The sequence below is a fragment of the Deinococcus metalli genome, from assembly GCF_014201805.1.
In the GTDB taxonomy this organism is placed as follows: domain Bacteria; phylum Deinococcota; class Deinococci; order Deinococcales; family Deinococcaceae; genus Deinococcus; species Deinococcus metalli.
Window position 1 is genome coordinate 112,797 of the sequence record NZ_JACHFK010000011.1, and the last position, 54,887, is coordinate 167,683.

A 54,887-nucleotide genomic window follows, 5' to 3' on the forward strand; every position below is an offset into this window, starting at 1 on the left:
AGGCCTGTTTGGTCAGGATGTCCAGCGGGCGGATGTCCTGCTCGATCAGGGTCAGCAGGGCGCGGGCAGAGTCGGCGCTGCTCACGGCCTTCTCGGCGTCCACGGCGCTCATGGTGCTGGAGTACGGCAGGCTCATGCCCATCGCCTCGAAAGCGCTGCTCATGGTGTTCGCGGTGTACATGCCGCCGCACGAGCCGTTGCCGGGGCACGCGCGCTTCTCGATCTCGGTGAAGTCCTCGCGGCTGATCTTACCGGCGCCGTATGCGCCGACCGCCTCGAACACGCTCACGATGGTGAGGTCCTTGCCGTCGTAGTGGCCGGGTTTGATGGTGCCGCCGTACACGAACACTGCAGGGATGTTCAGCCGCGCGATGCCGATCATGGCGCCGGGCATGTTCTTGTCGCAGCCGCCCACGACGATCACGCCGTCGTGGCTCTGCCCGCGCGACACCGTCTCGATGGAGTCCGCGATCACCTCACGGCTCACCAGCGAGCACTTCATGCCCTCGGTGCCCATGCTGATGCCGTCCGAGACGGTGATGGTGCCGTACACCTGCGGCATGCCGCCGCCCTCGCGGACCGCGCCGGTGATGTGGTCGGCCAGCTCGCCCAGGCCGTTGTTGCACGGCGTGATGGTGCTCTGCGCGTGCGCCACACCGATGATCGGCTTGTCGAAGTCCCCGTCCTGGAAGCCGACCGCGCGCAGCATCGCGCGGTTCGGTGCACGCTCGTCGCCCTGCGTGACGTGGTGGCTGTTCCAGTTCAGCTGCTTCCTGCGCGTGGTGGTCATGGCTCAGGCTACTCCCGGCGGCTCGGGTGGTCGGCCCGACGGTCTAATCGCCCTTCGCCCGCGGAACTGGCGGCGGCATTGCTGGTCACGACCGGGGGCCGAACGGCGACTGACTTTCGAGTCAGATCGCGTGCCAGACGTGAAAAATCTCGATTTGAGGACGCTTATCGTAAGAGCGGCGAGATGAGGGGCTGATTAAGGTAACGCTGTGCCCGAGCGACTGCCCAGACCGGAAGAACCAGTCAGCCAGCTGTCCAGCTTGGCGCACCCCTCCAGTTCCCTGAGGGTCCTCTTCGTCTCCGACACCATTCCCCCCCTGGGCGAGTACCTGTGCGCGCGCAGCGCCGCCCTGCAGCAGTGTGAGATCACCGACTCCAGTCAGGTCGCGGACGCCATGAAGGTCATGGGAGACGCGGCACCGAACCTGGTGGTGCTGCAGCTGTCGGCCGGGCGTCAGGACGTGCGCCAGCTGATGGAGCACGCCAATGTGTCGTGGCCCCACACGGCGTTCCTGGCCTTCAGCACCGGGCCTGACGTCAGCGCTGCCGCTCTCGTCGAGATCTACGGTGACATGACCACCTTCGAGAGTCCCGATGTCGCGGACCTGCAGGCCGGCGTCGAACGGGAACTCGAGCGCCTGTGCTTCGGGCAGATCCGCGGCGTATCGCTGCCGAATCTGCTCCAGATGCTGCACTGGGAACGGCGCAGCGTGTCCCTGTTCGTGCGCCGGGGCGAGGGCGATGCGTGGGGCCGCTTTCATCTGCGCGCCGGAAGCCTCGTGGACGCCTACATGCACGAGTCCGGGCTGTCCGGCGAGGCGGCCGCCCTGGAACTGCTGACGTGGCAGCACGCGGCCACCAGCCTGGAGCGCTCGTACCGCAATCAGCACACCAGAATCCACACGCCACTCCAGAGCCTCCTGATGGAGGCCATGAAACGTCACGACGAGTCGACCCGGCACACCCCGTCCGGAGAAGGAGCCGGGGTGAGCACGCCCCCAGAGGAGGACATGTTCTTCAGACGCAAGACTCCCCCCACGCCCCCACCGCCGGCCATCCCCTCCCTTCCGTCGCCCCCGCCGCCACCCGAGTCGAGCACCGCTCTGAGCGACACCCCCCCCCGCGAGGTACCTGATATGTCGAACGTCTCTGCAACCCTGGATTCCGCCCTGTCCTCTATCGAAGGTGCCGTGGCCGCCGCCCTGGTCGACTACAGCAGCGGCATGCCGCTCGGCAAGGTCGGCACCGGCGTGAACCTGGACATGGCCGCCGCCGGCAACACCGAAGTCGTGCGCGCCAAGCTGCGCACCATGGACATGCTCGGCATCAAGGGCGATATCGAGGACATCCTCATCACCCTGAACAGCCAGTACCACATCCTGTACATCATCCCGAACCAGCCGCTGTTCCTGTATCTGGTGCTCAACCGCGACCGCGCGAACCTCGCCATGGCCCGCTACAAGCTCAAGGCGCTCGGCACGGACATCGCCGTCTAAGCTGCAGTCTGTCATCAGGACGGCCCGGCACCACACTGGTGCCGGGCCGTGTTCTGTTCCGAAAGCCGGTCCCTACCCGATGTTCAGGCCGACGTCGAAGGTCGCCGCGTATCCCGCGGCCGGGTCGCCCTTCACGTCCAGCAGGAGCTGGCTGCCGCCGTTGCGGTAGATGCCGTCCTGGGCGTTGGGCGTGTCGGCCCGGGTCCCCTTCTGGCGGTACGGGGCGCGGGCGAACACGGCGCTGTTCACGCCCTCGGGGAAGAACAGCTGCGACGTGAATTCGCCGGTGGCCTTGCCGCTGGCGTCCAGCGGGCGCAGCTTGAAGTGGATGTGCACCGCGCGGCCCTGGTACCACCCGGGGTAGATGGTCGTGAAGGACGCTCTGCCCTGCGCGTCCGTGACGAGCGAGCCGCGCAGGAAGTTGCCGGTGTTGCCGCTGACGCCCGAGTACACGCCCAGCGCGTCGCAGTGCCACACGTCGATCAGTACCCGGCTGCGCGGCGTGCAACTCCCCACCGAGACTTTGCTCACGAGGAAATTCAGGGTCAGCGGCACGCCGGCGCTGACGGTGCCGGTCGTGGTGTCCTTGCGCAGATCCGCGCGGCGCGGCTCGGACTCCACGAAGTACGGCCCCTCGGTCAGGGCGGGGCGCACCACGCAGCCGGGCAGGCCGCTGCCGCCGCCCGGGCCGGCGCTGGAGCCAGCCGCACCACCGGTGGAGGGGCCGCCGGCCCGCTGGGCGAGCACGCCGCCGGCCGCGAGGGACAGCGCGCCGCCCCCCAGGCCCAGCAGGCGCAGGGCGCGGCGGCGGCTGAGGATGCTGCCGACCAGTTCGTCGTCGGTGTCGTCGTCCAGATGGGGCGGGGCCGGGTGCGGATCGCTGGGCGTCATGGCGGGTCTCCTCCGGGCACGGGCCCGGTCTGTAGCGTGCCCGGCGCCGGTGAGCGCCCGGTTAACGGTGCAGGGCGCTCAATGCAGTGGGGTGGACGACCCGCGCCGTCCACCCCACTGCTGGTTCTGCGTGCTGCTCAGTTCGAGGGCGGCGTGGCCGGCTCGGCCGGGGCGTCGGGGGCGGGCGCCGCGTCCGGGGCGGCGTCGGGAGCCGCGGACTCGTCCGGAGCCGCCGCGACCCTCACCACGTCGGGGTACGCCTCGGTCTTGAGCTTGGCGATCTGGGCGTCCAGGTAGCGCTGAGCGGCCTCATTGCCCAGCTGGTCGCGGATCACGGGCGCGGCTTCCTCCAGCGGAGTCACGCCGGCGTCGGTGCGCTTGGTGACCACCAGCACGTGCCAGCCGAACTGCGACTGCACCGTCTGCACCGTGCCCACCGGGCCGGTGAAGCTCGCCTTGTCGAAGGACTCCACCATCTGTCCGGGGCCGAAGCAGCCCAGGTCGCCGCCCTGCGGAGCGCTGCCGGGGTCCTGGCTCTTGTCGGCCGCGACCTTCGCAAAGTCGGCGCCTGCCGCGAGGTCCGCGACGATGGTCTTGGCCTCCGCCTCGGTGGGCACCAGGATGTGCTTCACGCAGGCCTCGGCGGGCTTGGCGAACTTCGCCTTGTTCAGGTTGTAGAACCCGGCCACGACGGCGTCCCCGAACTTGAAGCGGTCCTTGAGGGTCTGGAGGTACGCGCCCACCACGGCCTGGCGCTCGAGTTCCGTGCGCAGGTCGTCGGCGTCCGCGTAGCCAGTGCCGGCCAGGGCCGTCTGGAATTCCTCGTCGGACGCGAAGTCCGCGCGGGCCGATTCCATCTGCTGATCCAGTTCCGCCGGGTCCGCGCTGGTGTTCACGCGGGCGAGCTGGTACACCGCGCGGTCACGCAGGTACTGCGTGAGGAACTCCGGGCGGGCCGACGCGAATTCCGTCAGGAAGGTGTCCTGGAAGGGAATGCCCTGAGCGTTCACGACGCGCGCCGCAGCCAGCCGGAAGGCCCGCTCGAACTCGCCCAGCGTGACGTCCTCGGAGCCGATCTTTCCGACCGGGGTGGCGGGGTCCTGGGCCGGCGCGTCCGGGGCCGGCGTGGCGGGTGCGGCCGGGGTGGCGGGCGTGGTCGTGGCCGGGGGCGTCGCCGGCGTGGTCTGAGCGGACGCCGCGCCGCCCAGCAGGGCCATGGTCAGCAGAAATTGTTTCACGCTGCCCACTGTACCCCTCCGGCACGCGGGCCGAATGGGGCAGAAGTGAACATGCGCGGGGGACTGCTACAATCCCCCCCGTGCGTCTGACCCTCGCCCCGACCAGCGATCCGCGCGTCTACGACGACGTGGTCGCGCATCTGCCCATCACCAGCGCTCTCCAGGGCTGGGGCTACGGCGAGGCCCGCCGCGCGCTGGGACAGGAACCGGCCCGCTACCTGATCCAGCAGGGCGGCCGCACCGTCGGCGCCGTTCAGCTGCTGCGCAAGCGCCTGGTGCCGGGCCTGAGCACCCTGTACGCTCCGCGCGGCCCGGCCCTGGAGAGTGTGGACCTGCTGCCGGACGTGGCACAGGCCATCCGGTCGGTCGCGCGGCCCACCGACGCGCTGCTGAAGATCGAGCCGCCCGTGCCGCTGCCCGCCGTGGACGGCGCCGAGATCCCGGACGCCTACGGCCCGTTCCGCCGCGCCGAGACCGAACAGCCCGAGCACACCATCATCGCGGACCTGCGCTCCGGCGAGGACGAGCTGTTCGCGGGCCTGAACCAGATGGCCCGCCGCAACGTCCGCACCGCCCAGAAACTCGGCGTGACGGCCGGACGTGACGACGACTTCGACGCCTTCTGGGAGATCTTCACCGCGACCAACGAGCGCGCGAAGCTGGGCGCGTTTCCCCGCAGGTACTACGAGACCATGCTGCGCGAGGGCAATGCCCACGGCGGCGAGGCGTACCTGGTGCTGTCGCGGTACCAGGGCCGGGCGCTTGCGGGCGGCTTTTTCCTGGCGATGGGCAAGGGCACCGCGTACCTGTTCGGCGGCAGTGTCCGCGACGACCGCATGGACGACGCCGGGCAGCCCCTCAAGGACAGCAAGGCCCCGGACGCCTTTTACTGGCACGCCATGCTGGACGCCAAACGCCGCGGCTACGAGCTGTTCGACTTCTGGGGGATTCCGCGCGTGCTGGACGAGTCCAAGCACTCGTACGGCGTGTTCCGCATGAAACTCAAGTTCAGCGAGCAGCGCGTGTGGTACCCCGCGTACGACCTGCCACTGAACCCGGCTGCACCGGCCATCGTGAAGGCCCTGCGCTGGCGCAAGACGCAGAACAACCTGCGCAAACGCGGCAGCGCCGACGACGTGCTGTAACGCGCCGCTTCAGTTCAGCGTCTTGGCGGAACTGGGCACCATGCCCAGCAGCAGTTCCAGCCGGTCGATCACCGTGGAGGCGCGCAGCACGTCCTCGCGCTGGTCGCTGTCCAGGGGCAGCACGTTCGCGGCGAAGCTCGCCATCAGCAGGGGATCGTCCGGGGCACCCTGGCGGATCTCGTCGGCGTCGTCCGGGCGCAGCCGCAGCAGCGCGGCGAGCAGCTGCCGGGCGTCCGCGTGCTCGGCCTCCTCGCCCACGCCGCTGTCCTCCAGCGGCCACACGCGCACGTCCGCGCTGAGGTACGGCCGGTCGAGGTGGAAGTCCTGCACCTCGAAGCGCTCACCGCCCACGACCAGGATGGTGCTGGTGCCGTCGTCGTGCAGCTGAGCGCGCCTCAGGTGGGCCAGCGTGCCCACCCGCGACACGCGCTCCTGGAAGGGCAGCGGCGACGCCTGCGAGGACGCCAGCACCCGCACGATGCCGAACGGTTCCCCGGAGGCCTGCACGTCGCGCAGCAGCGCCCGGTAGCGTTCCTCGAACACGTACAGGGGCAGCGCCACACCCGGGAACAGCACCAGGTTCGGCAGGGGGAAGAGGGGGACGGTCATCCTGGGGGTCATGGTGGTCTTCTTTGCCGTGGCGGACTTGCGTAAATAGTACAGAGCCAGGACGTCCTGGCTTACTTTTCGTCGTCGGGAACAGTTTTTTTCCGCTTCGGCCGGCGGGGGGGTGGGGGCGGTGGGGCGTGCCACTCGCGCAACTGCTCCGGCGTGGCGCCCAGGCCGAGCAGGGTCACGCTGTCCTGCGGCGTCAGGGGCGCGGCGCGCAGCAGGTCCGGGCGGCGCGCGAGCGTCCGGGCCAGCGCCCGCTCGCGCCGCCACGCCGCGATGGCCGCGTGGTTGCCGCCCCGCAGGACGTCCGGCACGGCCACGCCGTTCCACTCGGGCGGCCGGGTGTACTCGGGATAGTCGAGCAGGCCGGAACTGAACGAGTCCGCGCGGTGCGAGTCCGGGTCACCGATCACGCCGGGCACCAGCCGGGCCACGGCCTCCAGCACGCACGCGGCCGCCGCCTCGCCGCCCATCATCACGAAGTCGCCCACGCTCAACTCGCGCGTGACGACCGTCTCCACGCGCGCGTCGAAGCCCTCGTAGCGCCCGCACAGCAGCGCCACGTGCGAGCGCGTGGCGAACTCCTCCGCGAGCGCCTGGGTGAAGGGCTGCCCGGCGGGCGTCAGCAGGATCACCTCGTCCGCCGGCGGGAGGCTGGCCAGCGCGCGGGCCGTGACGTCTGCGCGGATCACCATGCCCGCGCCGCCCCCGTACGGCGTGTCGTCCACCTTCAGGTGCCGGTTGCCGGCGTAGTCCCGCATGTCCACCACGTTCACGTCGATCAGGCCGCGGGTCCGCGCCTTCCCCACGATGGCCTCCTGCGCGAAGGGCGTCAGGAGTTCCGGAAACAGCGTCAGGAAGGAGAACGTCAGCATCTACGTCGGCCCGTCGGCGTCGACCGGAGTCAGCAGGTCGTCCGGCGCGTCCGCCGTCAGGGTCAGCGAGGCGGGGCGTCCCTGCGCGTTCAGGTTCACCACCACGTACGGCGCCTGGAGCGGCACCAGCGCGTCGCCGCCCTCATGCCGGACCACCAGCACGTCCTGGTGGCCCATGTCCTGCACGTCCACGACCTCCCCCCGCGTGTGCCCATCCGCACCGGCCACGAGCAGGCCGCGCAGTTCGTGGTAGTAGTACACGCCGCTCTCCGGCGCGGGCAGCTCGGCGTCGTCGGCGTAGACCTTCAGGCCGCGCAGCGCCTCGGCGCCCTCGCGGGTCGTGATGCCGGCCAGGTGCAGGGCCACACCGGGCGCGAGGGTCTCCACCCGCCGGACGCGCAGCCACCCGCGCTCCTCGACATACACGCGTTTCAGGGCCTTGAACTGCGCGGGGTCGCCCAGCACGTACACCTTGACGCCGCCCTGCACGCCGTGCGGGCCGAGCAGGTGCCCCAGGCGGGTGCGCTCCGTGTCCGTCACTGTTTGCGGGGCGCGTCCAGGTCCACGTTCACGCGCTCGCGCGGATCGCTCGCGGCGCGCACCAGGGTGCGGATCGCCTGGATCACGCGGCCCTGCCGGCCGATCAGGCGGCCTTCCTCGCCCGGCGCCACCCGCACGATCACCGTCGGCCCGCGCCGCGACACGCGCACCATCGGCGGCTGGTCCACCACGCTCTGGGCCAGGAAGAGGGTCAGGTCGACGGGGTCGGTTTTCATGCGGCGCATTGTAGTGCAGCGCCGTCGCCACGCGCCCACAACGAAAAAGGCTCCCGGAGGAGCCTGAGTCGCGCGCAGCGGCGGTCTTAGAACTTGACGCCCTGGCTCTTGAGGAGCCGCTTGGCGGTCGCGGTGGGCTGGGCGCCCTGCGCGATCCAGTGGGCGGCGCGCTCCGCGTCGATCTTGATGTGGGTGTCGCTGGTCTTGCGCGGATCGTAGTGGCCGAGGTTCTCGATGTAACCGCCGTCACGGGGGCGGCGGGCGTCGGCGACGACGATGCGGTAGTGGGGGTTGTGCGCGGAACCGAAACGGGACAGGCGGATCTTGACCATGATGGATAAACCTCGTGCTTCTGGGTGGTGATGAGGGGTGAGCTCCCGCCTAGGTCGCGGGGATCATGCGCCCGTCAGCAGCCAACCGGGAAGCGCACCGCAAAAGAGTATCAGGCCGGCCCATGACGTGACAAGGGGACGGCGCGGGTCAGAAGCCGGGGTTGACGTACGAGTCGCCGCGCTTGACGGAAAAGCCCATGCGGCCCGGCCCGAACACCGGGCTGCCGCCGATGCTGCCCAGCGGCGTGCCCTGGGCCACGCGGTCCCCCACGCTGACGGCCGGTTCGCGCAGACCCATGTACGCCGTGAGCAGGTTCCCGTGGTCCACGATGATCACGTACCCCAGCGTGCCGTACAGCGACGCGGCCAGCACGTTGCCCGCCCGCGCGGCCGTGGCCGACGACGCGTCCGCGCCGCTGAGCACCACCCACGGCGAGCCGTCGGTGCCGTAGGGGGCGGCGATGCGCCCGCCGGGCAGCGGAAACGCCAGCGGGCCGCTGGCCTGTGGCAGCGGCGCCAGGGCCACGTCCGCCTGCTGCTGTTCGGTCTCCACCTGGGTCTGCCGGGCGGCGATGGCGGCCTGCTCGTTCTGGAGCTGCTGCTCGCGCTGGCGCTGCGCCGCGAGCTGCGACGCCGCGACCCGCTGCCGCTCCTGCTCGGCCCGCAGCCGCGCCAGCCGCAGGGCTTCCTGACGGGCGCGTTCCCGCTCGGCCGCGAGGCGCCGGGCTTCCTCCTCGCGGCGGCGGCGTTCCTCGGCCAGGCGACGCTGCCGCTCGGCTTCGATGCGGGCGCGCTCGGCCACGACCTGCGTGAACAGCGACGTGATGGTGTTCGTCGTCAGGGCCCGCTCGGCCTGCTGCTGCGCGGCCAGGGTGCGCTGCCCGGCTTCCGACTGCTGCAACTGGGCCAGCAGCGCGCTCTGCTGCTGACGCTGGTCGCGCAGCCGGGCCAGCGCCGCGGTACGCCTGGCCTGCGCGTCCTGAAGCTCTGTGGTCTGCCGGGTCTGCTGCGCCTGCTGGGTCTGGAGCACCTGCACGTCGCCGCGCAGCGTCTCGATGACCTTCACGTTGTACTGCCCCGCGAGGTTGGCGTACTTCAGGCGGATCAGCAGGTCCGAGAAGCTGCTCGACTGCGACAGCAGTTGCAGGTACCGTCCGCTGCGGTCGCGGTACAGCGTGGTCAGGATCTCGCGCACGTCGCCCTTCAGGCGCTCCACGCGCGCCTGCGTGACCGCCAGCTGCGACGTCGTGTCGGCCAGCGCGCGCTGGGCGAGGGCGACCCGCGCGGTCAGGGTCGCCACCTGCCCCTCCAGCGAGCTGACGTTCGCCGCCAGCGTCTCCAGCCGCGCCAGCGTCTGTTTCTGCTGCGTGCTGAGGTTGGCGATGTTCTGCCGCAGCTTGTCCAGCTGCGCCGCCTGCTGCGCGCTGAGCTGCTGCTGCTGCTGGAGCTGCTGCTGAAGCTGCTGGAGCCGCTCGCTGGTCGTCTGCGCCGCGGCCGTGGCGAGCAGCGCCGCGAGCAGCCACACCCGCCCCGGCAGCCGGCGGCGCACGCTCACTCCAGCTCCTGCAGGTAGCGCCGGGTGGCGAACAGGCTGCCCAGCAGGCCCACCAGGATGCCCAGCAGGCCCACGCCGCCCAGCACCGGCACCAGCGTCGCCTGGTCCGTCACGACCGGGAACACCGGCGCGAGTTGCCGCACCCGCGCCACGAGTTCCAGATACCCTGGTGTAAGCAGCGCCAGCGCGATCACGGCGGCCAGCACACCCACGATCAGGCCCTCGATCACATGCGGCATGCGGATGAAGGCCCGTGTGGCGCCCAGCAGCCGCATCACGGCGATCTCGTTGCGCCGCGCGTACATCGCCACCCGCACTGCGTTCAGGATGTTGAACAGCGTTCCCAGCAGCAGCAGGCCCACCAGCGCGTACCCGACCGCGCGCACGGCCGTCAGGGTCTTCACCGTCGGGTCGACGTAGCCGGCGCCGTACTCCACGTCGTCCACGCCGGGCAGGCCCGAGACGGCTGCCGCCACCGTGCGCGAATCGCCCACCCGCGCCACCCGCAGGCGCAGCGTATCGGGAAAGGGGTTGCCCACCAGCGCCGCCGCGTCGCGCGTGTATGGCGAGTCCTTGGTCATCTCCGCCAGCACCTGATCGCTGGTCACGAGCTGCGCCGAACTCACCTGCGGCAGCGCCCGCGCGTACTTGAGCAGCGCCGCCGTGTCGGCGCCCGGTGTCAGGAACGCCGCGACCTCCACCTGCGATTCCAGCTGCGCCAGCGTGCGGTTCACGTTCAGCGTGAGCAGCAGCACCGAGCCCAGCATCAGCAGCGTCAGGGTCATGGTCACCAGTGTCGCCAGCGTCGCGGTCAGGTTTTCCCGCATGGCGAGCAGCGCCTGCCTGAGGTGGTACGTCACAGCGCGTACCCGCCGTACGGGTCGTCGCGCACCAGGCGGCCCTTGCGCAGCGTCAGGGTGCGGTGGCGGTAGGTCTCGACCAGATCCTTGGCGTGCGTGGCGACGACGACCGTGGTGCCGCGCAGGTTCACGTTCTGCAGCACCTTCAGCACCTCACGGCTGTTGTCCGGGTCGAGGTTCCCGGTGGGCTCGTCGGCCAGCAGCAGCGGCGGGTTGGACACGATGGCCCGCGCGATCGCCACGCGCTGCTGCTCGCCCTGCGACAGTTGCAGGGGCAGCGCGTACTTCTTGTGCTCCAGACCCACCGTGCGCAGCGCCAGCGTGACGCGCTGCGCCCACTCGCGCTGCGGCACGCCCGTCACGCGCAGCGCGAAGGCCACGTTGTCGAAGGCGTTCAGGTGTGCCAGCAGCAGGTTCTCCTGGAAGACGGTGCCCATGCGGCGGCGCAGCAGCGCGGTGCGGCGGCCCCGGTAGCGGTTCAGGGACTCGCCGGCCACCCGCACCTCGCCCTTGCTGGGCAGCGCCCGCTTGAGCACCAGGTTCATGAACGAGCTTTTCCCCGCGCCCGAGTGCCCGACGAGGTACGTGAACTCGCCCTTGCCGATGTGCAGGTTCAGGTCGTCGAGCGCCAGGGTGCGGGTCACGGGGTATTCGAGGGAAACGTGCCGGAATTCGATCACGCCGCACTCCAGGGAGCGGCGGGCAGGGAAGTGCTGGGGGGTGTGGCCATGCTCGCGCCGCAGCATAGCCCAGCCCTTCCGGCGCACCATGAAGGGACGCGCCCCAGCGTTCTCACCCGCGCTGTCATGGGTCATCCAATCCTCCTCATCCGCGCGCCCTATCCTGGCCGCGTGAACGCCAAACGCCTCACCGTGATCCTGACCGCCGCCGCGGCCACGGCCGCCGTCGCTTACGCCCAGCTCGGCGCCTATACCCAGGAGTCGCTAAATGCCACGGCCACCGGCCGCACTTTCCTGGAAGTCCTGAGCGACCTGAACAAGTACTACCTCAAGCCCGTGGATCAGGAAAAGCTGCTGCGCGGCGCCATCAACGGTGCGATCGGCAGCCTCGACGACGAGTTCACGTACTACTCGCAGCCCGAGGACAACGCCATCGACGCCGAGAACCTCCAGGGCGAGTTCTACGGCATCGGCGTGCAACTCATCGCCGCGAACTCCGACGGCACCGGCGGCAAGATCGACAACGTGTTCCGGGGCGGCTCGGCGTCCTCGGCCGGCGTGCAGATCGGGGACACCTTCCTCAAGATCGGCGACACGGACGTCAGCACCAAGAAACTCAACGACATCGTGCGGCTTGTGCGCGGCGAGAAGGGCAGTACCGTGAACGTCACGTTCTCCCGCAACGGCAAGCCCTACGTCGTGAAGATGGAACGCCAGCCCGTCACCATCGTCAGCGTCGAGACGACCGTGTTGCCCGGCAACATCGGGTACATCGGCCTGAACACCTTCTACAACACCAAGGTCATCGAGCAGTTCCGCGCCGCCGTGGCCGACATGAAGAAGAAGAACGTCAAGGGCCTGATCCTGGATCTGCGCGACAACGGCGGCGGCCTGCTGACCGCCGGGGTGGACGTGGCCGACCAGTTCCTCCAGAGCGGCCCCATCGTCAGCCTGCGCGACCGCAGCGGCAAGACCGAGGTGTACGGCGCGGCCAAGCCCTCCGCGACCGACTACACCGGGCCGCTGGTCGTGCTCGTCAACAAGAACTCCGCCAGCGCCAGCGAGGTCGTGTCCGGCGCGTTGCAGGACGACAGCCGCGCCAAGATCATCGGTGAGCAGACCTTCGGCAAGGGCGTGGCCCAGATCCCGATCGACAACCTGCCCGACGGCGGCAAGGTCGCCATCGTGAACTCCGCGTGGCTGACGCCGAAAAACCGCGAGATCCACAAGAAGGGCATCACGCCCGACGTGGTCGTGACCGACACCCGCTACACCCAGCCGCTGAACTTCACCGGCGGCGGTCTCAAGGCCGGCGAGAAGGTCACCCTGACGGTCGCCGGCAAGCCCGTGACCGTCACCGCCGACAAGGACGGCAAGTTCAGCTACACCGGCGAGGCCGCCCGCCCGTCCCGCAGCGCCGCCCAGGGCGAGGCGATTGTGGACGTGAACACCGACGCCATTCTCAAAGCTGGCCTGGCGCAGTTCAAGTAAGGCTCTGCGTGACAGAGCACGTCAAGGCGCGCCCTCCCGACCGGGAAGGGCGCGCCCTTGACAGAGCGGCTTTACAGCGCGGCGATCACGGCGTCCGTGAATTCCTTGGTGCCGGCGGTGCCGCCCAGGTCGCGGGTGCGGGGGCCTTCGGCGAGCACCTTGTTCACGGCGGCGTCGATGCGGCGGGCGGTGTCGTGGTCGCCGATATGGTCGAGCATGATCACGGCGGCCAGGATACTCGCGGTGGGGTTGCTGATGCCCTGCCCGGCGATGTCCGGCGCGCTGCCGTGCACCGACTCGAAGATGCCGAACTTGTCGCCCACGTTCCCGCTCGCGGCGATGCCCAGACCGCCGACCAGTCCAGCGGCGAGGTCGCTGAGGATGTCGCCGAACATGTTTGTCATGACCATCACGTCGAACTGGCGGGGGTTGCGCACGAGCTGCATGGCGGCGTTGTCCACGATCATGGTGCTGGTGTTCAGCCCCTCAACGGTCTTGCAGTGGTCGAGGATGGTGTTCAGGAACAGGCCCTGCGTGACCGGCAGCACGTTGGCCTTGTGCACGACCGTGAGGCGGCCGCTGCGCTTCATGGCGAGGCTGGCGGCGTACCGCCCGATGCGGTCGCTGGCGTCCTTGGTGATCACCGTGTCGGCGATGGCGACGTCGCCGTAGCGGCGCTCCTGCTCGACGTACAGGCCCTGCGTGTTCTCGCGCACGATCACGAGGTCCACGTTCTCGTAGGCGCCGGGCACCGGGCGGGTCTTGGTGGGGCGGACGTTCGCGTACAGGCTGTACTTCTGGCGCAGGTGCCGGATCGCGCCGAAAAAGCCCTTGGGTTTCTCGCCGCTGGGGCTGGTGGCCGCGCCGAACAGGGTGGCGTGGGTGTTTTCCACCGCGTCGTAGGTGGCCTGCGGCACCGAGGTGCCGTGGTCGAGGTAGTACTCGTAGCCGGCCTCGGCATGCACGTATTCCGCGTCGAAGCCGGCGGCGTCCAGCACGCGGCGGGTGGCGGGGATGACTTCGTGGCCGATGCCGTCCCCTTCGATCAAGCAGATGCGGTAGGTCGCCATGTCCCGACCAGTGTAAGCCAGTGCCGTATCCGGAAGGGAGCGATCAAGCCCGCGGGGCGTTACCGGGGGCGTGACGCACCACGTCCGCGGCGAGTTCGGCGGCCAGGAGCGGTCCCAGCAGGAAGCCCTGACTGCCCAGGCCGCGCAGGTGCCACACGCCGTCGCCGTCCCGCCCGGCGCTCAGGCCGGACAGCCGCGTGCCGCGCCACGTGCCGGTGATCCGGGTGCCCGCCAGCGGCGCCAGGGCCGCACCCTTCCCGAGCAGCCAGCCCAGCGACGCGAGTGGCAGGACTTCCGGCCCCCACTGCGCGGCCGGCGCCTCGAAGGTCGCGCCGAGCACCCCGCCCCGCGCCGCCGGAGCGAGGTACGCGCCGAAACTGACGGGCGCGGGTGTGGCGGGCCGGTCAAGAAGCAGCATTGTGCCTGCGCGGTGCGTGCCGGGCAGGCTGGCCCAGGAAGCCCCGACGGCCCCCCCGCAGTGGATGACGGCGGCGGCTGGCAGCACGGAGCCGTCGTCCAGCGTCACGCGGTCGGCGGTCCAGTCCGTCGCCCGCGCGCGGATCACGGCGGCCCCCGAAGCGCGGCGCAGCGCCTGTGTGAAGGCCGCGCCGTCCACCCAGCCGCCCTCCGGCAGGTGCAGCACGGCCTCCCAGCCGGCGGAGAGGGGAAAGGGCACCTCTGCCGGACGGCGCCACGCCGCGTTCAGGCCGTCGGGTCGGTGCCGGTCGAACTTCGCGCGGGTCTTCGCGTCCGGGACGGGCCGGTAGACGCCGGTGGCCCCGTGCGGAATGTCGTGGCCAGCCGCGGCCAGCTCCCGCAGCAGCGCCCACGTGAAGGGCAGGCCCTCCAGCGCCCGATCCGGCACGCGGCCCGCCTGCCCGCGCACCGGGTTGAGCAGCGCCGAGGGCACGGTGCTCGCGGCGTGGATACCCGCGTCGATCATGGTGACGGCCTGCCCGGCCCGGCCCAGGACATACGCCACGCTCGCCCCGGCGATCCCGCCCCCGATCACCACGACCGGCGGCGTCATGCCACCCGGATGGCGCGCAGGCATTCACGTTTGCCCGGCGCTCCGGGGCGGCGCTCGACCCGCAGGCCTGCCGCCTCCAGCGCGCGGCGCACATGCCCGGCGGCGGAATACGTGGCGATCATCCCGCCCGGCGCGAGTGCCCCCGCAAGCCGCGCCACGAAGTCCGGTGTCCAGACCTCCGGGTTGCGGGTGGGCGAGAAGCCGTCGAGGTACAGGGCGGTCGCCCAGTCCTGCGGCAGCGCGGCCTCCAGCACGTCCGCAAAGTGGACGGTGACGGCCACGCCGCCCGCCTCGACGTGAACCGGGGCCGATGGTGCAGTGTCCGGCCAGCGGGCCAGCAGCGCTGCCCACACGGCGGGCATGTCCGCGCCGGCCACCTCGCGCAGCACCTCCACCGGGGCAGGATCGAACTCCCACGCCACGTACGCCAGCGGAGCGCCGCGCCTAGCAGCGTCTGCCACCGTCGCGCGGAAGTTCACGCCCAGCCCGAAGCCCACCTCCAGCACGCGCGGCGCGGGGTGCTCCTGGGTGCCCGTGCCCTCCACGAAGACGTGCCGGGCCTGGGTGGCCGCGCCGTGCCGCGATCCGTACGCCTCGCCGTAGCGGGCGCTCAGCGCCGTGCGCGAACCGTCCGGCGTGGTGATGATCGGCAGGTCGTCGGTCGGCACGCCCCGCAGGATAGTGCGGCGGTCATGACGTCCAGCGCGCGCGCCCTGCTACCCTGACCCGCGATGAGCGTTTCCTCCGTCCCCACCGCGCCGCGCCTCGTCCTGGGCATCGACACGTCCTGCGACGACACCGGCGTGGGCGTCGTGGAACTCGCTCCAGATGGCACCCTGACCGTCCGGTCGAACCGGGTGTGGTCGCAGACCGTCCACGCGCGCTACGGCGGGGTCATGCCGGAACTCGCCAGCCGCGAACACGTGGAACGCATCGCGGACATCACCCGGGACGCGCTTGCGGAGGCGGGCGTGACCCTGTCGGATATCGGCGCTGTGGCGGCCACCTCCGGCCCCGGGCTCGTCGGCGCGCTGCTCGTCGGCCTGATGTACGGCAAGGGCCTCGCGCAGGCGCTGGACGTGCCGTTCTACGCCGCGCACCACCTCGAAGGCCACATCCATGCCGCGGCGGCCGAGGGCAACCTCCAGGCCCCCTACCTGGCCCTCGTCGTGTCCGGCGGGCACACTCACTTGTTCGACGTGCCGCGCGACGGCGAGTACGTGCTGGTCGGCGCCACGAAGGACGACGCCGCCGGTGAGGCCTTCGACAAGATCGCCCGGCTGGCGGGCCTGGGCTACCCCGGCGGCCCCGCCATCAGCGACGCTGCCACGCGCGGCAACGCGGACGCTGTGCTGCTCAAGGAACCCCTCCAGGGTCAGAAGGGCTTCGACTTCAGTTTCAGCGGGCTGAAGACCGCCGCCCTTCTCGCCCACCGCGCCGGCGCGAAGCCAGAAGACCTCGCCGCCAGCTTCCAGCGTATGGCCGTGCACTTCCTCGTGAAGACCACCGTCCGCGCCGCCGAGGCGACCGGGCGGGACACCGTGGTCGTGTCCGGCGGGGTGGCGGCGAACCGGGCGCTGCGCGAGGCCTTCGCGCGCACTGATCTGCGCGTCGTGTTTCCCGGCGCCGGCCTGAACACGGACAACGGCGCGATGATCGCGCTGGCCGGTGCGGCGGCGCTGCAGCAGGGGAGACCGGCGAGCGCGCTGGACGGTGGGGCGAGTGCGTATGCGCCTCTGGCGAACGTCTAGGGCTGAGCGAGTCACTGAGTGCCCCACCCCCCGGCCCCCTACCCCGGAGGGGCAGGGGGAGCGGCGCTGCGCTGGGCATGTGGTCGCCACGTCGTTCAAGCTGGCGTGACACAGGGTCTCGTCAGCGTGGGGCCTTGTAGCTGCCATATGCGTTGTCGTCGTCACCGCCCGCGCGCTGCGCGCACGATGGCTTTCGGTCAGGGGCAGGGTGGGTCGCTTCGGTTGTTGACCCACCCCGTTGCGGGGACTCGCAGAGCTGCTTGCTGAGGCTGAATGGGACTGGACAGCCCCTTAGTCCCTCTCGGGAGACCCAACCGTTGGTCGGTAGCAGAAGTCGGGGGTTCAGGCGCCGGGACGTTGGGCCTTCATGCGCTCGCGGGCGTCGTGGGCAAGTTCGCGGCGCAGGATCTTCATGGCGGCGGTCTTGGGGAGTTCGTCGCGGAATTCGACGGAACGGGGCACCTTGTACGCGCTCAGCTGGGCGCGGCAGTGCGTGATCAGGTCCTTGTCAGTCACGGTCTGGCCGGGGCGCAGGGCCACCACGGCGTGGACGCTCTCGCCGCGGTACTCGTCCGGCACACCCACGGCGGCGGCTTCCATCACGGCGGGGTGGGTCATCAGGATTTCCTCGACTTCACGCGGGTAGATGTTGAAGCCGCCCGCGATGATCAGGTCCTTCTTGCGGTCGACGATGCGGAAGTACCCGGCGTCGTCCATGGTGGCGAGGTCGCCGGTCTTCAACCACGTGCGGCCGTGGGCGTCCACGAGGGTCGCGGCGGTCTCGTCCGGGCGCTGCCAGTAGCCCTGCATGACCATCGGGCCGGCCACCCACAGTTCGCCGGTCTCGCCGTGCGGGACGGGCTGGCCGTGGTCGTCCACCACCAGGGCGTCCACGCCGGGGAAGGGCAGGCCGATGCTGCCCTCCTGCTGCTCACCGAAGATCGGGTTGGTGTGGGTGATCGGGCTGGCTTCGGTCAGGCCGTAGCCCTCGACAAGGTTCGCGCCGTTCGTGATGTCGCGGAAACGCCGGGCGGTCTCGCGCAGCAGGGGGGCGCTGCCGCTGATGCACGCGCGGATGGTGGTCAGGTCGTGCGCGGCGGTCTCGGGATGGGTGTTGATGGCGTTGTACAGCGTGGGCACGCCGGGAAACAGCGTGGCCTTCGTGCGGGAGATGCCGTCCAGCACCATCCGGAGGTCCCGCGGATTGGGGATCAGCACCATGGTCGCGCCAGTCAGGACGCTGAGGTTCATGGCGACCGTCATGCCGTACACATGGAAGAACGGAATGGCGGCGAGCGTGACCTCCTGGCCCTCGCGCAGGCCGGCCATCCACGCGCGCGCCTGCTCGGCGTTCGCCACGAGGTTGCGGTGAGACAGCATCGCGCCCTTGGGCGTGCCGGTGGTGCCGCCGGTGTACTGAAGCAGCGCGGTGTCCCCGGGGCGGCGGGTCACGCCGGGCACGGCAGGTGGCTGCGAGCGGATCACGGCCGAGAAGGGCAGGGTGCGCTCGGCGGCCGGCACGCGCACCCACGTGCCCTCATGGCGGGCCTTGAGGGGGTACAGCAGGTTCTTGGGAAACGGCAGCGCATCCTGGATACCGGTGACCAGCACGCGCTTGACCGGGACCTGCGCGCGGATCTGCTCGTAGCGCGCGTAGAAGGTGTCGAGCAGGATCAGCGTCTCGGCGCCCGAGTCGGTCAGCTGGTGCCCGAGTTCGGAGGGCGTGTACAGCGGACTGGTGTTCACGACCACGGCGCCCGCGAGCAGTGCGCCGTAGAACGCGGTCACGAACTGCGGGCAGTTGGGCAGCATGATCGCGACGCGGTCGCCGGGCCGCACCCCTACCTTGTGCAGCGCGCTCGCCAGGCGGCGGGCGTCGTCCAGCAGGGCGCGGTAGGTCGTCGTGGCGCCCAGGAAGTCCAGGGCCACCCTGTCCGGCCAGGTGGCGGCGGCGTGCTCCAGCAGCTGCGGCAGGGTGCGCTCGGTGGGCTGGAAGTCGTGCGGCACGCCGGGTTCGTAGTGCGTGAGCCAGGGGCGGGGCAGGGGCTGGGTCATGGCGTCCTCGGGAGCAGTGGGCGGGGTGGAGTGAAGCGGGAGCGCGGAGGGGGCGCCGCCAGGGCGGGCACGGCGGAGGCCGTCGTCGGAACTGCACCGGGTTCTAAATTGAACCAAGTATAAGTTATCGGCGCGGCCCCGGCGTTCACCCGGCGGGGGACACCCACCCCGGTGAGCGGCCCCGCGCCCTGCTAGGGTGCCCGCATGAGGTACCGCACCTTCGGCGAACCCGACTACGCCGCCCTCCAGGCGCTCGACGCGGCCGCACTCCGGCACGCCGACCCTGCCTTCGAGACTCTGCCGGAACGCGAGCGCGACGGCCGCGCGCACACCAGCCTCGCGGCCCTGAAGTTCTACGAACGCAGCGAGCACTCCTTCGTGGCCGAGGACGACAGCGGCCTGCGCGGCTTCGTGTTCGCGCAGCACGTTTGGCAGGGTGACCGGCCCATCGTCCTGATCCGCACCGTGTCGCTCGCGCCGGACGCGCCGGACGGCACGGCGGGCGGCCTCTTCCAGGCGGTCGTGAAGAGCGCGTACGACAGCGCCGTCTACGAGCTGCACTTCCCCGTGACGCCCGCCCTGCACGCCAAGGCGCGCGAGGAGGGCACCGTCAGCCCCGGCCCCTACGGGATCTGCCACCTGGGCAGCCGCACCGAGACCGCGCCGGGCCCGCGCGTGGGTTCCCCCGCGTGATCCCAGTCGCGGCACAGACAGCGCCGGCACCCGGCGGCATAATGCCCGCATGACCACCCCACCCACCCGCGTCCTGCTGGGCGTCCGCGGTATGAGCCGCGATGCCGGGCGGACGGTCGCCGCCGCCCTCCTCGCCACGCCCGGTGTGCAGCGCGCCACGCCCGACGAGGGCCAGATCGAGGTGTATTACGACGCCACCGAACTCACGGTCATGGACCTCGTGCGCCGCGTGCGCGCCCAGGGCTTCCTGGCCGGCATGCTCTGAGCGTGGCGCTGGGGTATGTCGGCGTCCTGACCATCCGGGTGGACATGCCGTGGGTCAGCAACCTCAAGGAAAAACGCGCTCTGGTGCGCCCCGTCGTGGAGCGCCTGAAGGCCCGCTACCCCCTGACCGTGGCCCGGCTGGACGGCCTGGACGCCCACGACTGGGAGGTGATCGGCGTGGCGACCATCAGCAACGACTACGGCTGGGTCGAGGAGACCCTGCGCATGGCCGCCGACTACATCGCCAAGGAAGGGCCGTACCGCGTGACCAGCGAGCAAACCGTCATCACGCCGCTGGACGGTGAAGAACTGGGTACCGACCCGGACGACGACTGACCCGGAGGGAATAGAGCGGAGGCGGCCAGGGAGTCCCCGGCCGCCTCCGCTCCTCATCCGTCTACTTCCGCGCGGCGAGGTCCGTGGTCAGGGTCTTGAAGGCCTCGGGCCGGCTCAGCACGCGCCAGTTCAGGACGTTCGCGCCGCTGAACTGCCCCACCGCGTTGGCGCTGCAGTCGTAGGTGACGTTCGCCTTGCGCATGATCGGCCACACCACGGCCGCCGCGCGCCCCGCCACGTCGCGCCGGGCGACCGGCCCGAACAGGCGCGAGTCCTCGGAACCGTTCGCGGTGCGGTTGTCACCCATCACGAAGTACGAGCCGGCCGGCACGGTGATTTCCGCCTGGTTCGGCACCACGCTGTACTGGTCCGAGGTGGTCTGGGTCGCAAGCGGGCTCTGCGTGTCCCAGCAGCCCTGCTCACGCCAGTAGTCGGTGGTCCACGACGAATCGAGCTTCACGCCGTTGACCGTGACCTCGCCGGCCTGCACCTTGATCCTGTCGCCGGGCAGGCCGATCAGGCGCTTGATCAGGAAGGGCCGGTAGGTGTACAGCCCGAACGCGCTCTTGTTCAGGTTGGCGATCTTTGCGGATGCCTCGCGCGGCGGCTTGAAGATCAGGATGTCGCCGCGTTTGAATTCCCCCACGCCGGCCTTGTGCAGCCACGTCTCGTACTTCGGCACGAACACCCGCTCACGGTCGCGCAGGTTGGGCATCATGCTCACGCCGTCCACGCCGACCAGCGTCGCCACGAACTGCGTGATGACCACCGCGAACACGATGGGTTCCAGCAGTTCCTTCCACAGTTTCTGCAGCGCGGTCGGGGCGGCTTTACTAAGTCTCGTCATGCACCGCGCAGGATAGCCCATCCATTCTGAAGATCAGCAGGAGCGCAGGGCCCGCGTGACTCGTCCGGTGGGGGAGGGCCTATCCGGTGGCCCGATCCCTGGGGTAGCTTGGAGCCGTGCCGCTCGCAGGACAGGTGGTTGGAGATGGAATCCGGCTCGTCCGCCCGGTCGGTCGCGGCTCGCACAGCCTGGTGTACTTCGGCGTGTCCAGAGAAGGCCAGCCCTGTGCGGTGAAGATCTTCCCCGCGCACCTCGCCCACTTCGCGGACCGCGAGTACCACCACGCCCGGGGCCTGGACCACCCCCGCCTGGGCCGCATGATCGGCCGGGCCGACGTGGACGGCCAGCCCGCCCTGGTGGCGGCGCTCGCCCGCGGCGAGGTGCTGTTCACGCGCTACGCCCAGCGGCCCGCCGCCACGCACGACCGGCGCGCGTTCCTGCTCACGATGGCGCACGTTCTGGACGGCCTGGCCTACCTGCACGGGGTGGGGCTGGTGCACCGCGACCTCAAGCCCGAGAACATCATCGTCGAGACCGACGGCAGCGCGAAACTGGTGGACTTCGACCTGTCCGGCCCGGCGCTGGAGACCTTCGAGGCGCCCACCCGCTTCGGCACCGCCGCGTTCCAGAGTCCGGAGGCGGCGCGCGGCGAACCCCTCGGGCCGGAGAGCGACCTGTACGGCGTGGGCATCCTGCTCGGCTGGGGCCTCCACGGTCTTCTGGCCGAGCCCGGCGAGACGTGGCCGGGCACGACGGACCCGCTGGCGAGCCTCCACGCGGCCCTGGTCCGCCCGGACCGGCGCGAGCGCCTGCACGACGCGCAGGCGGCGAGGCGGGAACTGCTCCGCCTCGCCGGCCTGCCGTACTGACGGGTTCTAGCCCAGCACGATCCGCGCCTCGTTCGGACGCAGCGGCGCGCCGGGCTGCGGCCGGTCGCCCTCGCTGCTGAGCAGGGTGTCCCCGTTCCCGAGGTCTCCGAGGTCGTGGGTGCCGGCCCCGAAGTTCAGCAGCACCGTCACGGTCTCGCCCTCCAGCTCACGGCGGTACGCGAGGACGTCCTCCGCGCCCGTGTCGAGACTGGTGTACGAGCCGGCCAGCAGCGCCGGGTGCTCGCGGCGCAGGCGGGACAGGGCGCGGAAGTAGTGCAGGTCGCTGGCGGAGTCGGCCTCCTGCGCGGCCACGTTCACCGCCACCGCGTCGTCCGCGAGCGGCAGCCACGGCGTGATGCCCGCGCCGGTGAAGCCCGCGTTCTCGGTCTCGTCCCACTGCATGGGAGTGCGTTCCGGGTCGCGGCTCGCGGCCGGCACGTCCGGCTGTTGCAGGCCCGCCGGGTCGACCATGCGGTCCAGCGGAATCGGGACGTTCTGCATGCCGATCTCGTCACCGTAGTACACCGTGGGCGTGCCGCGCAGGGTCAGCAGCAGCGTCTGCGCCACGCGGTACTGTGCCGCACCCACCCGCGTCTTGAAGCGGTGCTGGTCGTGGTTGCCCAGCACCCAGTTCGGCCATGCGCCCGCCGCGCGGCTCGCCGCGTCGTAGCCGTCCGCGAAGGCGCGCACCACGCCCGCTTGCCACGGCAGCAGGATCAGGTGGAAGTTGAAGGGCAGGTGCACCATCTGGGCGTCGGCCGTGCCCGCGTAGGGCAGCAGTTTCTCCATCGGCAGGTAGATCTCGCCCACCATCATGCGGTCGTCGAACTCGTCCAGCACGCGGCGCATCTCACGGATGTAGTCGTGGGTCTCGGGCTGGTCCTGCGTGTAGATGTGGTCGAGTTTCGCGTGCTCGACGGTGCCCGGTGTCCACGCAGGGTTCTCGGGCTCGTCCAGGAAGCGCTCGTCCTCGGCCAGCAGCCAGATCACGTCCACGCGGAAGCCGTCCACGCCGCGGCGCATCCAGAAGCGCAGCACATCGCCCATCGCGGCGCGCACCTGTGGATTGCGCCAGTTCAGGTCGGGCTGGCTGGGCAGGAACTGGTGCAGGTAGTACTGCCCGCTCGCCGGGTCAAGCGTCCACGCGGGGCCGCCGAAGAACGACACCCAGTTGTTGGGCGGCCCGCCGTCCGGCGCGGGATCACGCCACACGTACCAGTCGCGCTTCTCGCTGTCCCGCGAGGCGGTGGACTCGCGGAACCACGCGTGGTCCGAACTGGTGTGGTTCGGCACGTAGTCGAGCATGATCTTCAGGCCCAGGGCGTGCGCTCCGGCCACCAGCTCGTCGAAGTCAGCGAGCGTGCCGAACAGCGGGTCGATGTTGCAGTAGTCCGCGACGTCGTAGCCGAAGTCGCGCATGGGGCTGGTGAAGATGGGCGAGAGCCACACGGCCTCGATGCCCAGGCTGGCGAGGTACGGCAGCCGCGCGGTGATGCCGCGCAGGTCGCCCACGCCGTCGCCACCGCTGTCCTGGAAGGACCGGGGGTAGATCTGGTAGATGATGCCGCGCTGCCACCACTTCAGTTCGCCCGCCAGGGTCGTGCGTTCGGTCATGCCCGCAGCGTAGCAGGAAAACGGGCTGACTGAATCGATTCAGAAGACCGGTCTAGGCAATCCGGCGGCCACTGACGCCCCGCTCAGTTCGCCGGCGTGTCTGAGCCCAGGCGCACGGTCACGTCCGCCCCGGGCACACCCGCCGTGGCCGCGACCGAACCGTGCCCCACGTCCCGCTGCACCCGGCCGGCCAGGGTGCCCGAGATGGTCGTCGCGGCCGGACCGCGCGGACCGTTCGCGATGGACACGTTGCGGTAGCCCAGCTCCTCCAGCCGGGTCTTCAGCCTCCGCGCGCTGCCGTCCGGCGCGTCCACGTTCACCACTGCCACGTTCAGGAAGCGTGGGTCGTTCGGGTCCCGGAAGGATTTGGCGACCAACGCGTCCAGCGCCGCCTGGTCCACGTTCCACACACTTGCTGCGCCCTGATACCCGAAGGTGCCGGGCACCGTGCTGGTCTGGAGCTTCATGCCGCCCGCCGCCGCCCCCAGCAGCGCGCCCATGGTCTGTTTGTCCAGGCCGGACTTCGTGTTCCGGTCGACTGCGCTGAGCATCAGCGGCACGCGCCACCAGTTCCACGGCCGCTTGACCTGCCCGGCCAGCGCCTTCAGGAACAGCTGCTGACGCGCCACCCGCCCGATATCGCCCAGGTTGTCGTGCCGGAAGCGCAGGAAGCCCTCGGCCTGCACGCCGTTCAGGTGCTGTGGGCCCGGTTGCAGGTCAATGTGCAGGTGCCCGGCGTTGTCGTCGTACTTCATGCGGCTCGGCACGTCCAGCGTGATTCCGCCGGCCGCGTCGGTCAAGGCCCGCAGGGCGTACAGAGACACGAACGCGTAGCCGTCCACGTGCACGCCGGTCAATTTCTGCACCGCCGCGATCAGCATGTCCGGCCCGCCGTGCGGATTCGCGCCGTTGATCTTGCCGTAGCCCCATCCGGGAATATTCATCCACGAATCCCGCGGAATGCTCAGCAGGTTCACCTGCCCGTCCGGCCGCGCCTGGGCGAGCAGAATGGTATCCGTGTTCCCGCTGTAGTCCTCGGGTTTTGCCGGCCACGGCCACACCGGTGCGGTGTCGTCGTACCGTGGCGCCACGCCGGCCAGCAGCACCGTCACCGGCCGGTCCGGACGCTGAGGCCACGCTCCATACCGGGCCAGAAACGGAGCGGCCGGGGCCGCCACCGCCACCACCGCAGCCAGCACCACGCCCACGACGACCCTTGCACGCACGCGGCGAGCATACCGGCCGGCGCAGGCAAAGTCATTCACCATTGGGATGACGGGGTGCTGGGGCGAGCGGGAGAGTGCCACCTCTACAGAAAGCCTTGAGGGGCACCCAATATGGATGTCAGCGGCGACGGTGTTCCGTGTCAATTCGCAGCCGTCAGTTTCCGCAAACCGGCTGCGGACGCCTACCCGCTGACGCTCGGGTTCTGGACAGGTGGGCGAGTTGCGCGCTGTACGGACTTTCCTCCGTTCGCAATCGCCCGGGGAACACGCCATGTTGGACGGGCAGCTACTGACGGCTCAGTCGAACGTAAAGGCGCCGTCCTCCACATCGACGGTCACCGCGCCACCGTCTTTCAGGCGCCCGAACAGGAGTTCGTCGGCCAGGGGGCGTTTGACTCGCTCCTCGATCACGCGGGCAAGGGGGCGGGCGCCCATCGCCGGGTCGTAGCCGAGGTCTGCCAGCCGCGCGCGGGCAGCGTCCGTGACGGTCACGGTCACCTGCCGCTCGGCGAGCTGGGCCGACAGGTCGCGCAGGAACTTGTCCACCACGCCCGCCATGACCTCGCGCGACAGCGGCCGGAAGTGGATCACGGCGTCCAGGCGGTTGCGGAATTCCGGCGTGAAGGTGCGCTTCACGGCCTCGGCCGATTCGCCGGGGCGGCCCTCGCGCGAGAAGCCCAGCGCGGGCCGGCTCGCGTCGGCCGCGCCAGCGTTCGTGGTGAACACCAGGATCAGGCCCCGGCCATCCACCTTCTTGCCGGCGTGGTCGGTCAGGGTGCCGTGATCCATGAGTTGCAGGAAGATGTTGTACACGTCCGGGTGCGCCTTCTCGATCTCGTCGAGGAGCAGCACGGCGTGCGGGGCCTTCGCCACGGCGTCCGTGAGCAGGCCGCCCTGGTCGAAGCCCACGTAGCCGGGGGGCGCGCCGATCAGCCGGGCAACGGTGTGCGGCTCCTGGTACTCGCTCATGTCGAAACGCGACAGGGTCACGCCCAGCCGGTCGGCCAGCGCGCGGGCCAGTTCGGTCTTGCCCACCCCGGTCGGCCCGGCGAACAGGAACGCGCCCTGCGGCTTCTGCGGATCGCGCAGTCCGGCGCGGGCGAGCTTGACGGCCGAGGCGACGGCCCCCACCGCCTCATCCTGACCGTACACACGCGTCCGGAGGTCGGCCTCCAGCGTGGCGAGCGACTGCACTTCCTCGGCCTTGACCGCCCCGACCGGGACGCGGGCCATGCGGGCCACGGTCGCCTCGATGTCCGGCACGTCGATCACGCCGCCCTGTCCGGCGCTGCTGCGGGCCGCGCCCGACTCGTCCAGCACGTCGATGGCCTTGTCCGGCAGGAAGCGGTCGCGCAGGTGCCGCGCCGAGAGCCGCACGGCCGCGTCCAGCGCCGGGTCGGTGTACGTCACGCCGTGGTGCTCGGCGTAGCGGCCCGCCAGGCCGCGCAGGATCGCCAGGGCGTCCTCCTCGGACGGTTCGGGCACGTCCACCGTCTGGAACCGCCGCCACAGCGCGCGGTCTTTTTCCAGGTGACGCAGTTCCGCCGGCGTGGTCGCACCCAGCACGCGCAGCTTGCCGCGCGCCAGGGCGGGCTTGAGGAGGTTCGCGGCGTCCACGCTGCCGCCCTCGGTCGCTCCTGCGCCGACCAGGGTGTGCAGCTCGTCGATGAACAGCACCGCGTTCTGCCCGTCGAGTTCGGCCAGCACGCCCTTGAGTCGCTGCTCGAAGTCCCCGCGGAAGCGGGTGCCGGCCAGCAGCGCACCCAGGTCGAGCGCGTACACGGACGCGCCCTTCAGGAAGCCCGGTGCCCGTCCGTCGACCACCCGCTGCGCCAGACCCTCGGCCAGCGCGGTCTTGCCGACGCCCGGCTCGCCCACCAGCACCGGGTTGTTCTTGCCGCGCCGCGCCAGCACGTGCACCACGCGCTCCAGCTCCACGTCACGGCCGATCACCGGGTCGAATTCCCCGGCGCGGGCCTGCTCGGTGAGGTTCGCCGCGTAGGCCTCCAGCGGGCTCTGCTGCGGCTCGGCCTCGGCCTCGGTGCCGTCCACGCCGGCCGTCACGCGCTCCCGGCCGCGGCCGTCCACCTTCGCCACGCCGTGCGAGATGTAGCTCAGTACGTCCAGCCGCGTGACCCCCTGCGCCTCCAGTGCCGCACGCGCCGGGCTGTCGGGTTCCTCCAGCAGTTCGGCCAGCACGCGGGCGCCGTCGGCCTGTTCGTGCCCCTTGCCGCTGGCGTGCAGTTGCAGCACGGCACCCTGCAGGGCGCGGTGTACGCCCAGCGTGAAGTCCGGCTCGGCGTCCTCCACCACCTCCAGTTCGGCCAGCGTGTCCTGGAGGGCGTCGCGCAGTCCCGGCACGTCCACGCCCAGGGCCAGCAGCGCGTCGCGCGCTTCCGGGTCGTGCGTCAGGGCCAGCAGCAGGTGCTCCTGCGTCACGTATTCGTGCCCCGCCTCACGCGCGTAGTCCGCCGCGCGGCCCACCGTGACCTGCAGATGTTCCCCGATCATGCGAACCTCAGGTGAGCCAGGGGCGAACCCGAGCGGAGCGAGTGTGAGAGAGATACGGGAGTGAAGCGATGTAAAAAAGATGTGCCGATCCGTGCACGGCAACTCTTGGAATTGCGAAAGTTCCGTATCATTCCTCCGCCTCCGGTTCCGCCACGACCTGCAGGGGATAGCCCTCGGCCCGCGCGTGCGACGTCACCTGCGCCACCTTCGTCTCGGCCACGTCGCGCGAGTACACGCCCGCCACGCCGCGGCCCTTGTGGTGCACGGCCAGCATGATCAGCTGGGCGTCGTGCTCCGCCTTACGGAAATAGCGCGTGAGGACCATCACCACGAAGTCCATCGGCGTGTAGTCGTCGTTCAGCAGCAGCACGCGGTACAGCCGGGGCCGCCGCGTCTGCGTGCGTTCCAGCGTCTGGGTGTGGCCTTCGCCCTCTCGGCGCGTCATGCGCGGAGTCTAGCTGGCCTGTGGTGGGCAAATGGTGCCCCTCCACCACGTCAGCGCGCCGGCAGCACCCGGTGCAGTTCCGCCCGCACCTCGGCCGGCGAATACGCGCGCGAGGGCAGGCGCAGCAGCGGCAGCCCCGCGCTGCGGAACGCGACGTCCTTCACCGCGTCCCGGTGCTGCTGCCGCTCGGAGGCGTGCGAGCGGCCGTCCAGCTCGATGCCCAGCACCGGCCGGTAGCCCTGGGCGGCGTCCACCAGCAGGAAATCCACGTGCTTGTCGCGCAGCCGGCCCAGCGTGGCGGCCCGCGACCCCTCCGCCGTGATCTTAAACAGGTCGTTCAGGCGCACGTTCGGGAACACGCGGTAGGTCGTGCCCTGCGTCGCCTCCGTCAGGGCCGAGTAGAACGCGTTTTCATCCCGGCTGAAGAAGAACCGCTTGACTTCCACCGGCAGCGAGTCCGGCACGGTGCGCTCCCCCGTTGCCGGAGTGGACGAGGGCGATTCCTTGACGCCGAAGAGCGCCGCCAGACAACCGAGGGCCATGCTCCACCGTAGCGGGACCCGGCGCCCCGGGGTGCCGGAGATGAGCGGCCGCCGTCCTGGACGGCATGGACTGGCCAGCCGGCGGCTTCAGCGGGCCGGCCGGGGCAGCGAGCCTGGCCCGACCGGCGTCACGGCCGTGTAGGGCGAGAACATCCACTGGTTCGTGGGCAGCGCCCCGCTGGACAGCACGATGTCCTGCGTGGACGTGCCGCCGCTGGACGAGACGCCGCCGCTGGATTCCTTGATCGTCAGCTGGTTCCAGCCACTCGCCAGGTTCAGGTCGTAGGTCACGGTGCCCCTGACCTGCAGCCCCGCGTACGTGCTGGTACACGTCACGGTGCCCACGACGGTCAGTGGCGCGTCCACGTACACCACACTGCCGATCTGGATGGACGGCGCGCCTGACGCGTCGCTGCCCAGCGCCAGCGGCGCGATGGTGCCGGCCTTGGCGGCCTTGACCTTGACCGCCAGCGTGATGCCGTGCGCGGCCGACGAACTCAGGGTCGGGGCGCCCGTGCACGCGGTGCTCGTGCCGCTGTCGGCCGGATACTGCGCGCCCACGTCGAAGTACGACCCGGTGAAGGCGTGCAGCTTCGCGCCGTCCACGCTGGCCGGGAGGGGCAGCGTGAACTGGCCATCCGCCGCGAGGTCCGCCGTCGTGAGGGTCTCGGTCGTCGCCGTGGTCCCGCTGCCCACCGTGACCTCACCGCTCACGCTGCCGGCCCCGCCGCTCCACGGGCCAGTCACGATGCCCGCGTCCGTCGACGCGTTTTCCACCACCACGCCCGACACGGAGGAGACGGTCACGGCCGGCTGCGACGGCTGCAACGGCGGCTGCACGGCCGGCGTCCCCCCACCCCCACACGAGGCGAGCAGGAGGGCGCAACCCAGCAGGAGCGTCAGTTTCGGCGCGGTCATGCCCGGAGTCTAGTGAGGTGGCTGGTCGCCGCGACACCGCCGTGGGGGGAGGGCTCCCCGGAGTGTGAAGCGTTGGCATGGGACCAGCCGCGCCCGGACAAGGGTTACGTCAAGTGGCCTATCACCGGAATGAAATCCGTTCCCGACGTATTCTGGGGGCACCTATGACCATTGCCTCCCCGGACGTTGCCGTCCACGTCCGCGACCTGAACAAGCAGTACACGGTGCACGAGAAGGAGCCGGGGCTGCTGGGGAGCCTGAAATCCTTTGTCAACCGCAAGTCCCGCTCGGTGGAGGCCGTCCGGGGCGTGAGTTTCGACCTGCAACCGGGCGAGGTGGTGGGCTTCCTGGGGCCGAACGGGGCGGGGAAGACCACGACCCTGAAGATGCTGTCGGGCCTGCTGCACCCGTCGGCCGGCACGGCGCGCGTGGTGGGCTTCGAGCCGCGCCGGCGCGAGGCGGCCTTCCTGAAGCGGATCACGCTGGTGATGGGCCAGAAACAGCAGCTGCTGTGGGACCTGCCGGCGCTCGACTCCTTTCTGGTCAACCAGGCGATCTACGAGATTCCCGACGACGAGTACCACGCGACCATGCGGGAGTTCACGGAGGTGCTGGACCTGGGCGGCATCCTGAAAAAGCAGGTGCGCAAACTCAGTCTGGGTGAGCGCATGAAGTGCGAGCTGGCGGCGGCGCTGCTGCACCGCCCGCAGGTGCTGTTTCTGGACGAGCCGACCATCGGCCTGGACGTGAACATGCAGGAGGCGGTGCGGGCCTTCGTGCGCGACTATAACGCGCGTTTCGGGGCAACGGTCATGCTGACCAGCCACTACATGGCAGACGTGACGGCCCTCGCGCAGCGCATTCTGGTGATCGACCGGGGCGAACTGGTGTTCGACGGTGACCTGGGCGCGCTGGCCGAGCAGGGGAGCGGCGGGAAGACCATCCGCGTGCAGTTGCGGCAGCCCGCGTCGCCGGAGGCGCTGGCCGCCTACGGCCAGGTGGTGTCCGCCGGTGGCCTGAGCGCCGAGCTGACCGTGCCGCGCGCCGAGGTGAGCGCCCGCGCCGCGCGGCTGCTGGCCGATTTCGACGTGGCCGACCTGACGGTGGAGGACCCGCCCATCGAGGCGGTGATGGCGGAACTCTTCGGCGGCCAGCGTGCGCCGGCCGCGCCGAAAGTGGAGGTGGGGGTGTGACCACCCGCCTGCAAGCCACCGGCCGCAAGGTGCGCGTGCTGTTCTCCACGCAGTTCGCGCTGATGACCGAGTACCGCGCCGAGGTGGTGATCTGGATGCTCTCGGGCACGCTGTCGCTGGTGATGATGCTGGTGTGGATGGCCCAGGCGGCGGCGGCGCCGGGCGGCATGGTGCGCGGGTACACCCCGGCGGATTTCGCCACGTACTTCCTGTCCACGTGGTTCGTGTCGCAACTGCTGGTGGTGTGGGTGTCGCACGAACTGGACTACGAGATCAGGCAGGGCGTGCTGTCGCCCAAGCTGCTGCGGCCGCTCGATCCGTTCTGGCAGCACCTGCTGGGGCACGTCTCGGAGCGCTTCGTGCGGCTCATTCCCATGCTGCTGCTCGCCGCGCTGTTCACGTGGCTGTCCGGGGCGCGGTTCACGACCGCGTGGTGGGCGTACCCGGCGGTGCTGGCACTGGTCGTCCTGGGCTTCGGCGTGCGCTTCCTGTGGGAATACACCCTCGGGCTGCTCGCGTTCTGGACGGACTCCAGCACGTCCTTCCAGGAGATCGTGTGGCTGGTGTACGCCGCGCTGGGCGGGATGTTCGCGCCGCTGGCCTTCTACCCGGAGTGGGTGCAGCGCGTCGCCGTGTGGACGCCCTTTCCGTACATGCTGGGCCTGCCGTCGCAGCTGCTGGCGGGCAAGGCCACGCTGGCGCAGGCGGGGCAGGGCGCCGCAGTGCTGCTCGGGTGGCTCGTGGTGTTCTGGGTGGTGCGGCAGGCCGTGTGGCGCGCGGGCCTGCGCCGCTACGGCGCGGTGGGCGCGTGAGGCGCTACCTGCGGCTGGTGCGGATCTTCACCGGGGCGACGGTCGCGGCGCAGCTGGAGTACCGCGCGAACTTCGTGGGGGCGGTGCTGGCCAGCCTGGGGCAGGTGGGCGTGGCGCTGCTGGGCATCGGGGTGCTGTTCGGGCAGCCGGGCACCACCAGCGTGGGCGGGTGGTCGTTCCGCGAGGCGCTGCTCGTGACGGGCTTCTACATGCTCACCGAGGGCTTCATCGCCGTGTTCGTGCAGCCGAACATGAGCAGGATCGCGGAGGCGGTGCGGACCGGCGCGATGGACTTCACGCTGCTCAAGCCCATCGACGCGCAGTTCGGCGTCAGCACCCGCCACCTGAACGTTCTGCGGGTGCCGGACATGGTGATCGGCGTGGGCCTGATCGTGTCCGCGGCGTCGGCGCTGACCGTCACGCCCGGCAGCGCCCTGGCCGCCGCACTGCTGTACGCCTCGGCGCTGGTGATCGTGTACTGCATCTGGCTGGGCCTGAGCACCACCGCGTTCTGGTTCGTGAAGACACAGAACGTCACGGAGCTGTTCAGCGGCGTGTTCGGCGCGGCCCGCTTTCCGGCGACCGCGTTCCCGGTGCCGGTGCGCTTCCTGCTGACCTTCGTGGTGCCGGTCGCGTTCGTGACCACCGTGCCCGCGCAGGCCCTCACCGGGCAGCTGGGCGTGACCCTGGCGCTGACGTCGCCGCTGGTGGCGGCCGCGCTGCTGCTCGTCACGCGGCTGTTCTGGCGGTACGCGGTCGCCAGCTACACCAGCGCGAGCAGCTAGCGTGGAGGTCAATTGGGCCGCGCTCGGCCTGCCCTCGCCCCGCGCGCTGCGCCTGAGCCCGGACGCCCGGTCGCGGCTGGCACACCTGACGGAACTGCGCGACATCGGCAGCCCGGCCGACGCGACCCGCGCGGCCGCCGAGTTCGCATCCGAGCCGCACTTCGCCCGTGACCTGCTCACGGCGCGGCCGTGGCTGCCCCAGGACACTCCCCGCCGCGACGCGCTGGGCATGGTGCTGGGCAGCGAGTGGACGGGCTTCCTGGCGCTGCTGGGCGAGTACGGCCCGTGGGTCTACACCGGCACGGTGCGTGACCTGCAGGTGCTGGGCGACCACTACGGCGCGCTGGTCACGGCCGCCCGCAGCGCCCCGGAATCGGCCGTGTTCCACGCAGCGGGGCAGCGGCCCGGATCGCTCCTGACCCGGCTGGAGGCGACCGACTACCGCCGCCCGGGCGGCGGACCAGCCCCCGACCTGGCCGCGCTGGAGGCGGCGTTCTGGGCGGAGGCGCACGTTCAGGCGGCCGCCCGCCATGCCGCGCGCCGCCGCTGACCCGGTTCCGGTGCCTGTGGGCTTGGTGAAGTCTGCGCCCCCTGGCAGCCGCGGAACGCCCCGCCTAGAGTCGGCGCATGAGTGAACCCACCCCCCTGCTGTTCCAGCCGCTGAGACTCGCGGGCGTGACCCTGCCCAACCGCGTGGTCGTGTCGCCCATGTGCATGTACTCCGCGCAGGGCGGCTACGCCAACGACTTCCACCTCGTGCACCTGGGCCAGTTCGCACTCTCCGGCGCGGGCCTGGTCTTCACCGAGGCGACCGCCGTGTCTCCCGAGGGCCGTATCAGCCCCGAGGACCTGGGCTTGTGGGACGACCAGCAGATCGCGCCGCTGGGGCGCATCACGGACTTCATCCACGCGCAGGGCGGCCGGGTGGGCATCCAGCTCGCGCACGCCGGGCGCAAGGCCAGCACCTACGCGCCGTGGCGTGGGCGCGGCGCCGTGCCCACGGAGCGCGGCGGGTGGGAGGTGATCGGCCCGGACGGCGCGGCCTTCGATCCCACTTACCCCACGCCCGTCGCCATGACCGCCGAGGACATCGCGCGCGTGACGGCCGACTTCGTGGCCGCCACCCGCCGCGCCGAGATCGCGGGCTTCGACACGGTCGAGGTGCACGCCGCGCACGGGTACCTGCTGCACGAGTTCCTGTCGCCGCTATCGAACAGCCGTACGGACGCGTACGGCGGGAGCTTCGAGAACCGCACCCGCTTCCTGCTGGAGGTCGTGCGCGCGGTGCGGGCGGTGTGGCCCACGCACAAGCCGCTGTTCGTCCGCGTGAGCGCCACCGACTGGGCCGACGGGGGGTGGGACGCCGACCAGACCACGCAGCTCGCGGGCCAGCTGCTGAACGAGGGTGTGGCCGTGCTCGACGTCAGTTCGGGCGGCCTGACCACCGCGCAGCAGATCACCGCCGGGCCGGGCTACCAGGTGCCCTTCGCCGCGCAGGTCAAGGCGGCGCACCCGGACCTGCACGTCATGGCCGTCGGCATGATCGACCGGCCCGAACAGGCCGAGTCGATCCTCCAGAACCGCGACGCCGACCTGATCGCCATCGCCCGCGCGTTCCTGGGCGATCCGCACTGGACGCAGGCTGCCGCACTCGCCCTGGGCGTGAAACCCGAGGTCGCTGCCCAGTACGCCCGGAGTACCCGGTCGACGTGACCGCATGGAGCGCGGCCGGCCGCCTCAGTCGTAGTCGGGCAACTCGTCGGTGAACTGACCGTCGAGCAGGTGCAGCACGCGGTCGGCGTGGCGGGCGAGGCGCTCGTCGTGCGTGACGAGCAGCACGCCCGCGCCCGTCTCCCGCGCCAGGTCCACCAGCAAGCCCGCCACCCGCTGGGCGTTGGCGCGGTCGAGGCTGCCGGTGGGTTCGTCGGCCAGCACAGCGGCCGGGCGGGCGGCCAGCGCGCGGGCCACCGCGACCCGCTGGCGTTCCCCGCCGCTCAGGACGCCGGGCAGGGCCGATTCCCGACCGGCCAGGCCCACGCGGGCGAGCAGGCTGCGGGCGTGCTCGGCGTCGGGGTGGCCGGCCAGGCGCCCCGGGATCAGGACGTTGTCGAGCACGTTCAGGTCGTCGAGCAGGTAGTGGTGCTGGAAGACCAGGCCGAGCCGGCCGGCGCGCCTCCGGGCCCGGGTCTGGGTGTCCAGCGTGTCGGCGCGCTCCCCGGCCCACCACACCTCGCCGCGCTGCGGGGTGTCCAGGCCGCCCAGCAGGTGCAGCAGGGTGCTCTTGCCGCTGCCCGAGGGACCGGTCACGGCCACCACCTCGCCGGGGTGGAGGTCCAGGGACACGCCGCGCAGGACGGTCAGGTCACCGTAGGCCTGCGCCAGGTGCCGGGCGCTCAGGGCGGGGGCGGGCGGAGTCACGCGGCGCATGTTAGCCCGTGCGCGGGGGGCAGCCGTCCAGTCGAGGTTCGGTCCGGGTGCTCGCGGCACGGTAGGATGCGCGGTGATGTCTCGGCTGGAAACCCTGAAACGCAACCCCCTGCTGCGGGACGTGCCCGACGCGGCACTGACCGAACTGGCCGGGATCGTCACGGAACGCCACCTGTCGTCGGGCGAGGTGCTGATCTCGCAGGACGACCGGGGCGAGGCGCTGCACCTGCTGACCGAGGGCGTCGTGCGGATCAGCCGCGTGAGCCTGGGCAGCCGCGAGCGCGTGATGGGCGACGTGTACGCGCCGGGCGTGCTGGGCGAGACGGCGGTGCTGTCGCTGTCCAGCGAACGCAGCGCGACCGTCACGGCCCTCACGCCGGTCACCACGCTGATGCTGTACCGCGACCATTTCGAGCAGCTGCTGCGCCGGTATCCCCGCATGCTGTGGAACCTCAGCCGCCTGCTGGCCGAACGCGTCACGTTCCTGAACGACGAGCTGATCGCCTTCGGCATGAACACCGAGGCGGCCCTGAGCCACGTGTTCACGAACCTGTACCGCCAGCGCGTGCAGGCCGGCGTGCCGCGCCCGGAGGTGCTGCCTCTGAGCACGCAGGACATCATGCTGCGCATCTCGTCCAGCCGCGAGACGGTGTCGCGCGTGATGCGCAAGCTGGAAAAGCAGAACCTGGTGCGGATGGGCGCGCACGGCGTCACGCTGCTCGATCCGGACGGCCTGGATCGCATCCCGCTGGACCTGCCGGACGCCGGCGAGTAACGGGCCGGAGCGGTATCCTCTCGGGGATGCGTACCGTCCGGATTCAGCACGCGGGGCGAGCCCAGTGGGGCCAGCTCGACGACCACACCGTCCACCTCACCACCGGCATGACCGGCGAGCGCACTGGCCAGAGCGTGCCGCTCGACCCGGCCGCGCTGCTGGCCCCCGCCGAGCCGACCAAGATCGTGTGCGTGGGCCGCAACTACCTCGACCACATCCGCGAACTCGGCAATGACACCGGTGACCTGCCCAAGGAGCCCGGCATCTTCCTGAAGGGTCCCAACGCGCTGGCCGAGCCCGGCGGCGCTGTGGACCGCCCCGAGTGGTCCCAGAACTTCCATTTCGAGGGCGAACTGGCCCTGGTGATCGGCACCCGCGCGTCGCAGCTGACGCCGGACACCGCCCTGGCGCACGTGGCGGGCTACACCTGCGGGCTCGACCTGACCGCCCGCGACCTGCAGAAGACCGACCTGCAGTGGTTCCGCGCCAAGGCCGCCGACCGCTTCTGCCCCCTGGGGCCGTGGCTGGAGACCGAGTTCGATCCGGCCGACGTGCGAGTGACCACCCGCGTGAACGGCGAGGTCAAGCAGGACAGCCGCACCAGCCACATGATCTTCGACGTGCCCGCGATCCTGACATACGTGACCCGGTTCGTCACGCTGGAGCCCGGCGACGTGGTGCTGACCGGCACGCCCGAGGGCGTCGGGCCGCTGCAGAGCGGGGACACCGTGGAGGTCGAGGTCGAGGGCATCGGCGTCCTGACCACGCCGATCGGCTGAGGCCGTGGACACCGGCGAGCACGCCGCCTTCACGGCGGCCCTGGGCGCGGCGCTGGCCGCGCGGACAGAGGTGCTGGGCCTGATCCTGCTGGGCAGCACGGCCGGCACGCACCATGCCCCGGACGCGCACAGCGACCACGACTTCTTCGTGATCGTGACGCCGGACGCGGCCGACTCCTACCGCGCGTCGCCGGAGTGGCTGCCGCCGCGCGCCGCTTCCGTGGTGCACCACCACCGGGACACCACGCACGGCGCCCGCGTGATCTATGCCGACGGCCACCTGCTGGAGTACGCCGTGTTCACGCCGGACGAACTCGCCGTGAGCCGCAACCATCACGCCCGCGTGGCCTTCGACCGTGTAGGCGACCTGCCGCGGCGCCTGGCCGCGACCCTGCCGGACCGGGAACCTCCCCCGGCCCCGGACGTCGCCGGCGTGCTCTCCGATCTGATGCTGCACCTGCTGGTCGGCGTGGGCCGGCACGCGCGCGGAGAACGGCTCGCCGCGCACCAGATGGTCCGGGTGTACGCGGTGCAGGATCACCTGACCCTGCTGCGGACGCTGGAGCCACCGGCCGCGCCCGACCTGCTGGACGTCCATAACGTGTGGCGGCGGGTCGAGCGCACGCATCCGGCGCACGCCGAGGCGCTGGAGGCCGCCCTGGCGCTGCCGCTGCCGGCGGGCGCGGCGTGGCTCCTGAACCTCGCCGAGGCGTGGTGGTCCTCGCACGGGGCGTGGTCCCCCGATGTGGCGAGGGCCGTCCGGGCACGCATCGAGGCGGCGGGACGGCCCTGAGCGGCCGGCCTATTTCAGCAGGGCGCGACCGATCACCACACGCTGGATCTCGTTGGTGCCCTCATAGATCATGTTCAGCTTGGCGTCGCGCAGCAGCTTCTCGACCGGGTACTCGCCCACGTAGCCGTAGCCGCCGTGCACCTGGATCGCCTCGTTCGCGGCTGCCACGGCCACCTCCGAGCAGTACGCCTTGGCGATCGCGCTCTCGTAGCCGTGCGGCTGATCCTGGTCCACCAGCCACGCGGCCTTCTGGTACATCAGGCGGCCGGTCTCCAGGCCCATGGCCATCTCGGCCAGCTTGAACTGGATGGCCTGGAAGTCCGCGATGGGTTTCCCGAAGGCTTCGCGTGCCCGCGCGTACTTCACGCTCTCGTCCAGCGCCCGCCGCGTGATGCCCACCGATCCCGCCGCCACCGGAATACGGGTCTTGTCGAGGGTCTTCATGGCGATCTTGAAGCCGTCTCCCAGGCCGCCGAGCTGGTTCTCCCTGGGCACCCGGACGTTCTCGAACACGAGTTCGCTGGTCAGGCTGGCGCGCTGGCCCATCTTGTGCTTGATCTTGTTGTAGGACAAGCCCGGCGCGTCCTTGGGCACGACCAGCGCAACGGTGGCCCGGTGGCCGCCCTGCCGGTCCGTGGTGGCGAACACGACCGTGAGTTCCGCCACGCCGCCGTTGCTGATCCACATCTTCGTGCCGTTGATGACCCACTCGTCGCCGTCGAGCACGGCGGTGGTGTGCATCGCGGCGGCGTCCGAGCCGTTGTTCGGTTCGCTCAGCGCGAAGGCCGCGAGGCTGGGCTTCTCGGTCAGCGGCGTCAGGAAGCGCCGCTGCTGCTCCTCGGTCGCGCCGACCAGCAGCGGCGTGATGCCCAGCTCCGAGGCCATCAGGATCGTGAAGATGCCCATGCACCCGTACGCCAGTTCCTCACCGATCAGGCACTCGTCCAGCATGCCTAGGCCCAGGCCGCCCGCGTGTTCCGGGATGCCGACGTTCAGCAGGCCGACCTCGAAGGCCTTCTCGACGACGTGCCACGGCAGTTCCTCTCTCTGGTCGTACTCGCTGGCGACCGGGATGATCTCCTTGCGGGTGAAGTCGCGGGCCAGCTGTTGCAGCTGGCGTTGCTCGTCGGACAGGCTGAACTCCATGGGCACGCTCCTTGGGGGCACGGGTCGGGCGACCGCACACGCTGTTTTGAACCGAGTATAAACCCAGGCCCGGCCCACACCCCGCCACGCGCCGCGTTACAGGCTCAACTGCACGATCAGCCGCTCCAGCGTCACGGCCGGGTCCAGGCCGCGTTTCATCGCCAGGTCCGCGTCCAGGATGCGGCCCAGGTGCGCGCGGATTTTAGGCTCGTTCAGCTTGCGGGCCACCTCCAGCGCCTTCTTCGCCGGGTAGGGCTTGACGCCCAGGCGCTGCGCGGCCACCGCCTCGTTCACGCGGCCCTCCTGCGCGCTCAGGGCCACGCAGCGCGCCACCAGCGAGTACTGCCACACCACCGCGCCCAGCAGCCGGAAGGGGTCCTCGCCGGCGGCCAGCAGGCGGCGCAGCTGCGTCACGGCCTCTCCGGGGCGCCCGGCAGTCGCGGCCCCCAGCATCGCGAAACTGTCGCCCGGCGGTTCGCGGCCCACCACACCCGCCACGCGCTCCCGGTCCAGCGGGCCGTCCAGCAGGTCCAGCTTGGTCAGCTCTCCCGCGATGCCCGCCAGGTCCAGGCCGAACACCTCCGCCAGGTAGACCGCGGCGTCCCGGCCCAGCGGGAGCTTCATGGCCTTGGCGCGCGCCACGACCCATCCCGTCACGTCGCCGGGGCGGACCGGGCCGGGCGTGGGGATCACCTCGCCGCGCGCCTCGTACACCTTCGCGCGGGTGGCGGCGGGGGTCTCGTCCAGCACCGCGACCGTCACAGGCGCGGCGGCCAGCAGCTCCAGCAGCGCCTTGTCCGGCTTGGCGCCCGCGAGGTCCACGATCACCCCGCCGTCCCCGAACAGCCCCGGCGAGAGGTGTGGGCCCAGCTCCTGCGCCGTGACCTCCTCGCCCGCGAGCCACGGCAGGTCGCGTACGTTCATGCCGCGCGCGGCCAGCGCCGCGCGCAGCGTCTCCTCGGCCAGGAACCGCGGGCCGGTGAAGGCGATCAGGGGCACGGCGGCGCGTGCTCGCCGGAGGGACCGATCTCGGTGTACCCGAGCCGCCGCCGGGCCTGGCAGACCTCCAGCCGCAGCGCCTCGGCGCTGACCGGCCGCTCGGCGGGCGCGCGCGACAGGGCGCTTTGCAGCAGAGGGTGCAGGTCCGCCGGGCCGGGCAGCGGGGCCAGGCGGTCGTGCAGGCCGGCCAGCCAGCCCAGCGCGTCCTCGAAGGGCGGGTGGCCGGACAGGCAGTCGAACAGCAGCACGCCCACCGAGTACACGTCGCTGCGCGGATCGCCGCGGACGCCGCGGAACTGCTCGGGCGCCATGAAGTGGGGCGTGCCCATGCGCGTGCCGCTGTGGATGTCCAGCGGCAGCGCCCGCGAGTGGCTCATGCCGAAATCGATCAGCCGCACGTTCCAGAAGCGAGGCTCGCCGCCGGTTAGCAGGATGTTCTCGGGCTTGATGTCGTGGTGAGTGACGCCCTGCTCGTGCAGGTACGTCACCGCGTGCAGGATGCCCAGCACCACCTCGGTGGCCTGCTCCGCCGGCAGCGGCCCGAGTTCCAGCCGGTCGCGCAGGGTGCCGCCCGCCACGAACGGAAAGATCAGCCGCCGGTCCGACGCCGCCAGCGGAGACACGATCAGCGGGTGGTCCAGCGACGCCGCGACGCGCCCCTCGTGCTGAAAGCGCAGCGTGGCGTCCGGGTCGTCGATCGTCAGGGTCTTGACGAACACGCGCCGGCTCTGCCACTCGGCCGCGGCGCACAACACGCCCGCGTGCTCGCCGAGCGGCTCCAGGGCACCGAGGGCCGGGTTGTCGCTTAGCTCCTGCACGGTCTCACAGCGCCAGTTCTTTCATGCTTCAGTCTCTCATGGAATGCCTGCGGCGTCACGGCCGAACACGGCGCCGCAGGGCCAGGACGCCGCCCCGGCCCTGCGCTGCGGCGGGCCATCAGTTCAGGTGAACCGAGTTGGTGAGCGTGCGGACGACCGCCTCGTTCCGGGAATAGTCCTTGAGGTTCCCGGCGATGGTCAGCACCAGCATCCGTCCCCCCAGGCTGGTGACCAGCAGCTCGCGGCGCAGGTCGTCGCCCTGGGCAGCGCTGGGCGGCGTGGTGAACACGAACTGCGCCCACGGCGCGCCGCCCACCTGCAGCAGGGTGGCCTTGAGGGTCTTGACGTTCGGCACCTGCGCCCGGATCACGGCGGGGAACTGCGCGACCAGCTTCTCGACCTCGTTCACCGCGAGCTTGCTGGCCCGCCACTCGAAGGCCACGCTCACCTTGCGGTCCTCGGTCATGAACACCGCGTCCGGGCGACCCGTCGCGGCGGGAAAGGCCGTGCGGATGCCCTCGCTGCTCAGGGTCAGGAGCTTGGCGTTCGGTTCGACGGACAGCGGCAGATTGGCGAGCTTCACGGGGACGGCACCCGCAGTTCCCAGCAGGGCAGCGCTCAGCAGCGGCAGGGTCAGGAAGGAGCGGATCATGTCGTCGTCAACCCTAACGGCCCGTCCCACGCTGCTCATGAGGCAGAGATGAGGAACGTGCGGGCGCCGTCATGCGTCCGTCAGCCGTCGACCAGCAGCGTGGGCAGGTCGCCGGCCCCGGTCACGTCCGGGCTGTCCAGCTCCGCCGCCGCCGTCAGCCAGCGGCCGTGCCGGGCGAGCACCACGCTCAGATCCTGCAGGCGCACCACCAGCAGGTCCTGCAGGTACTGCGCGGCGAAGCCCGGCAGCACGGCGGCCAGCCGGCCCTGGAAGTCCTGGCGCAGTGTCAGCGCGCGGCCACCCACCAGCAGCGTGAGCGGCTCGTCCAGCAGCTGCACGCTCACCAGGCGGCCGTCCAGCGGCACGTCCAGTTGCGTGGTGCTGACCGGCACCGGCAGCGGCTCGGGCCGGTGCATCGCGGCGTGCAGCGACTCGGTCAGCCGCACTCCGCGCTCTGCGCTCAGCCCCAGCGCCCGGCCGGCATCCTGCACGTGCCGCGTCACCTCCTCCGGAGACAGCGCCGCCAGCCGCGCCAGCAGCGTGGTTACGCCCCGGCGCGCGAACGTCAGCAGTGCCGGCTGGGTCGCCACCTTGTAGCGCTCGGCGCTGCGCGGCCCCAGCGCCTGCGGATCGACCCGGCCGTCGCGCAGCAGTTGCGCCGTCGCCCGCGCCAGTCGCAAGAAGGCGTATTCCCCGGACGGTTCGAGCAGCAGCGCCACCGTCCGGCCCACCGCGGCGCGGCGTCCCAGCTCCTCTTCCGGCTTGACCTCGGCCCGCAGCAGCGCGTACTGCCCGCTGACGAACACCTTGAAGGTCCCCTGCGGCGTGTCCAGCCGCACGCGGCGTCCGGCCGGCGGGTCCAGCGGCCGCAGCAGCGCCACGTGCGAGCCGGCCAGCAGCTGCCACTGCGGCGCGATGAACTGCCAGCGCCAGTCCACGCCCCGCCAGCGCGCCGCCTGCCCACCCGGCAGGTACACCACCAGTTCGTCCGCCGCGTCGTCTGCCACGCCCAGCGCGAGTTCGGGCTGCGGGGCGTACAGCACGCTGTGGTGCGGCACGGTGCCCAGTGTCGACCGCGGCGCTCCGGCCAGCAGCGGCTCGAGCTTCTGTCCCAGCGCCCGCACCGCCTCGCGGATCGCAGGCCGCTCGCGCGGGTCGCGCGGCAGCGGGTACTGGTCCTGGAGCGCCCGGACGAGCGCGGCGCGTTCCTCCGCCGTGAGGCGCTCGCGGTTGGCCGCCTCGATGCGCGCCGTGAGCACGTCCTCGTCCGGGTGGCGCGGAAAGGGCGTCTCGTGCAGTTCCGAGAGCGCCGCCCGCAGGCGCACCTCGCCGTCCCGGCTGCTCAGCAGGGCGGCGACCGTCTGCGTCAGGTGCTCCTGCACCGTCCGGTCGAGCAGGCTCACCAGCGGGTCGTTCGAGGTCGGCACCGCCAGCGGCTCCTGGCCGGCGTGCAGCAGCCGCTCGGCGTTCTCGGTGGCGGTGTACAGCACCCGCAGGCTGATCAGGTTCAGTTCCCGCGACCACGCGGCGATCAGGCCCTGCACCTCCGTCACCAGACGGTCGTGCCACGCCAGGCGCTGCAACTCCTCCCACGCGAGGGCCTCGTCCGGGCGCGCGGTGACCGGCGCCTGCCACGCGGCGGCGGGAATGGCGCGCTGCACGACCGTGGTGGACGTCTGCGGCGCCAGCCCGGTCTTGGTGTAGGTCCGGAACTGACGGTCGGCCTCGATCAGCCGGCGTTGCAGCGGGGGCTCCAGCTCCGCGGTGAGCAGGTCGCTGCGCAGGTTCAGCAGCGAGCGCCGCCCACCGCGCGGCACGCGGCCCGCCACCAGGTCCGCGACCTTGTACTCGAACAGCTCGACGAGTTCGGGCCAGAAGGTCACAGGCGCGCTCCCGCACGGTCGGTGCGCCTTGCCCCGGCGCGGAGCCGGGGAAGCGGGCGACAGGAAGCGCGGCGCGGCATGACACGGTCAGTATGCCTGTTCAGCCGGTCACGGGCCAGCGGTCCGATGGGGGCAGGGAAGGAGCGCTTGTAAGTTTGCCGCAAGGACGCTCCGCTATAACAGGAGCCATGAGCACGGCCTCCAGTCCGCCCCCCACCCGGGCACGGAGCAGGGCATGACCCCGCTGCTGCTCACGGCGCTGTTCGTCGTGGGCCTGCTGCTGTCGGTGCGGGCCAGCGAACGCATCCTGACAGTCGTGGCGGCGGTCGCCACCCTGGCCGTGCTGATCCTGCTGGGCGCGGTGTCGGTGCACCTGCCGGTCGGCGGCGGCAAGGGCCAGTTCACGCTCGCCGGGCTGCAACGCGTGCAGGGCTACCTCGCCGTGGCCGCCGTGATCCTGGCGAGCGCGCCCTTCCTGCTCGGGCGCGCGTCGCACCGCTCGTCCATGCCGCGCCGGCCGCGCCCCGCGCCCCGTCCCGTGCGGGTGCAGCGCACCGCGACGCCCGTGCCGTCCTCGCGCCGGCCGACCATCACGCAGACGATGTCAGACCTGCGCTTCCAGGAGTACGAGGTGCTCGACCGCATCGGGATCGGCGGGATGGGGAGCGTGTACCGCGCCAAGCGCCGCCAGGACGGCCGCATCGTGGCGCTGAAGGTGCCGCAGGAGAAGTACCTCGCGGACGCGAAGTTCGTCAAGCGCTTCTACCGCGAGGCCGAGGTCCTCAAGCGCTTCAGCCACCCGAACATCGTCCGCGTGTACGACTACCGCATGCAGACGCCCGAGCACTACATCGCCATGGAGTTCCTCGACGGCGACAGCCTGGAAGGCGAACTCGAGAAGCGCACCCTGAGCTTCACCGAGGGCGTGCAGGTCATCCGCGCGCTGGCCGACGCGCTGCGGCACATCCACATGCAGAACGTGGTGCACCGGGACATCAAGCCCGCGAACGTGATGGTGCTGAAAAACGCCTTCGTGGACGGTCAGTTGCGCGAGGGCGGCGTCAAGCTGATGGATTTCGGCATCGCGGTCGGCAAGGTGCTCACCCGCCTGACCATGACCGGCGCCCGCGTGGGCACGCCGATCTACATGGCGCCCGAGCAGGCCAAGGGCAACCGCGTGGACGCCCGCAGCGACGTGTACTCGCTGGGCCTGCTCGCGTATGAGATGGTCACCGGCCAGACCGCGTTCCGCGGGTCCTACGAGGCGGTCGTGCACCAGCAGGTGTTCGAGTCGCCCAAGCCGCCCAAGCAGGTGCGGCTGGAAGTGCCGGGCAAGCTCAACGACCTGATCCTGCACATGATCGAGAAAGACCCCGCCCAGCGCCCCACCCTGGACGACGTGATCGCCCGTATCGACGCCGGCGTAATGTCCGACGAGGTCTTCAACGACCCGGTCGCGCTGGCCCTCTCGGTCGGCGAGAAGCGCGGCACTCTGCGGCTGCTGGACGTGCGCGGCAAGCTGCGCCAGAGCCTCAAGGACCAGGGCAGCGGCAGCGCCAGCCTGCCCAGCGCCCCGAACGCCGTGGCCGGCGACGCCGGCGGCAACCTGTACATCACCATGGCCGAGTTCCGCCAGGGCAAGTCCGGCGGCCTGGTCCGCAAGATCAACCCTGAGGGCCGCGAACTCCTGAGCTTCGGCCCGTACGGCCTGTCGGACGGCGAACTGCTGCAGCCGGTCGACCTGGCCGTCACGGCGGACGCCGTGTACGTGCTGGACGCCGAGGCGCACCACGTGGTCGTGTACGACACCCTGGGCCGTCACCTGCGCACCTTCGGCGGACACGGGCAGGGCATGGGCCGCTTCGAGAAGCCCCGCGCGATCGTCGCGTCGCCCGATGGGCAGGTGTACGTGCTGGACATCGGCAACAACGAGGTGCAGCGCTTCAACGCGCAGGGCGAGTACGTCAGCCGCTACGCCTTCCGCCTTGACCGCACCAGCGAGAGCCTGCGGCAGCTCGACGGCCTGGGCATCGATCAGTTCGGCGCGGTGTACATCGTGGACGGGGTGGCCCGCAAACTGCGCAAGATCGAGGCGGACGGCACGCCCGGCGCGACCTTCGCGCTGGAAACGCTGGTCGGGGAACCCGCCGACGCGCCGTGGCTGATCGAGGTGGCGCCCGAGGGGCAGATCTTCGCCGTGCGCCAGGGCGGCCAGGTGCTGCGGACCTTCAGCAACGTGGGCGACCTGATCACCCAGACGGACATGTACGCCCCGGTCCTGGCGATGTCGATCCTGAACCGCGAGCAGGCCCTGCACCACGTCGGCGCGTAAGCTGGCGGGCATGGCGCTGCCGGAACTGATCCTGTACACCCGCGCGGGCTGCCACCTGTGCGAGCTGGCCGAGGAGCACCTGCGCGCCCTGGACTTCCGCTACCGGCCGGTGGACGTGGACCATGACGCGGCCCTGCGCGCCCACTACGGCGACGACGTGCCGGTGCTGACCCTGGACGGCCGCACGCTCGCCAAAGGTGTGCTGGGCCGCCAGCGCCTGAGCACGCTGAAGATCGTCCTGCTGCGCGACGCCCGCTCGCCCTGACCCGGCGCCGCGCCGGACGCTATGGTGGGCGTATGAGCGCCATCCTGTCCACCCTCCCATCCCCGGCGGCCAGCGCGTGAGCTGGCTCGAACGCCTGCGCGACGGCCTGAGCAAGACCCGCAAGCAGATCAACGACACCGCCGGCTTCCTCGGGCAGGACGTCCGGGACGTCGTCACCAATCGGCTCGACACCATCGAGGATCTCGAATACGCCCTGATCGCCGCCGACGTGGGCCGCGCCGCCACCGAGGAGATCCTGGCCGACGTGCGCCGCGCCGAAGGCAAGAACCTCCAGGACGCCCTGATGGACGCCCTGACCCTGCAACTCGAACCCGACGCCCGGCGCGCCGAGTTCCGCAAGCTGGGCTTCGCCCCGGACGCGCGGCGCAAGACCGTCGATCCGAGCGGGCACGTGGTCATGGTGATCGGCGTGAACGGCGTGGGCAAGACCACCACCATCGCCAAGCTCGGGCAGTACTACATGTCGCGCGGCCAGAGCGTGATGTTCGCTGCCGGCGACACCTTCCGCGCCGCCGCGGGCGCGCAGCTGGGCGAGTGGGGCGACCGCCTGGGCGTGCCGGTCGTGCAGGGCCAGGACGGCGGCGACCCGGCCGCCGTGGCCTACGACGCCGCGACCGCCCGCACAGCGCGCGGGACCGACCTGCTGTTCGTGGACACCGCCGGGCGCCTGCACACCAAGCACAACCTGATGGAGGAACTCAAGAAGGTGCGGCGCGTGATCGAGAAGGCCGACCCCGGCGAGCCCGCCGAGGTGTGGCTGGTGCTGGACGCCGTGACCGGCCAGAACGGCCTGCAACAGGCCAAGAAGTTCCACGAGAGCACCCCGCTGACCGGCGTGGTCGTGACCAAGCTCGACGGCACCGCCAAGGGCGGCATCCTGGTGCCCATCGTGCGGGAACTCGGCGTGCCCATCAAGTTCATCGGTGTGGGCGAACAGCCCGGTGACCTGCAACCCTTCGACAGCCAGGAGTTCGTGCGCGCGCTGTTCGACGTGGACATCCCGAAGAGCTGACGGGACCGCACAACGCTACGGAATCACCAGCTCGCCGCGCCAGCCCGGCTCCAGCGCCAGCAGCATGTCCAGCGGCGTGTCGCCGTGCTTGAGCAGGTATGCTAGGAAGTTCATCTCGCGCTCCTGCGGCACGCCGCGTGGCAGCAGGTGCGCCCGCAGGCGCGTGAGCTGCCCGCTGCGCTCGTCCTCCCGGCGGGCCAGGGCGCGGGTGCCGAGGGTCCGCAGGTGCTCCACCCGGGCCAGCGTGCGCGTGCGCGTGCGCTCGACCGCGCCGACCAGCGTAAGATCGAGGTCGGCGATGCCGTCCGCGAGGTGCCGGAACTGCGCCTCCAGACTCGACAGCGTGTCCTGCGACAGCGCCGCCGCGCCGCGCTCGCGGGCCAGGGCGCGGCCCAGGACGCCCTCCGGGTCCGCCTGCACCGCCGCGGCGGTCGTGTCCAGCCGGGAGAGCAGCCGGGCGACGTTCGGTTCCAGCCAGGTGACGCTCAGGCGCGGCCACAGCAGCGGCTGCTCCAGGCCGTGCAGCGGGTAGACGTCCTGCAACTCCGCGCCGTACGCGATCTCGCCCGGGCCCACCACGAAGGCCAGGGTGGGCAGCATCGTGTCCTGCACGATGGGGCGCAGGCCCGCCGCCGGCGTCACGCGCGTGGGGTCGGCCTCCAGCACGGCCAGCAGCTCGTCCGTGGTGTAGGGCCGGGTCTCGGTGCGCAGCTCGTGGCCGTCCACGCGCAGCAGCCGGCGCTGCCCGTCGTCCTCCTCGAGGAACACATTGGTTGCGCCCGGCGGTCGCCGCAATTGCGGCACGAAGCCGGCCGCCTCAAGCCGCTGCGCCGCCGCCTCGATACGCTCTGAGGAGGCCAGCGGAGCGCGCAGTTCGCGGGCCAGTGCGGGGGCCATCAGCCGGGCCAGGGCCGGGTGCAGCGGGTCGAGCACCAGCAGGCCTGCGCGGCCCAGCAGGCCGTGGATCAGCCGGGCGAACACATCCGCGTAGCTGCCGCCCGCCGCCGCGGCGCTCAGTACGCGCCGGCGCACGCGCTCGACGTGCTCGGCGGGCGCGTCGAAGGCGTCCAGCAGGGCGAGGGCCTGCGCCGTGTAGTCGTCCCGCCACGGCAGCCGGCCCACCGGGCGGCCCTGGGGCAGGTCGAAGGTGACGTGGTGCAGCGTCTCGGACAGGTCGAGCAGGGTGGTCGACGCGACCTCGGCCGCGTCGTGGTCCTGGCTGGCGATCCAGTACACGGCCACCACGGGCGCGTCCTCGGTGTCGAGCTGACGGGCCAGCAGCGCGGCGTCCGCGCCCTTGTGCACGGAGTACGCCGGGCCGGTCAGGGCGCCCGCCTGCTGGCCCGTCACGACCACCCGCGACGCCGGATGCGCCAGCCGCCCGAGCTGCGCCTCGACGTTCGCATCCAGCGTGCCCAGCGCCGCGTGGTACGCCCGCAGCGCTCCCACCAGCGCGTCCCGGTCGATGTCCGGCCGGGGGCTGGCCGCCGCGCCTGTCAGGTCTCCGGGCCGCAGCCGGACGAAGTCGCCCAGCCCTCCCGCCATGTACTCCGCCGCCACACTCCGCGCCACTCCGATCCCATTCCTTCCCACCCGGACGGCTCCGTCCGGGCAGCTCAACTCGACTTCAGTGTTCGGCCGTCACGCCCGCACGGTCAGCGCAGCGGCTCCTGCATCGCGCGCGTCAGACCGTCCTTGTCCGTCAGGACGATGCGGCGGTAGCCGATGTCCAGTAGGCCGCGCGTGCGGAAATCTCCCAGCAGCTTCGTGATCGTCTCGCGCGTGCTGCCCACCACGTGCGCGAGGTCCTGGTGCGACACACGGTCGCGCAGGGCCAGCGTGCCGCCCGGCGGCCATCCGCCCTCGCGCTCCGCGAGGTTCAGCAGCGCCAGCGCCAGCCGCTGCGAGACCTCCAGGAACACCAGGCCCGACAGCCGCTCCTGCACGCCGCGCGTCTGCCGGGTGAGCTGCTCGCCCAGCGCGACCGCCACCGACGGCTGCGACTGCCGCACGCGCGACAGCACGTCCTGGCCCAGCAGCAGCGCCTCGGTGTCGTCCATCGCCTCGGCGTACATGCCGTAGCGCGCGCCCGGCGTGAGGCTGCCCACGCCCAGCAGGTCGCCCGGTCCGTGGACGTCCAGCGTCACCTCGCGCGCGCCGGAGCCGAGCCGGTACAGCCGCACCGCGCCGCGCGTGAGGAGAAACAGCGTCTCGGCCGCGTCCTCCGGGTGGAACAGCAGACCGCCGCGCGACCAGCGGCCGGCGCGGCCGGCACTCTGCAGTTGCGCCTGCGCGTCTGCAGGCAACACACCAAACGCTCCGGGCAACATGCGTAGCAGTATGCCGTACCCGCCGGGCCCACAGCGCACGGCCGCGCCGCCGCGCATTACAATTCCCGCAGCATGACCGTCCCGACCCTGCCGCCCCGGCTGTCGCTGTTTGACCTGCCGCTCGATCCCGTCACGCTCGACCACGCACTGGACACGCTGGGCGGGTGGATGTTCCGGGACGCGCGTACGCCGCACACGGTCGTCACTCTGAACCCGGAATTCATCGTGCAGTGCCAGAGCCAGCCGGACTTCGTGGCGGCGATCCAGGCGGCGGATCTGGTGACGGCCGACGGCGTGGGCATCGTGTGGGCCGCCCGGCAACTGCTGCACCAGGACGTGCCGCGCGCGCCCGGCTACGACCTCGTGAAGGGATTAATGGAACGCCACCGGGGCGACCTGAAGGTGTTCATGCTGGGCTCCAAGCCCGGGGTGGCCGAACTCGCCGCGCAGAATGCCGTGCGCGACTACGGCATCCAGGTGGCGGGGACGCACCACGGCTACTTCGACCTGCCCGAGGACCAGCGGGTCGCGGAACTCGTGCAAGGCAGCGGCGCGCATCTGCTGCTGACGGCCATGGGCGCCCGGCGGCAGGAGACCTTCAACCAGTACTGGCGGCAGGTGATGGGCGTGCCCGTCATGATCGGCTGCGGCGGCGTGCTGGATGTGCTGGCGGGCAGCGCGCAACTCGCGCCGGACTGGACGCGCCGGATGGGCGTCGAGTGGATCTGGCGGGTGGCCGGCGACCGCAAGCGCTGGGGCCGCGCGCCCCGGCTGTTTCAGTTCACGCAGATGGTGCAGGCGGAGAAACGCAGGCCGCGCTGAGGCTCATTTGGCGACGGTGGCCAGCGCTCCGTCCAGCAGCTCCAGCATCTCAGCCACTTCCGCCGACGTGATGCTCAGCGGCGGACCCAGCAGCAGGTGGTCGCCGCGCACGCCGTCCACCGCGCCGGAGCCAGGGTAGGTGAGCAGGCCGCGCCCGCGGGCGGCGGCGGACACGCGCTCTGCGATGCCCGGCTGCGGGAAGGCCTCGCCAGTGGCCGGATCGCCCAGGAGCACGCCCAGCAGCAGGCCGTGCCCGCGCACCTCCAGCACGTGCGGGTGCCGGGCCGTCAGCTCCCGCAGGCCGGCCATGAGCTGAGTGCCGCGTTCCCGCGCCGCCATCACCAACTTCTCGCGCTGCACGATGTCCAGCACGCTCAGGCCGGCGGCCACGCTGACCGGGTGCCCCGCGTACGTGAAGCCGTGCTTGAACGCGCCGCTGCCGTCCATGACGGTGGCGTACACCTCCGGGCTCGCCATCACGCCCGCCAGGGGCGCGTACCCGGCCGCGAGGCCCTTGCCGAGCACCACGATGTCCGGCGTGGTGTCCCCGCCCAGCCGCACGGCCAGCGGCGCGCCGCAGCGGCCCATGCCGCTCATCACCTCGTCCGCGATGAACAGCACGCCGTACTCGCGGCAGATCGCCGCGACCGCCGCGTGATACCCGGCGTTCGGCGCGAGCGCCGCGTCGGACGCACCCACCACCGGCTCGCAGATGAACGCCGAGACCGTGTCCGGCCCGGCCGCCTCCAGCAGCGCGCGCAGCCGTTCGGCGTCGTCCTGGCCGGACATCGTCGGGTCGGGTTTCGGCATCTTGGGCCATGCGTCCTCGCGCATCAGCGGCGCGTACAGGGCCCGCCGCGCGCCCATCCCCGACGCCGCCAGGGCGCCCAGCGACGCGCCGTGGTAGCTCGGCACCCGCGTGACCACCCTGAAGCGACCGGGCTCGCCGCGCTCAACGTGATATTGCCGGGCGAGCTTGATCGCGCTCTCGTTCGCCTCGGAGCCGCCGGCCACCGCCCACAGCCGGAAGTCCGGCAGGTCCAGGAACGTGGCGAGGCGCGACGCGTAGTCCTCCAGCACGTCGCTCGTGAACTGCGAGCCGTGCACGAAGGCCAGTCGGCGCGCCTGGGCGGCCATGGCGTCCGCCACCTCGGCCCGACCGTGGCCGACGTTCGCCACCAGCGCGCCGGAACTGCCATCCAGATAGCGCGTTCCGGCCGCGTCGTAGAGGAAGACGCCGTCGGCGCGGACGGCCTGCGGATAGGAGGTGCTGCTGCGGTAGAAGACGTTTGACATGGATGCCTTTCGGAGATCTGCCCTGCACGGAGAAGTGGGCCGGGCCTACCACGTGTCGCCACCCGACGGCGGCGGCCACAGCCCCAGCGCCTGCCGGATCACGACGACCTGACCCAGGTGGTACACGCCATGCCCGGCGAAGGAGGCGAGGGTCGCGGCCCACGGCTGCCCCTGCGGCGTGCTTCCGGACATGAACGCCGGGTCGCGCGCGAGGTCGCGCAGGCGGGCCTGGGCGGTCAGGAGGTCACGTCGGAGCGTGTCCCACGCGCCGGGCTCAGGCCAGCCGCCGGCCGCATGCTCGGGCCACGGGCGCGCGTCGCCGGCGGCGGCGTCCAGCAGCCACGCCTGCCAGAACTGCACGTGGGCGGCGACCTGCCCCACGGCGTGAGGCAGGCCGGCGGGCACGCGCAGGGCGTCCGCGGCGTCCAGTCCCTCCAGCGCGCGCTCCCACGACACGTTCGCCGGGCCGCCCAGGAACAGGTTCCCGACGGCGCGCTCGGCCGGCCCGCTCACCACGTATCGCCGCCGCCGGGCGGGGGCCACGCGCCCAGCGCCTGGCGCACCGTCACGACCTGCCCGAAGTGGTGCGCGGTGTGCAGCGCGAAGTCGGCCAGCAGTTCCCCGATGGTCTCCTCGTGGTTCACGGGGTTGGCCAGATCGGGCCGCGCGGCGTGCGTGTCCACGCGGGCCAGCAGCTCGTAGAACTCGTTGCGCACGCGGCCCCACTCGGCCGCGTCCACCTCGGGCCACGTGTCGGCGGCGCGTTTGGGGTACGGCTGCGCCTCGCCCATCTCGATGATGTCCAGCATCCAGCGGTTCCACCAGTTCACGTGCGCCACCAGTTCCGCCACCGAGTGCGGCAGGCCCGGCGGGCGGGTGGTGGCCACGTCGGCGTCCAGGCCGCTCAGGGACGCCTCCACGCCCACGAAGGCCTGTCCGCCCCGGAAGAGTTTGGGCAGCAGCCGGGCGAAGGCCAGCTGCGCGCGCGCGTTGCGGTCGTCGGTGGGGGAGGCGTCGCTCATGCGTGCAGTCTCGCACCGCCGCCGCGTAGGCTGCGGACATGATGAAGGCGGACGAAGTGCTGCGGATCGCTATGGCCCGCGACCTGGGCCTCCCGGTGCTGACGTGGGCGGAGGTGAACACGGTGGTCGGCGCGGCCCTCGGCGTGCGCGGCGTGATCTTCACGGAGGCGGACGTGGCCCCGGAGTTCTTCCGGCTGGGCAGCGGGCTGGCCGGCGAGGTCTTCCAGAAGTTCACGAATTACCGCGTGGCCGTCGCCCTGGTCGTGCCGGACCCCGCGGCCCACGGTGAGCGCTTCGAGGACCTCGTCCGCGAGCACCGCCGCCACCCCCTGATCCGCATCGTGCAGGGCGAGGCCGAGGCCCGCGCGTGGCTGGAGTCGCTGCCGTGAGTGCATGTCAGTACCGCTGGGCGATGGTCTTGGTCTGGAGAAACCAGAACAGGTAGTCCGGGCCGCCCACCTTGGCGTTCGTGCCGCTCATGCCGTAACCGCCGAAGGCGTGCGTGCCCGACAGCGCGCCGGTGCACTTGCGGTTCACGTACAGGTTACCCACGTGCATGCGCTGGCGGGCCGCGGCGATCTTCGCGGGGTCGCGGCTGTAGAACGACGCGGTCAGGCCGTACTCGCTGTCGTTCGCCAGGGCGATCGCGTGCTCCCACGACTCCGCGCGCGTGAAGGTCAGCACCGGGCCGAACAGTTCCTCCTGGAATAGGGAATCGCCGGGCGCCACGTCCGCCAGGATGGTGGGGGAGACGTAGCCGCCGGTGCGCTCACCGGTGTCGGGGCGGTCGCCGCCCAGCACCAGCCGCGCGTCGCCGTGCTTGCCGGCCAGCGCCGCCATGATCCGCTCGGCGCTGCGCTCATGGATCACCGGGCCAAGGTCCGCGTTGTCCTCCGGCAGGCCGCCGCGCAGCGTGCGGGTCAGGGACACGACCTTCTCCAGCAGGTCGTCGTACACGTCCGCCTCCGCGATCACGCGTGAGCACGCGCTGCACTTCTGGCCGCTGTACCCGAACGCGGCCTGCACGATGCCCAGCGCGGCGGCGTCCACGTCGGCGTCGGCGCAGACCACTGTGGGGTCTTTCCCGCCCATCTCGGCAATCACGCGCTTGAGCCACGTCTGTCCTGGCTGCACCCGCGCGGCCCGCTCGTAGATGCGGCAGCCCACCGCCTTGCTGCCCGTGAAGGCGATCATGCGGACGCGGGGATGGTCGACCAGCGGATCGCCCAGCACGTCGTTCGTACCGGTCAGGAACTGGATCACGCCGCGCGGCAGCCCGGCCTCGAACAGCAGCTCGACCAGCAGGTAGCTCGACAGCGGCGTCTCCGGCGCGGGCTTCCAGATCACGGTGTTTCCGGCGGCGATCGCGCCCAGGGCCATGCCCAGTGGGATCGCGCTGGGGAAGTTCCACGGACTGATGCACGCGACCACGCCCAGCGGCTCGTACACCGTGGTGACGTGCTCGTCCGGCATGGGAGCCACCGGCTTGCCCTGCGCCCAGCGCAGCGCCTCACGCGCGAAGACCTCGAAGTGATCGACCGACTCGGCCACCTCGCCGTCCGCCTCGGTCCAGTTCTTGCCGTTCTCCAGGGTCATCACGGCGTTGAACTCCAGGCGGCGCGCACGCAGCAGGGTCGCGGCCCGCTTGAAGATGCTGGCGCGTTGCAGCGGATCGCTGTAGCGCCACTCCTCGAAGGCGTCCGTCGCGGCCTGCACCGCCCGCTCCAGCTGGTCCGGCGTGGCGTTCTGGGCGTACCACACGGTCTCGCGGGTGTCGGCGGGATTGCGCACGGCGGTGGTGCCGTCGCCGTGTTCTTCTCGCCCGCCGATGATCAGGGGCAGGGTGCGGCCCACGTGCTGCTCGCGCACGGACCGGAACGCGGCGCGCTGCGCTTCGGCCACAGTGGGATCGGAATAGCGGTGGTACGGCTCGTGCTCGAAGGGCAGCAGTCCTGCCAGCATCGTCTGGGTCATGGGCGTCTCCTTGTGGTGGCGCGAGCCTAACACGGCCACCCTGGGAGCGGAAGATGCGCTGTCAGACGCACAATTTCGTCCGTTTCCACCTCGACAGGGTGGCCTGTCGCCCCCTGTGGACTTTGCAATTGACAGGCGGTCACGCCACGGTCATGTGGCGCGCTCCACCATCTCTCCACCCGGGCCACATCCGCGCCCGACGCCCGCACCCGGAGGTCACGATGCATGTTCCCGCCATTCCGCACGGCTCCCACCCCATCGGCAATTACCGCCTTGAGGTCGATCCACACGGCGGCTCCCTGATCCGGGTGCAGGTGGCCGGCGCGTGGCACACCGTCACGCCCGCCACGGCCGAGGAGGGCCGCACCCTCATCAGCGTGCTGCATTCCCCGTTCGCGTGCGTGGAGGAGGGCTGGATCGTCGGCCGGCGCTCGCCCTGAGTCAGTCCGCCGGTCGGCCCGCCCACAGCGCCGCGCCGATCAGCCCGGCGTCGGCGCCCAGCTCCGCGTGCACGATTTCCGGGCGGTAGCGCGGCGGGAAGTGCTCCAGGGCCATGCGCACCCGGTCCAGGTATCCGCTCCGCAGGCCCACGCTGCCGCCCAGCGCGACGCGCGTGATGCCCAGCAGGGCGGCCACGTCCGCGCTCTTCCACGCGATCAGTGCCGCAGAGCGCGAGTACGCGGCCTCGGCGCGCTCGTCCCCGGCCTCGGCGGCGTCACACAGCGCGCGCGCGTCCACATGCCCAAGCAGGTGGGCTCGGGCGTTCAGGGCGGTGCCACTCGACTCGAATTCCAGCGGCCCCAGGGCGCCCAGCGGCGGCACCGGGGTGCCCGGCGCCCACGCCGCCGGCACCGACACGAAGCCGAGTTCCGCGTCCAGGCCGTTGCCTGCCAGGTGCAGCCGCCCGCCCAGGATCAGGCCCGCGCCCACGCCGGTGCTGACCGTCACGAACATGAACTCCGGCGCGCCCCGACCGGCTCCAGCCTGCGCCTCGCCCCACGCGGCGGCCCGGGCGTCGTTCAGCGCCCGGCACGGCAGGCCCAGGCCCCCACTCAGGCGCTGTGCGAGGGGAATGTCCACCCAGCCCGGGAAGGTGTGCGTGGCGGTCGCCGTGACGCGGCCCTGCGCCACCGCGCCCGCGCACGCCACGCCCAGGGCGGTGGCCCGCGCCGCCAGCGGGCGGGCCAGGGCCACGGCTGCGGGAATCACGGCGTCCGGGGTGGACGGTTTGGGCGTGGCGGCCTCCACGCGCTCCGTGATCCGGCCGCCGACCACCAGGGCGGCGCGCATGGACGTGCCGCCCACGTCCAGGGCCAGCAGCGCTCCGCTCACGCCCGCCCCCGCACCGTCAGGGGAAAGACGCCGGTGAACAGCCGCGGCCAAGCCAGCCGCGGTGGTCCGGCCGTGAGGTCCAGGCCCTCGGCGGCGAAGTGCGTGTCCCACAGCGCCTGGATACGCGGCGTGATCACGTCCCGCAGGTGCGCCTCGGCCGCGTCCCGCTGTGCGCCCAGGTCGAAGGGACTGGGGTCCACCAGGCGGGACCGGACCTCGCTGCGGGCCCAGCCCTGGTACAGCGCGTCGTCCACCATGCGCGAAAACAGCGCGCCGGCGTGCTCGGCGCGGTCCGTGACCAGCGGGGCGAGCTTCCCGAACGCGACGGCCGAGCCCAGCGTGTTTCCGGCCGTGTTCCACGCGCTGTAGCCGGCCAGCCGGGCGAGGGAGAGCGGCTGCATCAGGCGCCACAGCCGCCACTCCGCGCCGTTCGGGTACGCGATGTCCGCCACGCTGACCGTCCGGCCGGCCGCCAGGTCGGCGCGCAGGTCGTCCACGAAGGCGGGCA

58 protein-coding genes (2 of these 58 cut by a window edge) are annotated in these 54,887 nt (G+C 71.4%); 22 read left to right on the top strand and 36 right to left on the bottom strand.

All coding sequences use genetic code 11. The annotated features are described in order from the left end of the window. A protein-coding gene (ilvD, locus tag HNQ07_RS18435; protein WP_184114531.1) for a dihydroxy-acid dehydratase crosses the window boundary here: on the bottom strand, positions 1–790 show its 5' portion. It extends 902 nt beyond the left edge of the window; 790 of the gene's 1,692 nt are visible here — the first part of the coding sequence; the start codon lies at positions 788–790; its stop codon lies off the left edge, out of view. Positions 791–1,049: 259 nt separating this feature from the next. Here ilvD and HNQ07_RS18440 point away from each other — a divergent pair, with 259 nt between their 5' ends. Beyond that, complete coding sequence (locus HNQ07_RS18440; RefSeq protein WP_184114533.1) at positions 1,050–2,285, top strand: DUF4388 domain-containing protein; 1,236 nt, start codon at positions 1,050–1,052, stop codon at positions 2,283–2,285. Positions 2,286–2,357: 72 nt separating this feature from the next. Here HNQ07_RS18440 and HNQ07_RS18445 read toward each other — a convergent pair whose 3' ends face one another. Both HNQ07_RS18445 and HNQ07_RS18450 read right to left on the bottom strand, forming a co-directional pair. Then, on the bottom strand, positions 2,358–3,176 hold the full coding sequence (locus HNQ07_RS18445; protein ID WP_184114534.1) for an intradiol ring-cleavage dioxygenase: 819 nt from the start codon (positions 3,174–3,176) through the stop codon (positions 2,358–2,360). A 137-nt stretch (positions 3,177–3,313) separates the two neighbouring features. Continuing rightward, positions 3,314–4,414 carry a peptidylprolyl isomerase gene (locus HNQ07_RS18450; RefSeq protein WP_184114536.1) on the bottom strand — a complete coding sequence of 367 codons (1,101 nt, stop codon included), beginning with the start codon at positions 4,412–4,414 and terminating at the stop codon, positions 3,314–3,316. 80 nt (positions 4,415–4,494) lie between these two features. Here HNQ07_RS18450 and HNQ07_RS18455 point away from each other — a divergent pair, with 80 nt between their 5' ends. Further along, positions 4,495–5,559, top strand: a complete 1,065-nt coding sequence (locus HNQ07_RS18455) for a lipid II:glycine glycyltransferase FemX (RefSeq protein WP_184114544.1) — start codon at positions 4,495–4,497, stop codon at positions 5,557–5,559. Positions 5,560–5,568: 9 nt separating this feature from the next. On the opposite strand, the gene HNQ07_RS18460 is transcribed toward HNQ07_RS18455, so the two are convergent. From HNQ07_RS18460 to ftsE, 8 genes are all read right to left on the bottom strand, one after another. Then, positions 5,569–6,168, bottom strand: coding sequence for an LON peptidase substrate-binding domain-containing protein (locus tag HNQ07_RS18460; protein ID WP_184114554.1), 600 nt, complete (start codon positions 6,166–6,168; stop codon positions 5,569–5,571). A 71-nt stretch (positions 6,169–6,239) separates the two neighbouring features. Further along, positions 6,240–7,046, bottom strand: coding sequence for a tRNA (guanosine(37)-N1)-methyltransferase TrmD (trmD, locus tag HNQ07_RS18465; protein WP_184114556.1), 807 nt, complete (start codon positions 7,044–7,046; stop codon positions 6,240–6,242). Beyond that, on the bottom strand, positions 7,047–7,586 hold the full coding sequence (gene rimM, locus HNQ07_RS18470) for a ribosome maturation factor RimM (protein ID WP_184114558.1): 540 nt from the start codon (positions 7,584–7,586) through the stop codon (positions 7,047–7,049). Continuing rightward, entirely contained in the window at positions 7,583–7,822 is a 240-nt protein-coding gene (locus tag HNQ07_RS18475) for a KH domain-containing protein (protein WP_184114560.1), read from the bottom strand. The genes rimM and HNQ07_RS18475 overlap by 4 nt, the downstream gene beginning before the upstream one ends. 86 nt (positions 7,823–7,908) lie before the next feature. Continuing rightward, on the bottom strand, positions 7,909–8,154 hold the full coding sequence (rpsP, locus tag HNQ07_RS18480; RefSeq protein ID WP_184114562.1) for a 30S ribosomal protein S16: 246 nt from the start codon (positions 8,152–8,154) through the stop codon (positions 7,909–7,911). A 148-nt stretch (positions 8,155–8,302) separates the two neighbouring features. Further along, positions 8,303–9,709: a murein hydrolase activator EnvC family protein gene (locus HNQ07_RS18485; RefSeq protein WP_184114564.1), complete on the bottom strand. Its 1,407-nt coding sequence runs from the start codon at positions 9,707–9,709 to the stop codon at positions 8,303–8,305. Beyond that, positions 9,706–10,569, bottom strand: a complete 864-nt coding sequence (locus HNQ07_RS18490; protein ID WP_229832175.1) for a cell division protein FtsX — start codon at positions 10,567–10,569, stop codon at positions 9,706–9,708. The genes HNQ07_RS18485 and HNQ07_RS18490 overlap by 4 nt, the downstream gene beginning before the upstream one ends. Beyond that, entirely contained in the window at positions 10,566–11,249 is a 684-nt protein-coding gene (gene ftsE / locus HNQ07_RS18495) for a cell division ATP-binding protein FtsE (RefSeq protein ID WP_184114688.1), read from the bottom strand. Before ftsE ends, HNQ07_RS18490 begins: the two co-directional genes overlap by 4 nt. Before the next feature lie 171 nt (positions 11,250–11,420). Between ftsE and HNQ07_RS18500 the strand changes: the two genes are divergently transcribed. Beyond that, positions 11,421–12,740: a S41 family peptidase gene (locus HNQ07_RS18500; RefSeq protein WP_229832177.1), complete on the top strand. Its 1,320-nt coding sequence runs from the start codon at positions 11,421–11,423 to the stop codon at positions 12,738–12,740. A gap of 71 nt (positions 12,741–12,811) precedes the next feature. Here HNQ07_RS18500 and HNQ07_RS18505 read toward each other — a convergent pair whose 3' ends face one another. From HNQ07_RS18505 to mnmC2, 3 genes are read right to left on the bottom strand one after another with little or no spacing between them, the layout of a single operon-like run. Continuing rightward, positions 12,812–13,810, bottom strand: coding sequence for an isocitrate/isopropylmalate dehydrogenase family protein (locus HNQ07_RS18505; protein ID WP_184114568.1), 999 nt, complete (start codon positions 13,808–13,810; stop codon positions 12,812–12,814). Between the two features lie 43 nt (positions 13,811–13,853). Continuing rightward, entirely contained in the window at positions 13,854–14,840 is a 987-nt protein-coding gene (locus tag HNQ07_RS18510) for an NAD(P)/FAD-dependent oxidoreductase (protein WP_229832178.1), read from the bottom strand. After that, entirely contained in the window at positions 14,837–15,508 is a 672-nt protein-coding gene (gene mnmC2, locus HNQ07_RS18515) for a tRNA (5-methylaminomethyl-2-thiouridine)(34)-methyltransferase MnmC2 (protein ID WP_229832180.1), read from the bottom strand. The genes HNQ07_RS18510 and mnmC2 overlap by 4 nt, the downstream gene beginning before the upstream one ends. 63 nt (positions 15,509–15,571) lie before the next feature. On the opposite strand from mnmC2, the gene tsaD reads away from it, so the two are divergent. Continuing rightward, positions 15,572–16,591, top strand: coding sequence for a tRNA (adenosine(37)-N6)-threonylcarbamoyltransferase complex transferase subunit TsaD (gene tsaD, locus HNQ07_RS18520; RefSeq protein WP_184114572.1), 1,020 nt, complete (start codon positions 15,572–15,574; stop codon positions 16,589–16,591). Between the two features lie 342 nt (positions 16,592–16,933). Here the strand turns inward: tsaD and HNQ07_RS18525 are convergent, their stop codons facing one another. Further along, positions 16,934–18,646, bottom strand: coding sequence for a long-chain-fatty-acid--CoA ligase (locus tag HNQ07_RS18525; protein ID WP_184114574.1), 1,713 nt, complete (start codon positions 18,644–18,646; stop codon positions 16,934–16,936). A 204-nt stretch (positions 18,647–18,850) separates the two neighbouring features. Between HNQ07_RS18525 and HNQ07_RS18530 the strand changes: the two genes are divergently transcribed. Genes HNQ07_RS18530 through HNQ07_RS18540 form a run of 3 tightly spaced genes read left to right on the top strand, consistent with a single transcriptional unit; the run spans position 18,851 to position 19,939 of the window. Further along, positions 18,851–19,339 carry a DUF1999 domain-containing protein gene (locus HNQ07_RS18530; RefSeq protein ID WP_184114576.1) on the top strand — a complete coding sequence of 163 codons (489 nt, stop codon included), beginning with the start codon at positions 18,851–18,853 and terminating at the stop codon, positions 19,337–19,339. 49 nt (positions 19,340–19,388) lie between these two features. Continuing rightward, positions 19,389–19,604, top strand: a complete 216-nt coding sequence (locus tag HNQ07_RS18535; RefSeq protein ID WP_184114578.1) for a heavy-metal-associated domain-containing protein — start codon at positions 19,389–19,391, stop codon at positions 19,602–19,604. A 2-nt stretch (positions 19,605–19,606) separates the two neighbouring features. Next, a complete protein-coding gene (locus HNQ07_RS18540; RefSeq protein WP_184114580.1) occupies positions 19,607–19,939 on the top strand; it encodes a DUF503 domain-containing protein in 333 nt (110 codons plus the stop codon). Between the two features lie 61 nt (positions 19,940–20,000). Here the strand turns inward: HNQ07_RS18540 and lepB are convergent, their stop codons facing one another. Continuing rightward, a complete protein-coding gene (lepB, locus tag HNQ07_RS18545; protein ID WP_184114582.1) occupies positions 20,001–20,786 on the bottom strand; it encodes a signal peptidase I in 786 nt (261 codons plus the stop codon). 116 nt (positions 20,787–20,902) lie between these two features. Between lepB and HNQ07_RS18550 the strand changes: the two genes are divergently transcribed. Further along, the gene (locus tag HNQ07_RS18550) at positions 20,903–21,655 is read left to right on the top strand and encodes a protein kinase domain-containing protein (RefSeq protein WP_184114583.1); all 753 of its coding nucleotides are present in this window, start codon (positions 20,903–20,905) and stop codon (positions 21,653–21,655) included. A gap of 6 nt (positions 21,656–21,661) precedes the next feature. Here HNQ07_RS18550 and HNQ07_RS18555 read toward each other — a convergent pair whose 3' ends face one another. The 6 genes from HNQ07_RS18555 to HNQ07_RS18580 form a co-directional block, all read right to left on the bottom strand. Then, positions 21,662–23,269, bottom strand: coding sequence for an alpha-amylase family glycosyl hydrolase (locus HNQ07_RS18555; RefSeq protein ID WP_184114584.1), 1,608 nt, complete (start codon positions 23,267–23,269; stop codon positions 21,662–21,664). An 83-nt stretch (positions 23,270–23,352) separates the two neighbouring features. Next, complete coding sequence (locus HNQ07_RS18560; protein WP_308430884.1) at positions 23,353–24,495, bottom strand: LCP family protein; 1,143 nt, start codon at positions 24,493–24,495, stop codon at positions 23,353–23,355. A gap of 297 nt (positions 24,496–24,792) precedes the next feature. Next, entirely contained in the window at positions 24,793–27,006 is a 2,214-nt protein-coding gene (locus tag HNQ07_RS18565; RefSeq protein ID WP_184114586.1) for an AAA family ATPase, read from the bottom strand. Between the two features lie 127 nt (positions 27,007–27,133). Beyond that, entirely contained in the window at positions 27,134–27,451 is a 318-nt protein-coding gene (gene clpS, locus HNQ07_RS18570) for an ATP-dependent Clp protease adapter ClpS (RefSeq protein WP_184114587.1), read from the bottom strand. Between the two features lie 50 nt (positions 27,452–27,501). Then, a complete protein-coding gene (locus tag HNQ07_RS18575; protein WP_184114589.1) occupies positions 27,502–27,993 on the bottom strand; it encodes a DUF2726 domain-containing protein in 492 nt (163 codons plus the stop codon). Positions 27,994–28,080: 87 nt separating this feature from the next. Beyond that, positions 28,081–28,911 carry a hypothetical protein gene (locus tag HNQ07_RS18580; protein WP_184114591.1) on the bottom strand — a complete coding sequence of 277 codons (831 nt, stop codon included), beginning with the start codon at positions 28,909–28,911 and terminating at the stop codon, positions 28,081–28,083. Positions 28,912–29,075: 164 nt separating this feature from the next. On the opposite strand from HNQ07_RS18580, the gene HNQ07_RS18585 reads away from it, so the two are divergent. The 5 genes from HNQ07_RS18585 to HNQ07_RS18605 all read left to right on the top strand — a co-directional run bounded on the left by HNQ07_RS18585 (position 29,076) and on the right by HNQ07_RS18605 (position 33,414). Then, positions 29,076–30,104 (top strand): ABC transporter ATP-binding protein, encoded by a 1,029-nt coding sequence (locus HNQ07_RS18585; protein ID WP_184114593.1) that lies wholly within the window; start codon positions 29,076–29,078, stop codon positions 30,102–30,104. Between the two features lie 62 nt (positions 30,105–30,166). After that, the gene (locus HNQ07_RS18590; RefSeq protein WP_184114694.1) at positions 30,167–30,916 is read left to right on the top strand and encodes an ABC transporter permease; all 750 of its coding nucleotides are present in this window, start codon (positions 30,167–30,169) and stop codon (positions 30,914–30,916) included. Continuing rightward, a complete protein-coding gene (locus HNQ07_RS18595; RefSeq protein ID WP_184114595.1) occupies positions 30,913–31,701 on the top strand; it encodes an ABC transporter permease in 789 nt (262 codons plus the stop codon). The genes HNQ07_RS18590 and HNQ07_RS18595 overlap by 4 nt, the downstream gene beginning before the upstream one ends. A 1-nt stretch (position 31,702) precedes the next feature. After that, positions 31,703–32,251: a hypothetical protein gene (locus tag HNQ07_RS18600; RefSeq protein WP_184114597.1), complete on the top strand. Its 549-nt coding sequence runs from the start codon at positions 31,703–31,705 to the stop codon at positions 32,249–32,251. Positions 32,252–32,328: 77 nt separating this feature from the next. Beyond that, positions 32,329–33,414: an NADH:flavin oxidoreductase/NADH oxidase gene (locus HNQ07_RS18605; protein ID WP_184114599.1), complete on the top strand. Its 1,086-nt coding sequence runs from the start codon at positions 32,329–32,331 to the stop codon at positions 33,412–33,414. Positions 33,415–33,438: 24 nt separating this feature from the next. On the opposite strand, the gene HNQ07_RS18610 is transcribed toward HNQ07_RS18605, so the two are convergent. Beyond that, positions 33,439–34,128 (bottom strand): ABC transporter ATP-binding protein, encoded by a 690-nt coding sequence (locus HNQ07_RS18610; RefSeq protein ID WP_184114601.1) that lies wholly within the window; start codon positions 34,126–34,128, stop codon positions 33,439–33,441. Positions 34,129–34,204: 76 nt separating this feature from the next. Between HNQ07_RS18610 and HNQ07_RS18615 the strand changes: the two genes are divergently transcribed. The 3 genes from HNQ07_RS18615 to HNQ07_RS18625 are packed head-to-tail and all read left to right on the top strand — an operon-like array spanning position 34,205 to position 36,475. After that, positions 34,205–34,903 (top strand): Crp/Fnr family transcriptional regulator, encoded by a 699-nt coding sequence (locus HNQ07_RS18615; RefSeq protein ID WP_184114603.1) that lies wholly within the window; start codon positions 34,205–34,207, stop codon positions 34,901–34,903. A 26-nt stretch (positions 34,904–34,929) separates the two neighbouring features. Then, entirely contained in the window at positions 34,930–35,682 is a 753-nt protein-coding gene (locus HNQ07_RS18620) for a fumarylacetoacetate hydrolase family protein (protein ID WP_184114604.1), read from the top strand. 4 nt (positions 35,683–35,686) lie between these two features. Next, complete coding sequence (locus HNQ07_RS18625; RefSeq protein WP_184114606.1) at positions 35,687–36,475, top strand: hypothetical protein; 789 nt, start codon at positions 35,687–35,689, stop codon at positions 36,473–36,475. A 9-nt stretch (positions 36,476–36,484) separates the two neighbouring features. Here HNQ07_RS18625 and HNQ07_RS18630 read toward each other — a convergent pair whose 3' ends face one another. The 5 genes from HNQ07_RS18630 to HNQ07_RS18650 all read right to left on the bottom strand — a co-directional run bounded on the left by HNQ07_RS18630 (position 36,485) and on the right by HNQ07_RS18650 (position 41,973). Then, the gene (locus HNQ07_RS18630) at positions 36,485–37,621 is read right to left on the bottom strand and encodes an acyl-CoA dehydrogenase family protein (protein ID WP_184114608.1); all 1,137 of its coding nucleotides are present in this window, start codon (positions 37,619–37,621) and stop codon (positions 36,485–36,487) included. Between the two features lie 96 nt (positions 37,622–37,717). After that, entirely contained in the window at positions 37,718–38,620 is a 903-nt protein-coding gene (gene holA / locus HNQ07_RS18635; protein WP_184114610.1) for a DNA polymerase III subunit delta, read from the bottom strand. After that, the gene (locus HNQ07_RS18640) at positions 38,611–39,438 is read right to left on the bottom strand and encodes a serine/threonine-protein kinase (protein ID WP_184114612.1); all 828 of its coding nucleotides are present in this window, start codon (positions 39,436–39,438) and stop codon (positions 38,611–38,613) included. The genes holA and HNQ07_RS18640 overlap by 10 nt, the downstream gene beginning before the upstream one ends. A 118-nt stretch (positions 39,439–39,556) precedes the next feature. Continuing rightward, complete coding sequence (locus HNQ07_RS18645; protein WP_229832182.1) at positions 39,557–40,090, bottom strand: hypothetical protein; 534 nt, start codon at positions 40,088–40,090, stop codon at positions 39,557–39,559. Between the two features lie 80 nt (positions 40,091–40,170). Further along, positions 40,171–41,973 carry a hypothetical protein gene (locus HNQ07_RS18650; protein WP_184114614.1) on the bottom strand — a complete coding sequence of 601 codons (1,803 nt, stop codon included), beginning with the start codon at positions 41,971–41,973 and terminating at the stop codon, positions 40,171–40,173. Between the two features lie 235 nt (positions 41,974–42,208). Here HNQ07_RS18650 and HNQ07_RS18655 point away from each other — a divergent pair, with 235 nt between their 5' ends. The 3 genes from HNQ07_RS18655 (at position 42,209) to ftsY (ending at position 45,603) form a co-directional block, all read left to right on the top strand. Then, a complete protein-coding gene (locus tag HNQ07_RS18655; protein ID WP_184114616.1) occupies positions 42,209–44,305 on the top strand; it encodes a protein kinase domain-containing protein in 2,097 nt (698 codons plus the stop codon). 10 nt (positions 44,306–44,315) lie between these two features. Then, positions 44,316–44,570, top strand: coding sequence for a glutaredoxin family protein (locus HNQ07_RS18660; protein WP_184114618.1), 255 nt, complete (start codon positions 44,316–44,318; stop codon positions 44,568–44,570). 76 nt (positions 44,571–44,646) lie between these two features. Further along, positions 44,647–45,603 (top strand): signal recognition particle-docking protein FtsY, encoded by a 957-nt coding sequence (gene ftsY / locus HNQ07_RS18665; protein WP_184114620.1) that lies wholly within the window; start codon positions 44,647–44,649, stop codon positions 45,601–45,603. A 15-nt stretch (positions 45,604–45,618) separates the two neighbouring features. Here the strand turns inward: ftsY and bshC are convergent, their stop codons facing one another. Beyond that, positions 45,619–47,148 (bottom strand): bacillithiol biosynthesis cysteine-adding enzyme BshC, encoded by a 1,530-nt coding sequence (bshC, locus tag HNQ07_RS18670; protein WP_221275190.1) that lies wholly within the window; start codon positions 47,146–47,148, stop codon positions 45,619–45,621. A 110-nt stretch (positions 47,149–47,258) separates the two neighbouring features. Continuing rightward, positions 47,259–47,933, bottom strand: a complete 675-nt coding sequence (locus HNQ07_RS18675) for a Crp/Fnr family transcriptional regulator (protein ID WP_184114624.1) — start codon at positions 47,931–47,933, stop codon at positions 47,259–47,261. Between the two features lie 72 nt (positions 47,934–48,005). Between HNQ07_RS18675 and HNQ07_RS18680 the strand changes: the two genes are divergently transcribed. Continuing rightward, on the top strand, positions 48,006–48,755 hold the full coding sequence (locus HNQ07_RS18680) for a WecB/TagA/CpsF family glycosyltransferase (RefSeq protein WP_184114626.1): 750 nt from the start codon (positions 48,006–48,008) through the stop codon (positions 48,753–48,755). A 3-nt stretch (positions 48,756–48,758) separates the two neighbouring features. On the opposite strand, the gene HNQ07_RS18685 is transcribed toward HNQ07_RS18680, so the two are convergent. The 3 genes from HNQ07_RS18685 to HNQ07_RS18695 are packed head-to-tail and all read right to left on the bottom strand — an operon-like array spanning position 48,759 to position 51,073. After that, positions 48,759–50,051, bottom strand: coding sequence for an aminotransferase family protein (locus tag HNQ07_RS18685; RefSeq protein WP_184114628.1), 1,293 nt, complete (start codon positions 50,049–50,051; stop codon positions 48,759–48,761). A gap of 45 nt (positions 50,052–50,096) precedes the next feature. After that, a complete protein-coding gene (locus tag HNQ07_RS18690; RefSeq protein WP_229832184.1) occupies positions 50,097–50,564 on the bottom strand; it encodes a DinB family protein in 468 nt (155 codons plus the stop codon). Continuing rightward, positions 50,561–51,073, bottom strand: a complete 513-nt coding sequence (locus HNQ07_RS18695; RefSeq protein ID WP_184114632.1) for a DinB family protein — start codon at positions 51,071–51,073, stop codon at positions 50,561–50,563. The genes HNQ07_RS18690 and HNQ07_RS18695 overlap by 4 nt, the downstream gene beginning before the upstream one ends. Before the next feature lie 38 nt (positions 51,074–51,111). On the opposite strand from HNQ07_RS18695, the gene HNQ07_RS18700 reads away from it, so the two are divergent. Continuing rightward, the gene (locus HNQ07_RS18700) at positions 51,112–51,462 is read left to right on the top strand and encodes a DUF4180 domain-containing protein (RefSeq protein WP_229832186.1); all 351 of its coding nucleotides are present in this window, start codon (positions 51,112–51,114) and stop codon (positions 51,460–51,462) included. Between the two features lie 7 nt (positions 51,463–51,469). Here HNQ07_RS18700 and HNQ07_RS18705 read toward each other — a convergent pair whose 3' ends face one another. After that, on the bottom strand, positions 51,470–53,047 hold the full coding sequence (locus HNQ07_RS18705) for an L-glutamate gamma-semialdehyde dehydrogenase (RefSeq protein ID WP_184114634.1): 1,578 nt from the start codon (positions 53,045–53,047) through the stop codon (positions 51,470–51,472). 221 nt (positions 53,048–53,268) lie between these two features. Here HNQ07_RS18705 and HNQ07_RS18710 point away from each other — a divergent pair, with 221 nt between their 5' ends. Continuing rightward, a complete protein-coding gene (locus HNQ07_RS18710) occupies positions 53,269–53,487 on the top strand; it encodes a hypothetical protein (RefSeq protein ID WP_184114636.1) in 219 nt (72 codons plus the stop codon). Between the two features lies 1 nt (position 53,488). On the opposite strand, the gene HNQ07_RS18715 is transcribed toward HNQ07_RS18710, so the two are convergent. Both HNQ07_RS18715 and HNQ07_RS18720 read right to left on the bottom strand, forming a co-directional pair. Then, a complete protein-coding gene (locus tag HNQ07_RS18715) occupies positions 53,489–54,379 on the bottom strand; it encodes an ROK family protein (protein WP_184114638.1) in 891 nt (296 codons plus the stop codon). After that, a protein-coding gene (locus HNQ07_RS18720; protein ID WP_184114640.1) for a DUF4127 family protein crosses the window boundary here: on the bottom strand, positions 54,376–54,887 show its 3' portion. 997 nt of this gene lie beyond the right edge of the window; the window shows 512 of its 1,509 coding nt (coding positions 998–1,509); the start codon falls outside the window, past its right edge; the stop codon is at positions 54,376–54,378. The genes HNQ07_RS18715 and HNQ07_RS18720 overlap by 4 nt, the downstream gene beginning before the upstream one ends.

Bases quoted from the DNA above. Each gene is read 5' to 3' on its own strand.
- HNQ07_RS18685 (WP_184114628.1), bottom strand. From the start codon at position 50,051: ATGTCAAACGTCTTCTACCGCAGCAGCACCTCCTATCCGCAGGCCGTC.
- HNQ07_RS18605 (WP_184114599.1), top strand. From the start codon at position 32,329: ATGAGTGAACCCACCCCCCTGCTGTTCCAGCCGCTGAGACTCGCGGGC.
- HNQ07_RS18675 (WP_184114624.1), bottom strand. From the start codon at position 47,933: ATGTTGCCCGGAGCGTTTGGTGTGTTGCCTGCAGACGCGCAGGCGCAA.
- clpS (WP_184114587.1), bottom strand. From the start codon at position 27,451: ATGACGCGCCGAGAGGGCGAAGGCCACACCCAGACGCTGGAACGCACG.
- HNQ07_RS18655 (WP_184114616.1), top strand. From the start codon at position 42,209: ATGACCCCGCTGCTGCTCACGGCGCTGTTCGTCGTGGGCCTGCTGCTG.
- HNQ07_RS18620 (WP_184114604.1), top strand. From the start codon at position 34,930: ATGCGTACCGTCCGGATTCAGCACGCGGGGCGAGCCCAGTGGGGCCAG.
- tsaD (WP_184114572.1), top strand. From the start codon at position 15,572: ATGAGCGTTTCCTCCGTCCCCACCGCGCCGCGCCTCGTCCTGGGCATC.
- HNQ07_RS18460 (WP_184114554.1), bottom strand. From the start codon at position 6,168: ATGACCGTCCCCCTCTTCCCCCTGCCGAACCTGGTGCTGTTCCCGGGT.
- HNQ07_RS18660 (WP_184114618.1), top strand. From the start codon at position 44,316: ATGGCGCTGCCGGAACTGATCCTGTACACCCGCGCGGGCTGCCACCTG.
- HNQ07_RS18705 (WP_184114634.1), bottom strand. From the start codon at position 53,047: ATGACCCAGACGATGCTGGCAGGACTGCTGCCCTTCGAGCACGAGCCG.
- HNQ07_RS18575 (WP_184114589.1), bottom strand. From the start codon at position 27,993: ATGGCCCTCGGTTGTCTGGCGGCGCTCTTCGGCGTCAAGGAATCGCCC.
- HNQ07_RS18535 (WP_184114578.1), top strand. From the start codon at position 19,389: ATGACCACCCCACCCACCCGCGTCCTGCTGGGCGTCCGCGGTATGAGC.
- HNQ07_RS18610 (WP_184114601.1), bottom strand. From the start codon at position 34,128: ATGCGCCGCGTGACTCCGCCCGCCCCCGCCCTGAGCGCCCGGCACCTG.
- HNQ07_RS18700 (WP_229832186.1), top strand. From the start codon at position 51,112: ATGATGAAGGCGGACGAAGTGCTGCGGATCGCTATGGCCCGCGACCTG.
- HNQ07_RS18580 (WP_184114591.1), bottom strand. From the start codon at position 28,911: ATGACCGCGCCGAAACTGACGCTCCTGCTGGGTTGCGCCCTCCTGCTC.
- HNQ07_RS18710 (WP_184114636.1), top strand. From the start codon at position 53,269: ATGCATGTTCCCGCCATTCCGCACGGCTCCCACCCCATCGGCAATTAC.
- HNQ07_RS18615 (WP_184114603.1), top strand. From the start codon at position 34,205: ATGTCTCGGCTGGAAACCCTGAAACGCAACCCCCTGCTGCGGGACGTG.
- HNQ07_RS18530 (WP_184114576.1), top strand. From the start codon at position 18,851: ATGAGGTACCGCACCTTCGGCGAACCCGACTACGCCGCCCTCCAGGCG.
- HNQ07_RS18680 (WP_184114626.1), top strand. From the start codon at position 48,006: ATGACCGTCCCGACCCTGCCGCCCCGGCTGTCGCTGTTTGACCTGCCG.
- HNQ07_RS18475 (WP_184114560.1), bottom strand. From the start codon at position 7,822: ATGAAAACCGACCCCGTCGACCTGACCCTCTTCCTGGCCCAGAGCGTG.
- HNQ07_RS18555 (WP_184114584.1), bottom strand. From the start codon at position 23,269: ATGACCGAACGCACGACCCTGGCGGGCGAACTGAAGTGGTGGCAGCGC.
- lepB (WP_184114582.1), bottom strand. From the start codon at position 20,786: ATGACGAGACTTAGTAAAGCCGCCCCGACCGCGCTGCAGAAACTGTGG.
- rpsP (WP_184114562.1), bottom strand. From the start codon at position 8,154: ATGGTCAAGATCCGCCTGTCCCGTTTCGGTTCCGCGCACAACCCCCAC.
- HNQ07_RS18630 (WP_184114608.1), bottom strand. From the start codon at position 37,621: ATGGAGTTCAGCCTGTCCGACGAGCAACGCCAGCTGCAACAGCTGGCC.
- HNQ07_RS18565 (WP_184114586.1), bottom strand. From the start codon at position 27,006: ATGATCGGGGAACATCTGCAGGTCACGGTGGGCCGCGCGGCGGACTAC.
- HNQ07_RS18645 (WP_229832182.1), bottom strand. From the start codon at position 40,090: ATGATCCGCTCCTTCCTGACCCTGCCGCTGCTGAGCGCTGCCCTGCTG.
- trmD (WP_184114556.1), bottom strand. From the start codon at position 7,046: ATGCTGACGTTCTCCTTCCTGACGCTGTTTCCGGAACTCCTGACGCCC.
- bshC (WP_221275190.1), bottom strand. From the start codon at position 47,148: ATGGCGGGAGGGCTGGGCGACTTCGTCCGGCTGCGGCCCGGAGACCTG.
- HNQ07_RS18585 (WP_184114593.1), top strand. From the start codon at position 29,076: ATGACCATTGCCTCCCCGGACGTTGCCGTCCACGTCCGCGACCTGAAC.
- HNQ07_RS18590 (WP_184114694.1), top strand. From the start codon at position 30,167: ATGACCGAGTACCGCGCCGAGGTGGTGATCTGGATGCTCTCGGGCACG.
- HNQ07_RS18525 (WP_184114574.1), bottom strand. From the start codon at position 18,646: ATGACCCAGCCCCTGCCCCGCCCCTGGCTCACGCACTACGAACCCGGC.
- HNQ07_RS18510 (WP_229832178.1), bottom strand. From the start codon at position 14,840: ATGACGCCGCCGGTCGTGGTGATCGGGGGCGGGATCGCCGGGGCGAGC.
- HNQ07_RS18445 (WP_184114534.1), bottom strand. From the start codon at position 3,176: ATGACGCCCAGCGATCCGCACCCGGCCCCGCCCCATCTGGACGACGAC.
- HNQ07_RS18695 (WP_184114632.1), bottom strand. From the start codon at position 51,073: ATGAGCGACGCCTCCCCCACCGACGACCGCAACGCGCGCGCGCAGCTG.
- HNQ07_RS18505 (WP_184114568.1), bottom strand. From the start codon at position 13,810: ATGGCGACCTACCGCATCTGCTTGATCGAAGGGGACGGCATCGGCCAC.